The 57671-nt window shown below is 40.2% G+C and carries 52 protein-coding genes, 1 rRNA gene and 1 other annotated feature (1 of these 54 running past the window's edge); of the genes, 25 read left to right on the top strand and 28 right to left on the bottom strand.

Going from position 1 to position 57671, the window contains the following annotated elements:
• From BQ5341_RS02110 to BQ5341_RS02095, 4 genes are all read left to right on the top strand, one after another.
• Positions 1-1763: the 3' portion of an NAD(P)/FAD-dependent oxidoreductase gene (locus BQ5341_RS02110; RefSeq protein ID WP_071130427.1), read on the top strand. Its footprint begins 229 nt before the window's first position; only the last 1763 of its 1992 coding nucleotides appear in the window; its start codon lies beyond the left edge, outside the window; its stop codon occupies positions 1761-1763.
• A gap of 363 nt (positions 1764-2126) precedes the next feature.
• Positions 2127-2555: a NusG domain II-containing protein gene (locus BQ5341_RS02105; protein WP_071130426.1), complete on the top strand. Its 429-nt coding sequence runs from the start codon at positions 2127-2129 to the stop codon at positions 2553-2555.
• 9 nt (positions 2556-2564) lie between these two features.
• Positions 2565-3140 carry a Gx transporter family protein gene (locus BQ5341_RS02100; protein ID WP_071130425.1) on the top strand — a complete coding sequence of 192 codons (576 nt, stop codon included), beginning with the start codon at positions 2565-2567 and terminating at the stop codon, positions 3138-3140.
• Positions 3137-4123, top strand: a complete 987-nt coding sequence (locus tag BQ5341_RS02095; RefSeq protein WP_071130424.1) for a polyprenyl synthetase family protein — start codon at positions 3137-3139, stop codon at positions 4121-4123. The genes BQ5341_RS02100 and BQ5341_RS02095 overlap by 4 nt, the downstream gene beginning before the upstream one ends.
• Before the next feature lie 284 nt (positions 4124-4407).
• Here BQ5341_RS02095 and BQ5341_RS02090 read toward each other — a convergent pair whose 3' ends face one another.
• Positions 4408-5274 (bottom strand): GNAT family N-acetyltransferase, encoded by an 867-nt coding sequence (locus tag BQ5341_RS02090; protein ID WP_071130423.1) that lies wholly within the window; start codon positions 5272-5274, stop codon positions 4408-4410.
• A gap of 36 nt (positions 5275-5310) precedes the next feature.
• Positions 5311-6468 (bottom strand): tRNA epoxyqueuosine(34) reductase QueG, encoded by a 1158-nt coding sequence (gene queG / locus BQ5341_RS02085; RefSeq protein ID WP_071130422.1) that lies wholly within the window; start codon positions 6466-6468, stop codon positions 5311-5313.
• Positions 6469-6656: 188 nt separating this feature from the next.
• On the opposite strand from queG, the gene BQ5341_RS02080 reads away from it, so the two are divergent.
• Positions 6657-7160, top strand: coding sequence for a hypothetical protein (locus tag BQ5341_RS02080; RefSeq protein ID WP_083378562.1), 504 nt, complete (start codon positions 6657-6659; stop codon positions 7158-7160).
• 29 nt (positions 7161-7189) lie between these two features.
• On the opposite strand, the gene BQ5341_RS02075 is transcribed toward BQ5341_RS02080, so the two are convergent.
• From BQ5341_RS02075 to BQ5341_RS02025, 11 genes are all read right to left on the bottom strand, one after another.
• Positions 7190-8410 carry a peptidase U32 family protein gene (locus BQ5341_RS02075; RefSeq protein ID WP_071130421.1) on the bottom strand — a complete coding sequence of 407 codons (1221 nt, stop codon included), beginning with the start codon at positions 8408-8410 and terminating at the stop codon, positions 7190-7192.
• Between the two features lie 73 nt (positions 8411-8483).
• A complete protein-coding gene (locus BQ5341_RS02070) occupies positions 8484-9404 on the bottom strand; it encodes a peptidase U32 family protein (protein WP_071130420.1) in 921 nt (306 codons plus the stop codon).
• Between the two features lie 149 nt (positions 9405-9553).
• Positions 9554-12058 carry an ATP-dependent Clp protease ATP-binding subunit gene (locus BQ5341_RS02065; RefSeq protein ID WP_071130419.1) on the bottom strand — a complete coding sequence of 835 codons (2505 nt, stop codon included), beginning with the start codon at positions 12056-12058 and terminating at the stop codon, positions 9554-9556.
• 2 nt (positions 12059-12060) lie between these two features.
• A complete protein-coding gene (locus BQ5341_RS02060; protein WP_071130418.1) occupies positions 12061-12528 on the bottom strand; it encodes a CtsR family transcriptional regulator in 468 nt (155 codons plus the stop codon).
• 451 nt (positions 12529-12979) lie between these two features.
• Positions 12980-14272 carry an adenylosuccinate synthase gene (locus BQ5341_RS02055; RefSeq protein ID WP_071130417.1) on the bottom strand — a complete coding sequence of 431 codons (1293 nt, stop codon included), beginning with the start codon at positions 14270-14272 and terminating at the stop codon, positions 12980-12982.
• Between the two features lie 192 nt (positions 14273-14464).
• A complete protein-coding gene (dnaB, locus tag BQ5341_RS02050) occupies positions 14465-15829 on the bottom strand; it encodes a replicative DNA helicase (protein WP_071130416.1) in 1365 nt (454 codons plus the stop codon).
• Positions 15830-16071: 242 nt separating this feature from the next.
• Positions 16072-16287, bottom strand: coding sequence for a DUF2922 domain-containing protein (locus BQ5341_RS02045; RefSeq protein ID WP_071130415.1), 216 nt, complete (start codon positions 16285-16287; stop codon positions 16072-16074).
• 22 nt (positions 16288-16309) lie between these two features.
• The gene (locus BQ5341_RS02040) at positions 16310-16519 is read right to left on the bottom strand and encodes a hypothetical protein (RefSeq protein WP_071130414.1); all 210 of its coding nucleotides are present in this window, start codon (positions 16517-16519) and stop codon (positions 16310-16312) included.
• A 170-nt stretch (positions 16520-16689) separates the two neighbouring features.
• Positions 16690-17142, bottom strand: a complete 453-nt coding sequence (gene rplI / locus BQ5341_RS02035) for a 50S ribosomal protein L9 (RefSeq protein WP_071130413.1) — start codon at positions 17140-17142, stop codon at positions 16690-16692.
• 50 nt (positions 17143-17192) lie between these two features.
• Positions 17193-19151: a DHH family phosphoesterase gene (locus BQ5341_RS02030; protein WP_071130412.1), complete on the bottom strand. Its 1959-nt coding sequence runs from the start codon at positions 19149-19151 to the stop codon at positions 17193-17195.
• A gap of 59 nt (positions 19152-19210) precedes the next feature.
• Complete coding sequence (locus BQ5341_RS02025) at positions 19211-20092, bottom strand: helix-turn-helix transcriptional regulator (RefSeq protein ID WP_071130411.1); 882 nt, start codon at positions 20090-20092, stop codon at positions 19211-19213.
• A 906-nt stretch (positions 20093-20998) separates the two neighbouring features.
• On the opposite strand from BQ5341_RS02025, the gene BQ5341_RS02015 reads away from it, so the two are divergent.
• The 3 genes from BQ5341_RS02015 to BQ5341_RS02000 all read left to right on the top strand — a co-directional run bounded on the left by BQ5341_RS02015 (position 20999) and on the right by BQ5341_RS02000 (position 22698).
• Entirely contained in the window at positions 20999-21358 is a 360-nt protein-coding gene (locus BQ5341_RS02015; RefSeq protein ID WP_071130409.1) for a hypothetical protein, read from the top strand.
• Between the two features lie 45 nt (positions 21359-21403).
• Positions 21404-22036, top strand: a complete 633-nt coding sequence (locus BQ5341_RS02010; protein WP_071130408.1) for a CPBP family glutamic-type intramembrane protease — start codon at positions 21404-21406, stop codon at positions 22034-22036.
• A 473-nt stretch (positions 22037-22509) separates the two neighbouring features.
• Positions 22510-22698 carry a hypothetical protein gene (locus BQ5341_RS02000; protein ID WP_071130406.1) on the top strand — a complete coding sequence of 63 codons (189 nt, stop codon included), beginning with the start codon at positions 22510-22512 and terminating at the stop codon, positions 22696-22698.
• A 160-nt stretch (positions 22699-22858) separates the two neighbouring features.
• Here the strand turns inward: BQ5341_RS02000 and rpsR are convergent, their stop codons facing one another.
• The 10 genes from rpsR to dnaA all read right to left on the bottom strand — a co-directional run bounded on the left by rpsR (position 22859) and on the right by dnaA (position 33751).
• A complete protein-coding gene (rpsR, locus tag BQ5341_RS01995) occupies positions 22859-23104 on the bottom strand; it encodes a 30S ribosomal protein S18 (RefSeq protein ID WP_071130405.1) in 246 nt (81 codons plus the stop codon).
• 17 nt (positions 23105-23121) lie between these two features.
• Positions 23122-23631 (bottom strand): single-stranded DNA-binding protein, encoded by a 510-nt coding sequence (ssb, locus tag BQ5341_RS01990; RefSeq protein ID WP_071130404.1) that lies wholly within the window; start codon positions 23629-23631, stop codon positions 23122-23124.
• Between the two features lie 42 nt (positions 23632-23673).
• Positions 23674-23970 (bottom strand): 30S ribosomal protein S6, encoded by a 297-nt coding sequence (gene rpsF, locus BQ5341_RS01985; protein WP_071130403.1) that lies wholly within the window; start codon positions 23968-23970, stop codon positions 23674-23676.
• Between the two features lie 209 nt (positions 23971-24179).
• A complete protein-coding gene (gene gyrA, locus BQ5341_RS01980) occupies positions 24180-26810 on the bottom strand; it encodes a DNA gyrase subunit A (RefSeq protein ID WP_083378560.1) in 2631 nt (876 codons plus the stop codon).
• Between the two features lie 21 nt (positions 26811-26831).
• Positions 26832-28931 (bottom strand): DNA topoisomerase (ATP-hydrolyzing) subunit B, encoded by a 2100-nt coding sequence (gene gyrB / locus BQ5341_RS01975; RefSeq protein WP_235836357.1) that lies wholly within the window; start codon positions 28929-28931, stop codon positions 26832-26834.
• Positions 28928-30034 (bottom strand): DNA replication/repair protein RecF, encoded by a 1107-nt coding sequence (recF, locus tag BQ5341_RS01970; RefSeq protein ID WP_071130402.1) that lies wholly within the window; start codon positions 30032-30034, stop codon positions 28928-28930. The genes gyrB and recF overlap by 4 nt, the downstream gene beginning before the upstream one ends.
• Entirely contained in the window at positions 30031-30291 is a 261-nt protein-coding gene (yaaA, locus tag BQ5341_RS01965) for a S4 domain-containing protein YaaA (RefSeq protein ID WP_071130401.1), read from the bottom strand. The genes recF and yaaA overlap by 4 nt, the downstream gene beginning before the upstream one ends.
• 251 nt (positions 30292-30542) lie before the next feature.
• Positions 30543-30791 (bottom strand): P-loop NTPase family protein, encoded by a 249-nt coding sequence (locus BQ5341_RS01960; RefSeq protein WP_071130400.1) that lies wholly within the window; start codon positions 30789-30791, stop codon positions 30543-30545.
• Between the two features lie 184 nt (positions 30792-30975).
• Positions 30976-32103, bottom strand: a complete 1128-nt coding sequence (gene dnaN / locus BQ5341_RS01955) for a DNA polymerase III subunit beta (RefSeq protein WP_071130399.1) — start codon at positions 32101-32103, stop codon at positions 30976-30978.
• A 310-nt stretch (positions 32104-32413) separates the two neighbouring features.
• Complete coding sequence (gene dnaA / locus BQ5341_RS01950; RefSeq protein WP_071130398.1) at positions 32414-33751, bottom strand: chromosomal replication initiator protein DnaA; 1338 nt, start codon at positions 33749-33751, stop codon at positions 32414-32416.
• 476 nt (positions 33752-34227) lie between these two features.
• Here dnaA and rpmH point away from each other — a divergent pair, with 476 nt between their 5' ends.
• The 16 genes from rpmH (at position 34228) to guaB (ending at position 48402) form a co-directional block, all read left to right on the top strand.
• Positions 34228-34362 (top strand): 50S ribosomal protein L34, encoded by a 135-nt coding sequence (gene rpmH / locus BQ5341_RS01945; protein ID WP_071130397.1) that lies wholly within the window; start codon positions 34228-34230, stop codon positions 34360-34362.
• 105 nt (positions 34363-34467) lie between these two features.
• A complete protein-coding gene (rnpA, locus tag BQ5341_RS01940) occupies positions 34468-34878 on the top strand; it encodes a ribonuclease P protein component (RefSeq protein WP_071130396.1) in 411 nt (136 codons plus the stop codon).
• Positions 34875-35702, top strand: coding sequence for a membrane protein insertase YidC (locus tag BQ5341_RS01935; protein WP_071130395.1), 828 nt, complete (start codon positions 34875-34877; stop codon positions 35700-35702). The genes rnpA and BQ5341_RS01935 overlap by 4 nt, the downstream gene beginning before the upstream one ends.
• Positions 35703-35713: 11 nt before the next feature.
• Positions 35714-36526: an RNA-binding cell elongation regulator Jag/EloR gene (gene jag, locus BQ5341_RS01930; RefSeq protein WP_071130394.1), complete on the top strand. Its 813-nt coding sequence runs from the start codon at positions 35714-35716 to the stop codon at positions 36524-36526.
• Positions 36527-36753: 227 nt separating this feature from the next.
• Positions 36754-37005, top strand: a complete 252-nt coding sequence (locus tag BQ5341_RS01925; RefSeq protein ID WP_071130393.1) for a hypothetical protein — start codon at positions 36754-36756, stop codon at positions 37003-37005.
• A 114-nt stretch (positions 37006-37119) separates the two neighbouring features.
• Complete coding sequence (locus tag BQ5341_RS01920) at positions 37120-37575, top strand: DUF305 domain-containing protein (protein ID WP_071130392.1); 456 nt, start codon at positions 37120-37122, stop codon at positions 37573-37575.
• A 270-nt stretch (positions 37576-37845) separates the two neighbouring features.
• Entirely contained in the window at positions 37846-39240 is a 1395-nt protein-coding gene (gene mnmE / locus BQ5341_RS01915) for a tRNA uridine-5-carboxymethylaminomethyl(34) synthesis GTPase MnmE (RefSeq protein WP_071130391.1), read from the top strand.
• 312 nt (positions 39241-39552) lie between these two features.
• Positions 39553-41454 (top strand): tRNA uridine-5-carboxymethylaminomethyl(34) synthesis enzyme MnmG, encoded by a 1902-nt coding sequence (mnmG, locus tag BQ5341_RS01910; RefSeq protein ID WP_071130390.1) that lies wholly within the window; start codon positions 39553-39555, stop codon positions 41452-41454.
• Between the two features lie 93 nt (positions 41455-41547).
• Entirely contained in the window at positions 41548-41973 is a 426-nt protein-coding gene (locus tag BQ5341_RS01905) for an NUDIX domain-containing protein (protein WP_158661723.1), read from the top strand.
• A gap of 194 nt (positions 41974-42167) precedes the next feature.
• Positions 42168-42881, top strand: a complete 714-nt coding sequence (gene rsmG / locus BQ5341_RS01900) for a 16S rRNA (guanine(527)-N(7))-methyltransferase RsmG (protein WP_071130389.1) — start codon at positions 42168-42170, stop codon at positions 42879-42881.
• Between the two features lie 136 nt (positions 42882-43017).
• Positions 43018-43785: a ParA family protein gene (locus BQ5341_RS01895; protein ID WP_071130388.1), complete on the top strand. Its 768-nt coding sequence runs from the start codon at positions 43018-43020 to the stop codon at positions 43783-43785.
• Positions 43772-44659 carry a ParB/RepB/Spo0J family partition protein gene (locus BQ5341_RS01890; RefSeq protein ID WP_071130387.1) on the top strand — a complete coding sequence of 296 codons (888 nt, stop codon included), beginning with the start codon at positions 43772-43774 and terminating at the stop codon, positions 44657-44659. The genes BQ5341_RS01895 and BQ5341_RS01890 overlap by 14 nt, the downstream gene beginning before the upstream one ends.
• 12 nt (positions 44660-44671) lie before the next feature.
• Positions 44672-44866 (top strand): DUF951 domain-containing protein, encoded by a 195-nt coding sequence (locus BQ5341_RS01885; RefSeq protein ID WP_071130386.1) that lies wholly within the window; start codon positions 44672-44674, stop codon positions 44864-44866.
• Positions 44867-44876: 10 nt separating this feature from the next.
• Entirely contained in the window at positions 44877-45977 is a 1101-nt protein-coding gene (ychF, locus tag BQ5341_RS01880; RefSeq protein WP_071130385.1) for a redox-regulated ATPase YchF, read from the top strand.
• A 20-nt stretch (positions 45978-45997) separates the two neighbouring features.
• On the top strand, positions 45998-46687 hold the full coding sequence (locus BQ5341_RS01875; protein ID WP_071130384.1) for a DUF1129 domain-containing protein: 690 nt from the start codon (positions 45998-46000) through the stop codon (positions 46685-46687).
• Between the two features lie 233 nt (positions 46688-46920).
• Positions 46921-48402 (top strand): IMP dehydrogenase, encoded by a 1482-nt coding sequence (gene guaB, locus BQ5341_RS01870; protein WP_071130383.1) that lies wholly within the window; start codon positions 46921-46923, stop codon positions 48400-48402.
• 180 nt (positions 48403-48582) lie between these two features.
• On the opposite strand, the gene BQ5341_RS01865 is transcribed toward guaB, so the two are convergent.
• From BQ5341_RS01865 to croR, 5 genes are all read right to left on the bottom strand, one after another.
• The gene (locus BQ5341_RS01865) at positions 48583-50052 is read right to left on the bottom strand and encodes a polysaccharide deacetylase family protein (RefSeq protein ID WP_071130382.1); all 1470 of its coding nucleotides are present in this window, start codon (positions 50050-50052) and stop codon (positions 48583-48585) included.
• A 178-nt stretch (positions 50053-50230) separates the two neighbouring features.
• Positions 50231-51505, bottom strand: a complete 1275-nt coding sequence (serS, locus tag BQ5341_RS01860; RefSeq protein ID WP_071130381.1) for a serine--tRNA ligase — start codon at positions 51503-51505, stop codon at positions 50231-50233.
• Positions 51506-51556: 51 nt separating this feature from the next.
• Positions 51557-51780: a binding site (T-box leader), on the bottom strand.
• A gap of 106 nt (positions 51781-51886) precedes the next feature.
• Positions 51887-53230, bottom strand: coding sequence for a D-alanyl-D-alanine carboxypeptidase family protein (locus BQ5341_RS01855; RefSeq protein WP_071130380.1), 1344 nt, complete (start codon positions 53228-53230; stop codon positions 51887-51889).
• A gap of 371 nt (positions 53231-53601) precedes the next feature.
• The gene (locus tag BQ5341_RS01845; RefSeq protein WP_071130378.1) at positions 53602-54780 is read right to left on the bottom strand and encodes a sensor histidine kinase; all 1179 of its coding nucleotides are present in this window, start codon (positions 54778-54780) and stop codon (positions 53602-53604) included.
• Positions 54764-55456, bottom strand: a complete 693-nt coding sequence (gene croR / locus BQ5341_RS01840; protein WP_071130377.1) for a response regulator transcription factor CroR — start codon at positions 55454-55456, stop codon at positions 54764-54766. The genes BQ5341_RS01845 and croR overlap by 17 nt, the downstream gene beginning before the upstream one ends.
• A 629-nt stretch (positions 55457-56085) precedes the next feature.
• On the opposite strand from croR, the gene BQ5341_RS01830 reads away from it, so the two are divergent.
• A 16S ribosomal RNA gene (locus BQ5341_RS01830) occupies positions 56086-57643 on the top strand.
• Positions 57644-57671 lie beyond the last annotated feature (28 nt).

Here is a 57671-nt window from a genome sequence, read left to right as displayed (position 1 = left end):
TGATTACCGACACGGTAGTTAGCATTGATAAAAATAAAAAAGTTGTCCAAACAAAATTAGGCAGCTATGAATTTGACCATCTGATTTTAGGGATGGGTGGCGAACCTAATGACTTTGGCACACCAGGTGTTAAAGAAAATGGCTTTACATTATGGAGTTTTGATGATGCTGTTCGTTTGCGGGAACATATTTTAAATACCGTTGAACAAGCGGCTTTGGAACCTGACGAAAAACTTCGTCGCCAAATGTTGACTTTCGTTGTCTGTGGTTCTGGTTTTACCGGAATTGAAATGATTGGCGAATTAATCGACTGGAAAGCTCGTCTTGCCAAAGATTATAAATTAGACGAAAAAGATTTCTCATTAATGGTTGTTGAAGCTTTGCCAACTATTTTAAATATGTTGACTAGAAGCGATGCTGCTAAAGCAGAACGTTTCTTAGCTTCTAAAAATGTTGAACTTATTTTGTCTTCACCAATTGTTGAAGTAGATAAAGAATTCATCGTCTTAAAAGGCGGGAAAAAGATTCCTACTAACACATTGATTTGGACAGCTGGTGTGAAAGCCAACTCCGATGCTGCTGACTTCGGTTTAGAATCAGCCCGCGGCAATCGTTTAGTAGCTAACGAATTTATGCAAGCAAAAGGTTACGAAGATAAAAATATTTATGTAGTGGGCGACCAAGTGTATTTTGAAGAATTTGAAAATACGCCAACACCACAAATCGTCCAAGCAGCTGAACAAACAGCCCACGCTGCGGCCGGCTCAATTGTGGCCGACATTAAAAATACTGAAAAACATCCATTTAAATCCAATTACCAAGGTTTCATGGTCTCCATTGGTTCTAAATGGGGCGTAGCGAATTTATTTGATAAAATTCATTTATCTGGTTTCTTAGCCATGATTATGAAACATATTGTCAACTTGAAATATTTCTTCGATATTCGCTCAGGTTATTACATGTTCCAATATATGATGCACGAATTCTTCCATATTAAAGATGATCGTAATGTTGCTCGTGGACATTCTTCACGTTACGGCAATGTTTTGTGGAGTGTACCTCTGCGGATTTTCTATGGTTTAGTTTGGTTAGTCGAAGCTGGTAAAAAAGTTATCGGTAATGGCGAAGTTTTGAAACCATCTACTTGGTTTGGTGAAGGTTCTTGGTTTACCGGTAATTCTGTTTTCCCTTGGACATGGGGTTACGCTGCAGACGCTGCGGCAACTACCGCAAGTTCTGGTGCTGATGTTGCTTCCGGTGCATCAACGGCCGCTTCAACTGTTGCTTCAACTGTCGATGTTGCTTCTGCTGCTTCCGGTGCTGCTACTACAACAAGTTCAAGCGCTGGTGAAGCTGTTGTCCATGCTGCCAAATTTGGTTTGAGTTATGCTTACGGCGAAGAACCACAAGTCGTCGTTGCAAAATCTCCAGGTTGGTTTACTAAAATGATGCAATGGATGATGCCTAATAACGATGTCGCTATGTTCTTCCAAAAATTCATGACCATTGTTGAAATATTAATTGCACTAGCATTAATCGCTGGTCTTTTCACTTGGTTAAGTAGTGCTACAACGATTGTCTTAGTCATTGCCTTTGTTATGTCCGGTATGTTCTACTGGGTTAACATCTGGTTTGTCTTCGCCGCGTTTGCCTTAATGAACGGCTCCGGCCGCGCAATCGGACTCGATCGCTGGGTCGTTCCATTCTTACAACGCACCCTCGGCAAGTGGTGGTACGGAAAAGAAAAAAGTCTTTATAAATAAAGGTCATCTTACGAGCGGTTAACGACGTAGAGAATTAGGGAAATGTTTTTAAATCCCGATTTTGGATTTGAAAATCATTTCATCTATTCTCCTAGTCGTTGCGAGCAAGATACCGAAAAAGGTTATCTTTAGGGCGCTCAGTGGTGTAGAAAATTAGGAAAACCGAGGACGAATGGAACATTCGCCGGAAGTTTTATCTATTTTCCTAACCGCTGCCCTAAAGATACCGAGCAAAAAAAACATCTTTACTGCGTACAACGCAGAGAATTATTTAAAATCTAGCCTGAAAAAAATCGGTTTGCGATTTTTTCAGGCTGTTTTTAATTAAAATATGGTATAGTAAAGCAGAAAAGAGGTGGCCGATTGCAACTGAAAAATTTAATAAAAAATAGCCACTTCAAATTTTTGGATGGCGTAATTATTGTTGTTTTAATTTTGCTATCGTTTTTACCGATTGTGATTTTTTCTTGGCAACAAGTGGAACAAGAGCCGGGAACGGTTGTCACTTATGAAGCAGTTTTGACGGTGGACGGAAAAGAAATTAATACATTTCCTCTTGAAGCCGGCACAAAAAAATATACATATCGCTACACCGATGCAGACGGCGACTATAATTTAATTGAAGTCGATGGAGATGAAATTCGCATCGTGGAAGCCAACTGTGGTGATCAAGTTTGCGTCCAGCGCGGCGCCATAAAAAAAGCGCGCGAAACCATCGTCTGTCTCCCCCACAAATTACTTATTGAAGTGGTGGCTTCTGATGGGAATCAGGAGGGCAACGTTATTTATTAACGGACAACTATGGATAATAAACTGAGAAAAAATATGTACATTTCCTTGCTGGTGGCCCAAGGTGTGATTATTGGCCTCTTGGAAAATATGATTCCCTTTCCTTTTGCCATTGCTCCTGGTGCCAAATTAGGGCTAGCCAATTTAATTACGATTATCGCCATTTTTACTATGAAAAAATCCGACAGTTTTTTATTGGTCATGTTGCGGTTATTTTTAACCACTTTGTTAGGCGGCACCATGTCCACCTTCTTTTATAGTTTAGCCGGATCGGTTTTAAGTTACTTCGGCATGTTGTTAGTAAAATCATTTGGGCCAAAACGCGTTTCAATTATCGGAATTTCCGCTACCGGTGGATTTTTGCACAATGTGGGGCAACTAGTCGTGGCGAGTTTAATCGCCGGATCTTGGTCGGTGATGCTCTATTTGCCCGTCTTAAGTTTGATCGGAATTTTGGCCGGCTTTGCGCTAGGAATTTCCGCCAATTATTTACTCGAACACGTCGACACTTTAAAAAAATTCCAAATAAATTATGAACAATCACAAAAAATAAGTAAAAGATTTCGTCAGTCAAAGGAGCGCTCATGAAAATTCATCCCATGTGGCAAGAATTTCCCACTATTCAAAAAGACCTCAATCAAACTTTAACTTTAATGGAAAAAAGTATTCAAATTAATAATAAGCCAGTCAAACAAGCGATCGTTGATATGATTCATTCCGGCGGCAAATTATTGCGCCCGGCCTATCAACTGTTGTTTGCTCAATTCGGTCCGAATCAAGAGGCAAAAAAAGCTGTCGCCTTGGCGGCTTCCATCGAGCTTCTGCACACGGCGACTTTAATCCACGATGACATTATCGATATGTCCGAATTACGACGGAGATTGCCAACGATTCAGGCAACTTTTGGTAACGATGTGGCTGTTTACGCCGGCGATTATTTATTTATTTGCTGTTTCAAACTTTTGGCCGGATACGCTAGTTCTCTGAAAAGTATTCAGCTGAATTCTGTCAGCATGGAAAAAGTTTTGATTGGCGAGCTGGGGCAAATGAATTTCCGTTACGATTATTCCGGCGGCGTTGCTGCTTACTTAGATAATATTACTGGAAAAACGGCTGAGCTGTTTGCTTTGAGTTGTTTTGTGGGTGCTTATGAAAGTGGCTGTAGCCAAAAAATGGCCAATAACGCGCGGAAAATTGGTTTAAATATCGGGATTGCTTTTCAAATTATCGACGATATTTTAGATTACAGCCAAACGAGCAAAAAAATCGGGAAACCCGTTTTAGAAGATGTGAAACAAGGCGTTTATTCATTGCCACTCCTTTTAGCGTTAGAAAATAAAAAAGAAGAGCTAGCTCCTCTATTGGCCAAAAAAGAAAACTTAAGCGACGCGGAAGCCGAAGAAATTTTTGCCTTAGTCCACGCCGCTGACGGCGTCAAAAAAGCCCAAGCACTAGCCGAACAATATACAAAAGATGCGCTAGTAGCAATTGAAAAGTTACCAGATAATTCCATGAACACGAAAGAAACCTTAAAAAAACTCACCACAAAAATCCTCTGGCGAGAAAATTAAGGATGGCAAAACAAGGTTGTCGAAAGAGCGTTTAGCGGTGTAGAAAATTAGGAAAACCGAGGACGAATGGAACATTCGCCGAAAGTTTTATCTATTTTCCTAACCGCTGCTCTTGAGACACCGTCAAAACAAGGTTGTCGAAAGAGCGTTTAATGGCGTAGGAAAATAGGAAAATGGTGTAAGTGTGTGAAACGCACTGAAAGTATTTTATCTTTTTCCCTAGCCATTGCTCTTGAGACACCGTTAAAAACCAAAAACCGATCACCAGTCATGGTGGTCGGTTTTTATTTTTTGCTGAGATAAATGACTTCTGTTTCAATAATGAAGCCAACTTTTTGATAGAGATGCAACGCTTGTAGATTATTACTTTCCACGCCAATCTTAATGATTCGCTTATTCTCTCGAGTCAGATTTTGACAAGTTTTTTCCAGCAAATAAGTGCCAAGCCCTTGATTTTGCCAATTCTCAGCGATAAATAAACCAAAAATATAATCATAGTCGTCTTGATCCGCCGCACAGGTGCCGATGATTTGGTCATTTTTTTTCAAAATAAAATTCTCTTGCTTCTCGTCTGCCAATCCTTTAAGCAAATATTGGTGAGCGGTTTCGCTGCTCGTTTCTGGAAAAGCCCGTACCTGAAGCTGCGTTAACGCTTCAATATCACTTGCCTGGAGATTTCTAAATTGAAATTCTTCCCGTTCACTAAAAATCCATTTTTGATTTTTTTTAGTCGTCAGCTGAATTTCTGTTTCCGGATCTGCCACTAAAGAACAATTTTTCAAAAAATCAGGATTATCCGTTAAAAATTGTTGTTCTGTCCAAAATTCCAAATCGTGATAGCCGAATTTTTCTAATTCACTAGTCGCTGCTTGAATTAACCGCGTGGCAATCCCTTGCCGGCGAAATTTTTCATCCACAAAAACGGCCATTTCGGCGGTGGATTCGGTATTTCCATCGGCATAAATCGAAAGAATGCCCGTCAACTGATTATTTTCATAATTTAAAAAGAGCGTCAGCATCTCTGCAAAAAAATTAAACTGATTACTGAGATATGGCGATTTAAATGTCCGGTCGTGTTGCTGAATTTTTTTAATTAATTGATTGCATTCCGCCAATTGTTCTGACGTTAGTTCCGTCGTTTTAACGATCATTAGGATCTCTCTTTTCAATAAATATCTGATAAATTTTTATTTTATTTTTTCTATTGCTTGGTTAATTTCTGCCAATGCTTCGTCGTCACTTTCCACTTCAAGCGCTGCTTGCAAATAAACTAACGCTGTTTCCCGCTCTTCGGATTTTTTGCGGATCAACTGTCCAATGGCCCAAGCTGCCGTTCCTCGCAAAACTGGTCGGACGTCATTTGCCAAAACTTTGTACAATTCTTCCAGCGCCGAGCGGTCGTGGAGATTGGCTAAAGCGATAATCGCGTTGCGTTGTAGTGGTTTTTTCCCTCGCCATGAGCCTGCCAAATGGGCAAAATTTTTCTTAAACTCAGCATTGGTCATAGTTAACATCGGTTGTAAAAGAGGCGCCACTTCATCAACTTGCGGTTCCATTTCTTCATGAAAATGAAAATCTTTTCCTTGATTGTAAGGACAAACTAGCTGACAAATATCACAACCATAAATAACATTGCTAATTTTTTTGCGGAATTTTTCTGGCATCATTCCTTTTGTTTGCGTTTGATATGCCAAACAAACTTGCGCATTCAGCCCACCTTCTGGCAAAATCGCCTGCGTCGGGCAAGCTTTAATACACCGCGTACACTCGCCACAACCAAAAACCCCCGGTGCGTCCGGTTCAAAATTAATATTAGTTACAATTTCGCCGAGATAAACCCACGAGCCAAATTCTTCAGTAATCAACAAACCATTGCGGCCGACAAATCCTAACCCCGCCCGTTGTGCCACGGCGACATCGACTAATTCGCCGGTGTCCACTTGCGGTGCGAGGCGCCAATGATTTTCTATTCCTTCAGCAGCAGCAACTTCTTGAATAAATTGAATCAGCTGTTGCATCTTATCCCGCAAAATAAAATGATAATCGGTCCCCCAACTAGCCCGAGAAAATTGCCCCCGCTTGCCATCTTTAGGAATTTCTTGGTGAATTTTCGTCGGATACGCCAAGGCAATAGAAATAATCGATTGCGGATTCTCAAATGTTTTTTCCAAATAAATTCGTTCGTCAATATTTTGATGCTCAAAGCCAGAATTTTGTCCAGCTGCTCTTTGTCTTTCAATGGGTTCTTTTAATTCTAAAAATGGTTCCGCTGTAGTAAAACCGATTTTATCGATCCCCAGGCGCGCAGCTTCTTGGATAATTTTTTCTTTTAAAGATGTAGTCATTTTATTTCCTCCTGACGGGCAAACTTTTAACAAACGGGAATTTTTTTTAAATTGTGCAGCTGAAATTTATCTGCTACATGACGATTTTTGTTTCCTTTGCTCAAATTATGCACGTTTTAGAACATTTTTTCAAGCGCCCGCTTGCACTCCTTCATTTTTTTTGCTACCCTCAATCGGAGGTGATTTTTTTGCAAAAATTTACATTACGCCGGCTAATTTTACTAGCCTTATTTAGTGCCATTTGTGTTGTGGGACGCATTGCTTTTCAATTTTTACCAAATGTCCAACCCATGACCGCCATTTTTTTACTGCTCGTTTGGCAAGCAACCTTAACAGACGGCTTGGTGGTGGCTTTCTTATCTTTAACTGTTTCAAATTTATTTTTCGGAATGGGTCCTTGGTTTTTCGGCCAACTGATCGCGTATTTCGTCGTTTTATTGGGCGCTTTTTTAATTAAAAAAATCAGCCAAAATTTTATTATTTTATTGCTTTATGCTATTTTTGCCGGCTTTTTTTACGGCTTTGTCGTCAGCATCTTCACTAAAGATTTATTTGGTATCACGGCTTTTTGGCCTTATTATTTCCAAGGATTGCCTCACGACGGCCTTCATGCTTTGAGTAACGCCGTTTTTTATTTATTACTAGCGCCGATTTTTAAAAAGATCACAAAAAGACTAGGAAATTTTTCCTAGTCTTTTATTTTTTGTTTCATATGAAACAATTATCTTTTTTTACGAATCATATCCCCCACAGCCACCGGTTCTTCCACTGGCAAATGTAAAATCATCATGGGATTTGGCGCCCGCTTAATCGATTCGCCATCTTCATTTTTCATTTCCATAACGGATTGCGAAAAATGATGGAAACCTGGACCGTAAAATTCAATCTCATCTCCTATTGAAAAATGATTCCGTTGGCGCACGGTAGCGATTTTTGTTTCGGCATCGTAACCTAATACTTCACCGACAAATTTATAAACTGGGATTTTGCGTCGTTCCCCAAATAATTGTTCATTTTCAGTTGGCGTGCCAAAATAAAAGCCAGTTGCTAATTCGCGTTGCGCTACTTTCCACAGCTCATCGATCCACTCTTGACGGCAAACATAATGCTCAGGGTCTGCCATATAACTATCCACCGCCGCTTTATAAACATTTGTCACTGTTGAAACATAATGAATCGACTTCATCCGGCCTTCGATTTTAAAACTATCAACGCCCGCTGCAATTAATTCTGGCAAATGTTCAATCATGGACATATCAACAGCGCTCATAGAAAATTCTTCCTCCAGCTCGCCTTTGACATCACGTTTCTCTGCGCCAAACGGCATATCGTACAAGCCATATTTCCAGCGACAAGATTGACTACAGCCGCCACGATTGGCATCGCGATTAGCCATATGATTTGATAAAACGCAGCGACCCGAATAAGAAATACACATCGCCCCGTGAATAAATGCTTCGATTTGCATATCGGTCTTGGCTCTGATGGCTTCCACTTCCGCCAAGGAAACTTCCCGCGCCATCACCACGCGCTCCAAACCAACTTCTTTCCAAAATTCTAGCGTTTCCCAATTAGTAGCAGAAGCTTGCGTGGACAAATGCACCGGCAAACCTGGCGCTTGAGTAATAGCCAGTTCAATTAAAGCTGGATCAGAAACAATTACGGCATCGATGCCGATGTCCCGCACTTTTCTAAAAAATTCGCCCGCGCCTTCTTCATCGCCGTCGTGGGTGACCATGTTGGCTGCCACATAAACTTTGGCGTTGTGACTTCTGGCAAAGGCTAGTCCTTCTGCCATTTCTTCATAGGAAAAATTTCCGGCTCGGCGGCGTAACGAATAGGCATTACCGCCAATATATACTGCATCGGCGCCATAATGAATCGCCGTTTTTAATTTTTCTAACGTGCCAGCTGGTGCTAACACTTCTGGTCGTTTCATCATTATTTCTCTTCTTTCTACTAACAACAAACTATATGTTGCGATTTTGTTAAAGGTTACAAAGGACTACTGATTTTTATTGCACACTGGCCGGATCGACTTCAAAAAATCCTAAGTCCAATCCCCGTTTGGCAGGATGCCACCGGCGTACTTCTTGGGTCAAATGGTCGTTGACTGCTTGTGACCAAATATTTTTTTCCAAATGATGCCGCGCTTCAACAAATTGTTCCACCACTTCTACAAAATCATTTTCCGGCGTAAATAAACCATCTAACTTCCAATGATCATAGGAAAGCGTCGCAAGTTTTGGCAGCACGGGCAATAAATTCAAATCATTATCAGCAAAAACATGGGTCCCATTGCTATCTTCAAAAATTCCGTAATGGGTTTCTGGTTTTTTCGGCTCAGATAAAAATAATTCCCGGTCAGCAACTTCATCAACGTCCACTTTTGTGTAATCAAAATAATTTTGCAACAGTGGTCGTTTGGATTGATGAATACATGTTGGACCAAAGACTTGAACCTCGCCAAAAACATGCAAGTTCGGCGCCATTTTTTCAAGTTCAGCAAAAGGAACTTCCCGGGCAACGACGGCACCAATGGCTCCGTGATCAGCCCAAAAATTAATTTGCCGACTACTCGTCACTAGCGTTTGCCCATCATACAAAAAGGGAATCTCGCAATTATTTTTTTTCATGGCATATATAATTCCCGGATCGCCCAAAGTGATTTGATCGACTCCGCTGGCTTTTAAAAATTTCAAATAATCCGGAATTTCTTTCATTTTTTCTGGGTGCATAATGCCGTTGACAGCTACCGTCGCTTTTTTTCCAGCCGCATGGGCCAAATCAATCAGCTGACTTTGTTCATCCCAAGTAAAACTGTGGGGCAACCGCAAACCAAATGCTTCCATCCCGAAATAAAGTGTATCCACGCCGGCGTCTAACAAAGCGCGCCCTTGCTCCAGTGATGCTACTGTAGCTGTAATTTCAATCATGGGAAAACCTCCTTCAAACTGTCTTCATATTAGCACAGCTGAGGCAATCAGAAAAGATAAATTTGTGAAAAAAACGGTAAAAAAAAAGCATCTAAGCTATATTTTTAATAAAAAACCTAGTTCAGAAACTTTTTTTTAATTTCTTTTCTTTAGTTAACGCCAGCTAATTTTTTTTCAGCCGTTTTTTTGACATCTAAGGTGATTTTTCCTTTAGTAGCGCCGATAGTCACACTATCGCCTAGTGCAATTTGATTAGACAACAAGGCCTCACTTAAGCGGTCTTCAATTTCTTTTTGCAACGCGCGGCGAATGGGACGCGCGCCATATTCAGGATCAAAGCCGACTTTGGCAATCACATCGATGGCACTTGGGGTGATTTTTAAAGTAACATCTTGCTCTTTCAAGCGATCAATCACACTTTTACTCATGATTTTTACAATTTCGTGAAGTTCGTCTTTTTCTAACGATTTAAAGACGACTGTTTCATCAATCCGATTCAAAAATTCTGGCCGGAATGCTTTTTTCAACTCTTCTAAAATCCGTTTTCGCATCGCTTCGAAGTTTTTTGAAACATCGGTAACATTAAAACCGACATTTTTTTCTTCCCGAATTTCTGTAGCACCAATGTTACTAGTCATGATCAAAATCGTATTCCGAAAATCAATTCGGCGACCTTTCGCATCGGTTAAATAACCATCGTCTAGCACTTGTAACAATAAGTTGAAAATATCCGGATGCGCTTTTTCCACTTCATCTAATAAAACGACGGCATATGGTTTTTGACGAATTTTTTCCGTCAGCTGCCCGCCTTCTTCGTAACCGACGTAACCTGGAGGCGAGCCGATAATCCGTGAAGTGGAATATTTTTCCATAAACTCAGACATATCCACCCGAATTAAAGCATCTTCAGAACCAAACATCGCCTCAGCCAATGCTTTTGCTAATTCTGTTTTGCCGACACCGGTTGGTCCAAGAAACATAAATGAACCAATCGGGCGATTAGGATCTTTCAAACCAGAACGCGCGCGACGAATCGCCCGGGAGACTGCTTTAACCGCTTCGTCTTGACCGATGACTCGCTGATGTAAAATACTTTCCAGATCCATCAGGCGTTCGCTTTCTTTTTTCTCTAATTGTTTCAGCGGTACGCCAGTCCACTGGGAAACCACCGACGTGACATCTTCAGCGGTGACTTGATGACCATAACCTGTCGCTTTTTTCGCTTCTTGGGCCATTAATTGTTCTAATTTTTCGTTTTGTTTTTTTTCTTCTTTGCGAAATTTTGCTGCTTGCTCAAAATTTTGAGCGACAATCGCTTGTTCCTTTTGCTTAACTAATTGGGTAATCTTTTTTTGTTGGGTCGTAATTTCTGACGGCTCATCGGCAAAATCCAAGCGCACTTTAGCTGAGGATTCATCGATTAAATCAATCGCTTTGTCTGGCAATTGACGAGAATTAATGTAGCGCACCGACAAGCTCACCGCCGCATGAATCGCTTCGTCAGTAATTTCCACATGATGATGCTCTTCGTAGCGAGCCTTCAATCCTTGCAAAATTTCTTCCGCTTCTTCTGGCGTTGGTTCGTCCACTTGCACTTTGGCAAATCTCCTCTCCAAAGCTGAATCCCGTTCAATATATTTTTGATATTCTGCTAAAGTTGTCGCGCCAATGGTTTGCAACTCACCGCGAGCTAGCGCTGGTTTTAAAATATTAGAAGCATCAATTGCCCCTTCAGCGCCGCCTGCACCAATGACGGTATGGAGTTCGTCGATAAATAAAATCACTTGCCCATCTTGATAGACCTCGTCAATAATTTTTTTCAAACGATCTTCAAATTCACCGCGATATTTTGTCCCGGCTACTAAAGAACCCATATCCAACATCATTAGGCGTTTATTTCGCATATCTTCAGGCACATTGCCGGCTATAATTCGTTGCGCCAAGCCTTCTGCAATCGCCGTTTTCCCCACACCGGGTTCACCAACGAGCACCGGATTATTTTTGGTGCGCCGTGATAAAATTTGAATTAAGCGTCGCACTTCTTTATTGCGGCCAACGACGGGATCCATTTTATTTTCAGCGGCTAATTTAGTTAAATCCCGCGCCAAATGATCTAGCGTCGGTGTCTTTGACTTGGAATCATTAGTAGCCTGCGTCCGCCGACCGCGTGCATTACTAGCGCCAACAAAATCTCGGCGCCGATTATTTTCCTCGCCGCCTAACTGTTGGACAATTAACTGACGGACTTTGGGCAAATTCAAACCAAGATTCGTCAAAATCCGCGCCGCTAAAATATCTTCATCCCGCAAAATTCCTAGTAAAAGATGTTCGGTGCCGATTTTTTCTGAACCAAATCGTTTCGCCTCATCGCCAGCATACACAAAAATTTGTTTGACCCGTGGTGAATAAGGAAGATAAGCATTTTTAGGATAATTGGTGACATTTCCGTGGCCGGTCAAATGCTCCACTTCATCTAAAATATCTTCTTTAGTGGCGTTGACCTCCCGGAGAGTTTTGCCGGCAATCCCATCTTCTTCAATCGTTAACGCCAACAAAATATGTTCCGACCCGACGGCTTGATGGTGGAAAATCTTAGCTTGCTCTTGGGCAATCGCTAGGGCTTCTTTGGCCCGCTTTGAAAATAATTCTTGCATCGTTATTCCTCGCTTTCGTAGCCTAAACGTTCGATAAAGGCTTTTAATAACTGTGCGCGCAACACATCTTCTTGTTGATAATGCCCCAAAACATTGCTGGAAAGCGTCGCTAAAAATAAATTACCTTCCCGTTTGGTTAATAATTTTTCTTCATATAATTTTTGCAGCAAATCACGCGCCCCATTTTCAGAAATTTTTTCTCCGAGAGTGTGGGACAAGGCGCTGAGATAACTACGGGAACTTGTAAAACGCAACTTGGCAATCCGAATATAGCCGCCGCCGCCCCGCTTACTTTCCACTTGATAGCCTTGTTGCAGCGTGAAACGCGTATTGATTACATAATTAATTTGCGAAGGCACACATGAAAATAAATCCGCCATTTCTGCACGCCGAATTTCAATCGAATCATTGGCCCGCAAAATTTTTTTCAAATAATCTTCAATTAAATCAGACGTATTCCGATTGCTCATAGTAACCTCCTTTGATTTTTTATGACCTTGACTAGCGGTGTGAAAAAAGCTGTGTCTAGGAGAATAGATAAAAATTCCGGCGAATATTCTATTCGTCCTCATTTTTTCTAATTCTCTACGACCCATTACTCTTTTTTCACAACCTTGACTAATCCTGACCAACTCATTATAACGAATAAAACAGCATTTGAGAAATATTTCTGACTTGCGAAAATAAATTGTAATTGTTTTTTAGAAAAATAAAAAATTCGAGTCTTTTCGCCAAGCGAATTGAGACTCGAATTTTTTCCTGTTAAGTTTTAAAATTTTGATGCTTTGGAAATAACCTTATTTGACGGTGTGTTTTGAACAATGGCTTGGAAAATAGAAACAATCCTTCCTGACTGCTTTGCAGTCATCCACCATTGTCCTAATTCTCTACGCCCCATAACGTTTTTTTCACAACCTTTTTTTAAATTTGTGCCCAGACGCTTTCTAAGACGTTGGTTTGGTTGCGGTCGGGGCCGACTGAAAATGTTGAAATTCGCACATTAACTAGTTCGGTCACACGATGAACATAGTTACGGGCATTTTCGGGAAGCTCGGCCAAAGTTTTGCAGCCGGTAATATCTTCTGTCCAACCAGGAAGCTCTTCGTAAACTGGTTTGCAGCGGGCCAAAACTTTCAAGCTTGCAGGATAATGATAAATCAATTCTCCATCTAATTCGTAAGCTGTACAAATTTTTACCGTTTCAAGACCTGTCAGAACGTCAATCGAATTCAGCGCAAGATTCGTAATCCCAGAAACTCGTTTTGAATGGCGCATCACCACTGTATCAAACCAACCCACGCGGCGCGGACGACCGGTAGTTGTGCCATATTCGTGACCGACTTCGCGAATTTGTTGGCCGATTTCGTCATTTAATTCAGTTGGAAATGGACCATCGCCCACGCGCGATGTATAAGCTTTGCAGACGCCGACGACTTTATTTATTTTGGAAGGACCAACGCCGGAACCAATCGTCACGCCGCCTGCCACCGGATTACTACTGGTGACAAATGGATACGTCCCTTGATCGATATCCAACATCACGCCTTGCGCCCCTTCAAACAAAACTCGCTTGCCTAAATCCAACGCATCATTTAAAATCACCGACGTATCAGTGACATATTTTTTAATTTCTTGACCGTATTGATAATATTCTTCAAAAATATCTTCAAAATTAAATGGCGCATGATCATACATCCGCATGAAGACGCGATTTTTTTCTTTCAAATTAATTTCTAAACGCTCAGCAAAAATTTCTTTGTCCAACAAATCAGCAATTCGAATACCAACGCGGGCAGCTTTGTCCATATAAGCGGGCCCAATGCCTTTAATTGTTGTGCCGATTTTTTGATCGCCTTTGCTATCTTCTTGCAGTTGATCCAATAAAATATGATATGGCAAAATAACGTGCGCCCGATCAGAAATCCGCAAATTATCGGTAGTAACACCATGATCGTGTAAATATTTTAATTCGGAAACTAATGATTTGGGATTGACGACAACACCGTTACCAATCACCGAAATTTTTTCTGGATAAAAAATCCCTGACGGAATCAAATGCAATTTATAAGTCACGCCATTAAATTGAATCGTATGGCCGGCATTGTCGCCGCCTTGATAACGCGCAATCACTTCGGCATTTTCACTTAAAAAATCAGTAATTTTTCCTTTTCCTTCATCGCCCCACTGGGTTCCGACTACAACAACTGATGACATTACTTCACTCCTTCGTCTTTCAAACATATATATTCTAACGGAAACGACACTAAATTTCAACTTATTTTCGAATGATTATTTTTTTAAATTAAATAAAAACACCAAAACACGAACATTTTCCAAAAATAAAAAATACACACAAAAAAAACCAACAAGTCTTTCCTGCTACTTGTTGGTTTTAAATTATTATCTTTAATACGCTTCTTGCATATTAGAAATCGAAGAAAATTTATTATATTCTTTGATAAATAACAACTCGACAGTCCCGCGGGCGCCGCTTCGGTTTTTTTCAATAATGACTTCGACAATATTTTCCCGGCCAGAACTTTCTTCTTCGTCCTCGCCTTCACGCTCATAATAATCTTCCCGATACAAGAAAGCCACGATATCAGCATCTTGTTCAATTGATCCAGATTCACGAATATCAGAAAGCACTGGTTTTTTATCTTGCCGCTGCTCAACTGAACGAGAAAGCTGAGACAAAGCAATCACGGGCACATGTAATTCTTTGGCGATTTTTTTTAATTGCCGCGAAATTTCTGAAACTTCTTGTTGACGATTTTCCCGACCAGTTCCTTCTATTAATTGTAAATAATCAATCACAACTAAACCGAGATTTCCTTTTTCTTGTGCCAGCTTCCGACATTTCGCCCGGATTTCAGCCACTTTAATTCCCGGCGTATCATCAATATAAATATTGGCTCGCGATAATGAACCCATGGCAACAATCAAACTTTGCCATTCGATTTCTGAAAGTTGTCCGGTCCGCAAGTGGCTGGCTTCAATAGATCCTTCTGCACAAAGCATCCGATTGACTAAAGATTCAGCTCCCATTTCCAAACTAAAAATCGCCACTGCTTTATCCGTTTTCGTTCCGACATTTTGAGCAATATTAAGCGCAAAGGCCGTTTTCCCTACAGCAGGTCGCGCCGCTAAAATAATTAATTCATCCGGCTGCAAGCCGGCGGTCATTTTATCTAGCGCCAAATAACCCGTGGGCAATCCGGTGATTTCTTCGTCATTTTGATATAAGCGGTCGATGTTAGCAATCGCCGTATTTAAAACATCGCGAATTAATAAAAATCCTGAACGATTGCGACGCTCAGATACTTCTAAAATTTTTCGTTCAGCTTCATCTAAAATATTTTCCACGCCATCTTCTTGGCTGTATCCTTCTTGGACAATGGCCGTAGCGGTGGAAATTAAGTTGCGCAACAATGATTTTTCTTCGACAATTTTGGCGTAATAGACAACGTTGGCTGCGGTGGGTACTGCCAATGCCAATTCGGACAAATAAGAAATCCCGCCAATATCTTCTAACTGATTAGCCTGTTCCAATTGATTTTTCAAAGTCACCACATCGATGGCCTCGTTGCGATCATTGAGACTCAACATAGCTTGGAAAATCAAACGATGGCTCCGTTTGTAAAAATCATCAGCGGTAATGTATTCGCTAGCTTCAACTAAGCGATCAGCATCTAAGAAAATCGAACCTAAAACCGCTTGTTCTGCTTCCAAATTTTGCGGTGGAATCCGCTCTTCAAATGCTTCGTTCACAATCTCGCTCCTTTAAATGTTTGTCTTCATTGTATAAGAATTTGCTCAAAAGTACAATGCAGGCCTCCAATATAAAAAGAATAATATCTATGAAAAATAAATTTGTTTCACTGGAGATTTTTTATGTATAATCTTTCCATGCCAATTTCTCCCAATGTCAAGAACTTCGGCATTAAAATTTTTCTTTCATTACAAAAGAAGAAACCGCCGAAATTTATCGGCGGTTTCTTCTTTTTGCTCGTTTAAAAAATGGGTGTAACAATCGTTTCAGTATAGTTAGCTGAAACGGGGGTGGCGTATTTCAAGACGGCATCTTTTTCAAAAAGTTCTAAGGCTGAAATGGCCTGCATACTATTTTCCACCACTTCGGCATCCAGCAAGACATCAGAAATCGCTGGTGCTAAGGTGGACGTTTTTCCTAATGAATCTTTAAATACTAATTTTAATTTTTTTGACATTTTTTTTCCTCCTCTAATTTTTTTAGCGCATAAAGCGCGTAGCAACATGACCGACTGCATAATTTAGCGAGTGACTAGTAGGAGCAAGGTCCGCCATAATCGCTGCAAAATCCAATAATTTTTCACCATCCGCACCTTCAGTCACATCGGAAAAAGATTCCTTAACGCTCTTTTCGCTCCCGGCAACTTGCAAATACACTTCCACTTTGGCTCCATTAAATACTTCAATCATACTATTTCCTCCTCAAATTTTTTTGTTGTAGTGGCCTCTACACCTATTGATACGAAATAGCCCTGCCAAAGTGTTCCATTTTAAAAAAATTTTTTTCATCTTTTTTTCCAATAAAAAAAAGACCAACGAAAAATTTTTCTTTTTCGTTGGTCTTTTGATTTTTTCGTATTTTATTGTTCAACGACTTGGACGCGTAATTTAGCGGTAACTGCTGGGTGCAATTTCACTGGCACATCGGCGAGTCCTAACGTCCGCAATGGATGATCGAGTTCAAGTTTGCGTTTGTCGATGATGACGCCGAATTGTTTTTCTAAAGCTTGGGCAATTTGTTTGGAAGGAATCGAGCCAAACAAGCGGCCGTCTTCACCAGATTTAGCGGTAATTTTAACGACGGTTTTTTCATCTTCTAAAGTCGCTTTTAATTGTTGCGCTTCAGCTAAAATTTCAGCTTCGTGTTTTTCTTGCGCTTTTTGTTGCGCGGAAAGTTGGCTCAAGCTGGAATTATTAGCTTCTTTGGCGAGATTATTTTTCAACAAATAATTTTGCGCATAACCGGTAGCCACTTCTTTGACTTGCCCTTTTTTTCCTTTACCTTTAACGTCTTCTAAAAAAATAACTTTCATTTAAGACACTCCTTTTCGACAACTTTTTCGTTCATTTTTTCATTCACTTCTTAATTACTTTGATTCTCTTTATTTTTTTCAATGACGGCCAATAATTGCTCCTTGGCGTCAGCAACGCTCGTCTTTAATTGTACCGCAGCATTCGTAAAATGACCACCGCCGCCGAGATCTTCCATAATCACTTGCACATTAACCGATCCGTTGCTCCGAGCAGAAATCCCCACTTGCCCATCCGTCCTTTTCGTAATCACAAATGAAGCATGAATATCTTGCAGACCTAATAAAGTATCAGCAGCTTTGGCGGCGGTCACTGGGTCGTAAGATTGATCTTCTTTGCCGGTAACAATTACAATATCTTTAGTAATGTATTCCGTTTTACTAATCAAACGACTCATATCTAAATAACTTTGCAAATCGGAACTCAATAAATATTCCGCCAGACTAAGATCCGCGCCTTTTGCCTTCAAAAAACTAGCAATATCAAATGTTCGGGAAGTGGTGCGAACTTTAAAGCTCTTCGTGTCCACTACCATCCCACCATACAATAGTGTTGCTTCTAATTTTGTAATTTGATGGCGCCGATCATCTTGAAAATCAATTAATTCTGCCACCAGCTCAGAAGCCGATGAAGCCGATGATTCTAAATAAACGAGTAACGGCGACTTTGGAAATTCCTCGCCCCGCCGATGATGATCAATGACCGCTACTCTTTCAAAAGATTCATAAACCGCCGGCGAAACAGAAAGGCTCGGCCGATTGTAATCCACCATTACTAACAATGAATTTGTACTTTTTCGTTGCATTGCTTCTTGCGGGGTAACAATTTTTTTAGCCAACTCAGGATATTTTTGAATTTCCTTCAATGCTTTTTCCACATCGGGAATCATTTTCGCTGGGTCAATCACTACCCAAGAAGCTTTTTCATGAAATCCCGCCAAAGCGGCTACACCAAATGCGGCGCCAATCACATCCATATCTGGATAATTATGTCCCATAATAAACACCGAGTCTGCCGCATCCATCAATTCACCAAGAGCTGTCCCGATTGCTCGAGAGCGGACCCGGGTTCGTTTAATATTCGAAGAAGTTTTCCCACCGAAATACTGAGCTTTACTATTTTCCGCTTCTTCTTTAACTACCACTTGATCGCCACCACGCACCAAAGCCATATCCAAATTACTTTGCGCGCCGGCCCCAATTTTTTCCGGATTTTCCGTGCCATAAGCAATCCCCATGGAAATTGTAATCGGCACAGCTTGTTCATTGGTTGCTTTACGCATAATGTCTAACAAATCAAATTTTTTCTCCATCATCACTTCTAAATCCTGATACTGACAAGAAAAAAAGTAACGCTCAGAATTGATTCGCTTGTAGAACACTTGATGCTCGTTCATCCAATCAGAAATATAAGTGGTCAAAAAACTATTTAAATAAGAAATTTCTTTTTCATCCATCTTATCGGTGACTTCATCATAATTGTCTAAGGCCAAAATACCAATTACTAAACGCGATTCGAGATTTTTTTGCCGCAACTCATTTTCCCGAGTAATCTCTTGAAAATAAAGCAACTGATTCTCAGTATCTTTCACCACCAAGTAATCCCGCGCTTCATAAGTTAAGTACGGTTTATTTTTTTCGCTTACGGCAATGAGCTCCGCCATTCCTGCAGTCGTTTTTAAATATTCTGACTCTCCCAATTGTAAAATCGCATAAGGGTTGGCCCACTGCAGTCGATTTTTACTGTCGTAGGCAATAATTCCTACTGGCAAAGTATTCACCGCCGAAGTGATTCCTTCTTCTGCTCTGGCTGTGGCGATTTTTATTCTTTCTTCATTAGACTGATGCAACAGTTTAATGACTCGATAAATACTGACGGCCAAAAGCAAGTTGATCATCATAATTAGGAGTACCTTGATTTGCCAAGTCGGTAACCAGACCACGGTCACCACTTCTAGCAAAATCGTCAAAAGGACACTCAGTAAAAATTGTTTTCGTACTTTTTTATCCATCATAGCTCCTCTCAAACACACTTCATTTTATCATATCTTGAGCCAATCGGAGAAATTCTTCAATTTTGGTTTTTGCGCCAATTTTCCATCTGCTGAATTGCTTTAGCATACATCGCCCCACGATTTTCCCCCACAAAGCGATTGACAAATGCTAAATGCTCCGTGAAATCAGCTGGATCATTAGTCAGATTATAACTTGCCAACAGTAAGGTATAGAATTCGCTGACAAGATTTTCATAAACAAAATATTGCCTAGGTTTCGGCTGGAGAAATTTTTGAAGATCACCTTGAACTCGACGTGCAAAATCCCACTGGTCTCGACTAATCGACCAGTTAATCAGATTACTATAAAAAACAAACAGATAATCTTCAGAATATCTTAATTGCGAAAATTTTTGGATTTTTAGTTGGAGATTTCCATAATCTTCTTTCAACTCTTCCATCTCAAAAATAAAAAGAATATTTGCCATCATCCCCAATTCAAAACGGCCCAAATTTTTGGCGTGCTTGAGATATTGTTTGATGATGAATATTTCTTTTTCTAAACTCATTGTCGACATTTCGATAGATAAATTGGCAGCTGCACTTTTCGCTGCCAATAAGGTCATCGTTAAATATTCAATTTTTTGCGTCTCTTGGTATTTCTTTTTAAACACATTAACATCTTGGGGGAACTGGACTTTTCCATCCGTCATTTTTTTTAGTAATAACTGATAGGCTTGGTTTTCAGGAGAATTTTGATAGTCATTGCAAATAAATTCATACTCATCCCAAGCAATGTACATTTTTTTTAAAAAAGCAGCTAATAAATCATGCCGAATATTCCTACCATCACTTTCAATACTCATTAAAGTTTGTCTGGAACAAATTCCCTGGCACAATTGTTCTTGAGTAATTCCGTGATTTTTTCGCAACTGACTAATAATTTTTCCGTGCTCCATCTCACTAATCCCCTCCCTGTCTTTCCGTTACCTCAATTATACTGAAATTTTTTCTAAAATAAAGAAAATTTAAATTTTAATGCCGAAGTTCTTGACATTTGCCAAAATTGTCCTTGCAATTAATTTTTTAAGCGCTATACTCAGGTTAAATGAAAGGGTTTGTATTCTATGAAAAAAACTGGGAGTGCTGTTGCAGCAAACGTGGCGCTTTTAGCAAAGGTAGAAAAAAATGAATAAAAAATTATGGATTTCACTGATACCTATATATTTATCGGCTATTGTTATGAGCATCGTCAACGACCATTTTCCAAAATTATCTTGGCTTTGGACGATCCTCTATTTTACTTTTGGCGCAGTATATTCAATAATAAAAGTTAAAAAAAACATTAAGGAGGATAAAAATGAGCACTCTCGCTAATGAGTCCTCATTTTGTTTCCTTACTTCACGACTACTTCACAAAAAATTTATTCATACTTCATCGCTATTTACTAATCAAAAATCCAAGGTAACCTTCTCAAAGTTCGCCTTGGATTTTTTTAAAGGATCCTCGCCATGCTTATTTTACAAATCGTTCTTCTTGGTACGATTACTGTTATCGTACTCCTTGTTAAATACCTACCACCACTTATCCGAAACTTTTTAAGAAAAAGAAAATAAAATCTATTCCAAAACTGCTCTAGCAAGAAGACACAATGAAAAAGTTCCCAGTAGCAATTATCGGATATATCAGTTGTGCGCTGCTTTTTTTAGTTTGTAATTATATTGCCCTGCGTTTAGATTGGCGCTATATAGAAATAAAGAAAATTCAAAATTTTAATGCCGAAGTTCTTGACATTTGCCAAAATTGACCTTGTAATTAATTTTTTAAGCGCTATACTCAGGTTAAATGAAAGGGGTTGTATTCGATGAAAAAAATCGGGAGTGCTGTTGCAGCAAACGTGGCGCTTTTCAGTGGATTAAATATTCTTCTAAAAATTTTTGATGAAGGTTTATTTTCCGCTGTTCTTAACTTAAGTTGGATTTGGTTAGGACTTGGTATTTTTTTGGCTTTTTTTTGGTACTATACAGCTCCTGATCAAAAAGATCTGACCGCACAACAAACTAGTTCAATCATCTATATTCTCGGTGGATTGCTTAGCTTACTTAGCCTTTTTATACAAGTAACCTCCGAAAGTGGCTGGTTTGACCTTAGAACATTCGTCATTGGTGCCATCCTTATCTTCCAAGGATGGCAAGCAGTCAATATATATTTTTCTGAAGATTGATAAAAAAATATTTACTGAGTATAGCCAAAAATAAAGGAGGGTATCATGGAAATTAGCCAAGTAAAAAGCAAAAACAGTTTAAAAAATGTTGTGTTTCTTCTCGTCTGGCTGGGATTTTATTTTTATTTACAATATGGAAAACTTTCACCAGGCATTTTTCAGCATTTAGTGGCTCATGATTTTTTATATTTTCGCCTCTCAACAGTGTTTCTATCCGCAGTGATTTGGCAAGAGGATTTATGGGCGAGTCTCCAAAAGATTCAACTTAAAAAAATTTTCCACTATTCAATTGTACTGCCAGTTATTTTTATGGGGATTTCTTCGTTAGTTTATTACTTGTTCTTTGATGTGCAAGGCATTACTGGTCCAACCAACGCCGTGGCATATTTAAACTTTTTGATTCTTTTTCCTCTCATGAGTGAAATTATTTTCCGTTTCCTACCATTAGAACAAGTGGAAAATAAGTATGTCGCCGGACTAATCAGTGTCATTTTCGCTTTAATTTTTGCCGATAGTCTTTCGGCATGGGTTGACGGAAATATTTGGTTGCTGTTGGGATTCGCTGCTTTTTCTCTTATGCAAAGCTTCATCTATTACCGCAGCAAAAATATCTTCTATGGGATTTTTGGCACAGTTGTCTGTAGTGGCGCTTTACTTTTTTTAACAAATTTTTTCTAAAATAACAGGGGCGAGGAGATTTTTTATGCTGACAAACAAATACAAACAAATAATTATGAGTTCGGTCGTTACTCTATCTCTATTTTCCACAGTTGCTCCTTCATTAACTGCGGTAGTGAGTGCCGATACTAATTCGATTACCACTGTAACCTCAATGGAAGACGATGTAAAGTCATGAAAAAATTCTTACTCTTTCTACTACCTATAATTTTGTTTGGTCTCTTAGGGAGAATCCTAAAAGCGATATTTTCACCATTTTGGCTGTGGTCGCTCCTCTATTTTACTTTTGCTGCAGTATATTTAATACTATTAATTAGAAAAATCATTAAGGAGGATAAAAAAGAGGACTCGCAATAGCAAAGAAAATCTGCTGGTTTTTCAAGACGGTTTTTATGGAAATAGCGTTCTAGACTTTTTTGGTTAAAAAAGGCCTGTAAAATAGTTTATCTCATCAAAATTTAGGAGGAATGAAGATGTTAAAATATGCATTTGTTGGATTAGTCACTTTTTTATTGGAACTCCAGTGGTTTTTTATCTTAGAATATCGGGTGTCGTCCCGCGTTCCACTCGTTTTTTTAATGATTATTTCCATTGGTGTCATCATCGGATCTTTTATAATTTCCGTCAATAAAGAGAAACCAAAAGAGAAACCGAAAGAATAACTGGCTAATAAGTTACTTTTTCAACATAAAACTATCCTTGACTAAATAAAAAAATTCCAAAAATTTTAGATGAACAACTATTTTCTACCGTACTTAATCTAAATCGAAAATGAATCAAAAAAAGAGCAACTCAATGAAGAGTTGCTCTTTTGCTTTAGAATTATTGTTCTTCGCCGACAAATGGTAATAAAGCCATGATGCGAGCGCGTTTGATTGCAATAGTAATCATCCGTTGGTTTTTAGCACTTGTGCCAGTAACCCGACGTGGCAAAATTTTTCCACGTTCTGAGATGAAACGATTCAATAAATCGATATTTTTGTAATCAATATATTCAATATGATTGGCTGCGATGTAGTCGACTTTTTTCCGACGACGGCCGCCGCCGCGACGTTGTACTTGGGCCATGTAGTTTTCCTCCTATTTTAAAATGGTAAATCGTCATCTGAGATGTCAACAGTCGATCCGTCATTTCCAAAAGGATCAACATCTCGAGAGAAATCTGGCATTTCATTTTTAGGGGATGTTTGATTAAAATTATTGTTTGAGTTGTTACTATTATTATTACTATAGTTCGCATTACTATTGGAACCTGGACTGCGTTGTTCACTTTGCGATTTGCTTTCCAACAATTGGAAAGAATCAGCCACAACTTCGGTCACATAGACGCGTTGACCTTGTTGATTATCGTAGTTACGGGTTTGAATCCGACCAACGATACCTACAAGCGTCCCTTTGCGTGCCATATTCGCCATCAATTCAGCAGATTTCCGCCAAATAACACATTGAATAAAGTCAGCTTCGCGATTACCGCTTTTATCGGTAAAATTACGATTGACTGCTAACGTGAACGTAGCTACAGCAGCTCCCGCTGGTGTGTAACGTAAATCAGGATCTTTGGTCAGGCGACCAACTAAGACAACATTGTTAATCATCTCAACATCTCCTTTGTCTTTGCTTCACAAGAAACAATTTTTTTAAACTTCTTCTTTGACAATCATGTGACGAAGAATATCGTCGTTGATTTTAGCTAAACGGTCAAATTCATCGATGCCTGCAGCATTTGATGCAGAAACTTTGACGATATGATAGATGCCTTCGCTGAAATTATTAATTTCATACGCTAGACGACGTTTTTGCCAATCTTTTGATTCAACGATTTCTGAACCGTTGTCTGTTAAGACTGCATCAAAACGTTCTACCAATGCAGTTTTTGCTTCTTCATCAATGTTTGGACGAATGATATACGTAACTTCATATTTCGTTTGTTCCATTGATTTTTCACCTCCCTATGGACTTTGGCTCTTTAAAAAGAGCAGAGAGAGCGTCTTTTCGACTACTCACAAGTTCCAATTATACGCTAAAACTATCTTTTACGCAAATAAATTTCAGCCGAATTTTTCGGGCTTATAAAAAGATACGCCAACTAATACAAAAGAAAAAAAAGATGTGCCAAATTTCTTGGACACATCTTTTAATTTATTTATTCTTCGCTTTGATTGTCAGTGTTTGTTTCATCAAGATCATCTGCTTGATTTTCCACATCGACTTCCGCTACTTCAGCAATATCAGTTACGAATTCTTGTTTTTCAAATTCTCTGCTCTCGGTATTTTCAGTGAGAAATTCTTCAGTTGTAGCCGGTTTTTCTTCAAGCGTTTCAGTTTCTTCACTGTCTTCTTCTTTTGGTGTAACGGCCATAGTAGCAATTTTTGCATCTTGTTCCATCCGCATCAAACGTACACCTAAAGTAGCGCGACCAGTTTGGGAAACGGAATCGACACCGAAACGAATAATTACACCATTATTACTAATCGCTAAAATATCTTCCGAACCATCGACGGTGGCAATACCGGCTAACGGTCCATTTTTTTCAGTAATATTAGCGGTCTTAATTCCTTTACCGCCGCGACCTTTCACAGGATATTCGCTAGCTTTAGTTTTTTTGCCGTAACCATTTTCGGTAATCACAAGAACTTGGCTATCTTCCGTGAGAATATCCGCGCCAACGACATAATCGCCCTCGCGCAAACGAATCCCTCGAACCCCAGCAGCACTTCGGCCCATATCACGGACGTCAGTTTCTTTAAAGGTGACGGAATAACCATTGTGCGTCCCAATCAAAATTATATCTTGACCTATCGTTGACATGACAGAAACCAATTGATCATTTTCCCGCAAATTAATCGCAATCAAACCAGACTGACGAATATTGGCAAACGCTGAAGCGCTGGTCCGTTTCACTGTCCCAAGTTTAGTCGTAAAGAACAAATATTGTTCGTCTTGATTGTTGTGGCCACGAACGGCAATAATCGCTTGGATTTTTTCTTGATTATCAATACCTAATAAATTAATAATCGGAATTCCTTTAGCTGTTCGGGAATATTCAGGAATTTCGTACCCTTTTGCTTTATAAACTTTCCCGTTATCGGTGAAAAAGAGGAGGGTGTCATGCGTGGAAGCCGACAATAAAATTTTAATAAAATCATCATCGTGCATGCCCATCCCTTGAACGCCACGACCGCCGCGACGTTGCGAACGGAATTCTGTTTGGGAAACGCGTTTAATGTAGCCATTATTCGTTAAAGTGACTACCACTTCTTCTTCTTCAATCAAATCTTCATCTTCTAAAGATAATACTTCGCCGACTAAAAGTTCGGTCCGACGTGGATCGCCGTATTTTTCTTTAATTTCTAGAAGTTCGTCGTTAATAATTTGTTGCACGCGTTCTGGTTTGGCTAAAATATCCGTCAAATCTTCAATCAAAGTTAATAAGTTTTGATATTCTTCTTCGATTTTATCTCGTTCCAAACCGGTTAAACGGCGTAAACGCATATCTAAAATAGCTTGCGCTTGGCGATCAGAAAATTCAAAGCGTTCAATTAAAGCATTTTTTGCGACTTCATCGGTGTTGCTAGCACGAATAATATGAATAATTTCGTCAATATGATCTAGCGCAATCCGTAAACCTTCTAAAATATGAGCGCGAGCTTCAGCTTTATTTTTATCAAAGACGGTCCGACGAGTGATAACTTCTTTTTGATGCTCAACATAATAATAAAGCATTTCTTTGAGGCTCAAAATTTTTGGCACGCCGTCAACAATTGCTAACATATTAAAGCCAAAAGAAGTTTGCAAGCTTGTTAATTTGTATAAATTATTTAAAAGCACTGAAGCGGAGACATCGCGGCGCGTTTCAATCAAAATCCGCATTCCTTTACGACTAGATTCATCGCGCAAAGTCGTGATACCTTCGATTTTTTTCTCTCGGTGTAAATCTGAAATCCGTTCAATTAAACGGGCTTTATTGACCATGTAAGGTAACTCGGTCACTAAAATCCGTTCTTTGCCGTTAGCCATTTGTTCGATTTCAACTTTGGCCCGAACGGTAATTGATCCTCTCCCGGTTTCATAAGCGCGACGAATACCAGATTTACCCATGACTAAGCCGCCCGTTGGAAAATCAGGCCCCGGTAAAACGTCCATTAGTTCAGCTGTTGTCACATCAGGATTATCCATTAACAAATGAATCGCCGAAATAACTTCACTTAAATTATGCGGTGGAATATTTGTCGCCATCCCAACGGCAATCCCAGTAGCGCCATTGACTAATAAATTGGGAAAACGAGCAGGTAAGACAACCGGTTCTCTTTCACTACCGTCATAGTTATCGGTAAAATCAACAGTATCTTTATTTAAATCCCGCAATAATTCTAGCGCAATTTTACTCATCCGCGCTTCGGTATAACGCATCGCCGCAGCGCCATCGCCATCGACTGAGCCAAAGTTCCCGTGGCCATCAACTAACATATTGCGATAACTAAATGGTTGAGCCATCCGCACCATTGATTCATAAATCGCCGAGTCACCGTGTGGATGATACTTACCCATAACATCCCCAACAATACGCGCCGATTTTTTGTGGGCTTTGTCAGGAGTCACACCAAGTTCACTCATCCCGTACAAAATACGGCGGTGAACTGGCTTCAATCCGTCACGAACATCAGGCAGAGCCCGAGCGACGATAACGGACATGGCATAGTCGATAAAGGATTCCTTCATCTCACTTGCTAAATTGACGTCTTGAATATTTTCGCGTTTTTCTTCTTCAGCCATGAAAAATAAATTCCTCCTTTATTAAATATCTAAGTTTTTCACGTAATGAGCATTTTCTTCGATAAATTGACGACGAGGTTCTACTCGATCACCCATCAACATATCAAACACTTGGTCAGCTTCAATCGCATCTTCTACTGAAACGCGGGCCATAATCCGATTTTCTGGATCCATAGTCGTTTCCCACAATTGATGGAAGTCCATTTCTCCTAAACCTTTGTACCGTTGAACGGAAGCTTTTGGTGATTTAGGCAAATTAGCTAGTACGTCTGCCAATTTTTCATCGGCATCTTTACCAGAAGGAATATAAGTAATATTTTTCCCTTGTTTCACTCCGTAAAGAGGCGGTTGGGCAATATAAACGTAGCCGGCTTCCACCACTGGACGCATGTAACGATAAAATAAAGTTAACAACAGCGTCCGAATATGCGCGCCATCCACATCGGCATCGGTCATAATAACTAATTTGTGGTAACGAGCTTTCGCCACATCAAAATCAGCACCAAAACCAGTACCCATCGCTGTAAATAATGAACGAATTTCTTCATTGGCTAAAATTTTATCCATGCTGGCTTTTTCAACATTTAAAATTTTACCGCGAATTGGCAAAATGGCTTGGATTTCCCGATCACGACCTTGTTTAGCTGAACCACCGGCGGAATCTCCTTCGACAATAAATAATTCAGAACGTGTCGCATCATTAGAAGAGCAATCGGCCAATTTTCCTGGCAAATTAGAAATTTCTAGCGCTGATTTACGACGAGTTACTTCCCGCGCGCGCTTAGCAGCAAGACGAGCACGAGAGGCGAGCATTCCTTTTTCGACAATTTTGCGGCCGACTGCTGGATTTTCCATCAAGAATTTAGCAAAATGTTCCGAGAACAAGCGATCAGTAACCGTACGAACTTCGGAGTTGCCGAGTTTCGTTTTCGTTTGTCCTTCAAATTGAGGATCAGGATGTTTAATGGAAATAACCGCCGTCAATCCTTCACGCACATCTTCACCGCTAAGATTTTCTTCATTTTCTTTAATTAATTTGGCTTTTTTGGCATAATCATTAATCACTCGCGTTAAAGCCGTCTTGAACCCAAACTCGTGGGTCCCGCCTTCATACGTGTGAATATTATTAGCAAAACTCATAATATTCGTGTGGTAGCCCTCGGTATATTGCATGGACACTTCCACCACGATATCTTGTTGTTCGCCTTCTAAATAAATAGGTTCGGGAAAAATTACTGGTTTATTTTCATTAAGGTAACCGACGTAACTTTTAATTCCGCCTTCGTAATGATAAACCTTTTTAACTGTTTCTTCGGGACGTAAATCTTCAATTGAGATTTTCAAACCGCGATTTAAAAAGGCGAGTTCGCGAATACGAACGGATAATTTATTAAAATCAAATTCGGTAGTTTCTTTAAAAATTTCTGGATCGGGAATAAAGTGAACAGTCGTACCGTGACGAGTAGTATCGCCGATAATTTTCAGATCAGCGGCCACTTTTCCTTGGTGAAACACTTGATAATAAATTTTTCCGCCGTTGTACACTTTCACATCCAACTGGGTCGATAAAGCATTAACAACAGACGAGCCCACCCCGTGGAGTCCACCGGAAACTTTATAGCCCCCGCCGCCAAATTTACCGCCGGCGTGCAATACCGTAAAGACAGTTTCCACAGCAGGTCGACCAGTTTTCGCTTGAATCCCCACTGGAATTCCGCGGCCATCATCGACGACGGTAATTGAGCCGTCGTGTTCAACGGTGACATTAATTTCTTTGGAGAATCCAGCTAAAGCTTCATCGATGGAGTTGTCGACAATTTCCCAAACCAAATGATGCAACCCTTCGCTACTCGTGGCACCAATATACATCCCAGGACGTTTGCGGACGGCTTCCAATCCTTCTAAAACTTGAATTTGGCTGGCGTCATATTCTTTAGCTCGTTCAGTTAATTCTTTGGCAGCTTCTTCAGCGGCGGCTTTTTCTTCAGCTGTTTCTACGACTGTTTCTTCTGCGGTTGATTCATCGGTAACTTCTTCAGTGATTTCTCCGGTGACTTCTTGAGTTTCAGTTGATTCGCTTGATTGCATTTCTTCATTTAAATTTTTTTCTTCTTCTGTCAAAATGTTCCCTGCCTTTCAATTGTTCCATGTGAAACAGTAAAAATATCTGGTTGCACGGTTAAATTTTTTTTGAGGTGGGCGAGTGTGGTGGTGGTTAGGAAAGTTTGCACCCGTCCTTCAATTGTTTCTAGCAAATGCATTTGGCGTGAGTCGTCAAGTTCACTCATCACGTCATCTAATAATAAAATCGGATATTCGCCGAGAATTTCTTTCATTAAATCAATTTCCGCCAGTTTCACCGAAAGAGCGGTAGTCCGTTGTTGACCTTGCGAGCCAAACGTTTGGACATTGCGTTCATTAATTAAAAATAATAAATCATCGCGATGGGGACCAATTAATGTGGTGTGGCGAAATTGTTCTTGCGATTTTTTTTGCTTTAAAGCGGCGGTAAATTGTTCCGTTAAAGCTTTGGTTTCGCTACTTTCAAATGAAAAACTTGGTGCATACTCAAAAGTTAAAACTTCTTGCGGGGAAATAGCGCCGTGCATTTTTTGCGCCCATTGCTCTAATTTTTTTAAAAACCGCAAACGCTGCTGCAAAATAATGACGCCACTTTTGACAAACTCTTCTGTTAAAACATCTAAAAGGAGTTGATCGAATTTTTCTTGCTTTAACATAGCGTTACGCTGTTTTAATAATCGATTGTACTTCACCAATTCATAAAGATAGACCGGCGAAATTTGGCCAAGCTCCATATCAATGAAGCGTCGGCGCTGGGCCGGTCCACCTTTTACTAGCGCTAAATCTTCTGGGGCAAATAAAATCACATTAAGATGTCCTATGTAATCACTTAGTCTTTTTTGCTCCAGGTGATTGACTTTTGTTTTTCGTCCTTTGTTGGTTAACTGAATTTCCAGCGGCAAAGTGGTATTTTTTTTCTCGATGGTCCCTAAAATGCGGGCGGAATTTTTTTGCCAGGCAATTAATTCCTTTTCGTTGGTGGTCCGATGAGAACGCGACATCGCCAACACATAAATCGCTTCTAAAATATTCGTCTTGCCTTGCGCATTTTCTCCAAGAAAAATATTCAAGGAGTTAGGAAAATGTAAATTCAACTGCGAATAATTGCGGAAATTTTCCAGTTGTAACTGTGTTAACTTCATTCTTCGTTTGGATCAGAGGCAGACTCAGGCGTGGTTCCGTCATTTTTCACCACAAAAAAAGTACCTTCATCAGGTAACTCCACCATCATCCCAGCATAAATTTTGCGGCCCCGACGATCTTCCGGTTCACCATCGACAAAAACCGTATTTTCGCGCAAATACCATTTGGCTTGTCCGCCGCTTTGAATAGCGCTAACGTCTTTCAGTAATTGGCCCAAGGTAATAAATTCGCTCAATAAGACATAATTTTTTTTCATTCTCGGCCTCCTTTGGGCAAAAATCATATACTACTATTATAGCTCATTTTTCAGAGAAATTCAAATTTTCGGGGAGTATTTCTCTTTTTTTAGCTTTTGATAAAATATCTCGATTTTATAAAAAAAAGCTATAATCCCCTTTTTTTTGCGAAATTTTAACTTGGCGCTAAATTTTAGTAATTCACTCTTGAATAAATTATAAAAAAAAGCAGAGAAAAATAGTAGAATATTTTCCTCTGCTTTTTCAATTATTAGTAATCTCCAGCAAACTGGTCTGTCTGTTGGCTTTGGCTAATTTTTTGCTCTTTCAGTTGCCAAATAAAATCATAATCTTGCTTGTTTGAATAATGATGTGCAATTTCAATCACTGTTTGCGGTAAAGACAATAAAATATTTCGCAGTGCTTGACTATTTTCTGCGTCTAAAGCGGCGGTGATTTCATCGGCTAAAATAATTTTTGCTTGCCGCAATAAAGGAAAAAGGACGATCCAATTAAGCAATGGACAACTCTTGCCTATTTCTCGGAAATACTATCCAGAACTAAAACAATATCTAGGACATTGAAATAGCCACCAGTTCTCGTTTTCACGATTGCGGGTGACTGATTTTCAAAAAATTTTTTATCTTAAAATTAAAAAAGTTCCCTGTTGAAAAAATCAACGGGGAACTTTTTTGTACTTATAATTAATTCGTTCGTACTGGTGTAATCAACTGGACAAAGTCAAGATCTTCAGTCACTGGTTCTAAAGTGAATGGGCGAACGGCTGAAAGGAAATGAACGTCAATTTCATTAGCGGAAAATGCCCGCAGCGCGTCTTTCATGTAATCAGGATTGAAAGAAATCTCTAGCGGATCGCCAGAAACTTTAATATAATTCAATTCTTCTTCCACGTAGCCGACTTCAGGGGAATTGCCGGAAAGTAAAATCCGCTCGTCATTAATCGACAATTTAACAATATTATTGCGACCTTCATGACTCAATAAAGAAGCACGCTCAATCGCTTGAGCGAGTTCAACGCGGGTAAAAGTTGCTTCGGTGCTGAAGCTGTTAGGAATTAAGCGCGCCGTGTCAGGATAATTTCCTTCTAGTAAGCGGGAGTAAAAATACATATTTTCTGTTTTGAACAAGACTTGGTTTTCCATAATGGCCATTTCGACGATTTGATGATCATCAAGAAATGAACGTGACAATTCCACTAAACTTTTTCCAGGGATTACAATATTAAAATTCAAATCACTAGCTAAAGTTAGGCGGCGTTGGCTTAAGCGATGAGAGTCAGTAGCGACCGCGGTTAACAATTGATCGGCTAACGTAAAATGAATCCCCGTTAAAATCGGGCGACTTTCATGTTGGCTAACGGCAAAACCTGTTTCAGCAATTAATTGGCTCAGCATGCCAGCTTCCATTTCCACTTGGTTGGCAGAATCGATCACCGGCAGATGAGGATAATTTTCAGCATCTAGTCCGTTAACGACAAATTCAGCTTTTCCGGAAGTGATTTTGACTTGATTGTTATCAGTAACTTCAAAAGTGAAAAATTCTTCCGGCAAGCGGCGAATAATTTCTGAAAAGAAACGTGCTTGTAAAACAATTTCACCGGTGGATTCCATATCCATTTGCGCTTTTTCATCGTCGAGCTTTAGTAAGGTTTCAATGGAAATATCGGTGTTGCTCCCCGTAAGATGAATTCCTTCTTTACTAAAAACAATTTTAACCCCGGTTAAAATCGGAATCGTCGTCTTGGAGGAAATAGCCCGTTGAACAGTTTGCAACTCTTGCATAAAAATCGATCGTTTGACAGTAACTTTCAAATGAAACACTCCTTTAAAATAAATGATAAGAATAACTACAAAATAAATGCGAGTTCAATTTCTTTGCTTCGTTTGACTTTCGTTTTTAATCTTCAGCGTAAGCAAATTTTTAAGAACTTGGACTTTTAATTAATAATAAAAAAATAGTAGTAGTAGTAGGCACGGTGGATGTTGGGGAAAAGTTGGCGCGGGTAAGTGGAGATAAGACTTTTCCACCTGTGGATAAACTGTGGAAAAAAATCAACTTTTTGAAATGTTATCCACAAGTCTTCATTGGGGATTGTTTTGCCTTGTCTAGTAGAAAAAGCTTTTAATGAATTAATTTGCTCTTTAAATCGTTCACTTCTTTTAAAATTTGTTGATCGGTAGTGATGAGTTGTTCGATTTTTTCATGAGCGTGAATGACAGTGGTGTGATCTTTGCCGCCAAATTCAGCGCCGATTTTTGGTAAAGAGGAATCGGTCAGCTCGCGGGCGAGATACATAGCGATTTGGCGCGGAACAACAATTTGTTTGACGCGTTTTTTCCCTTTTAAATCTTTCAAGGTAATGTGATAATACTTGGCGACTTCTTCTTGAATATACAAAATCGACAGCTCGACTCCTTTACCATTAGGCTTCAAACTTTTTAAAGCGTCCGCTGCTAGACTAGTCGAAATTTCTTGATTATTCATGGTAGCATAAGCTTGGACCCGCACCAGTGCGCCTTCCAGTTCACGAATATTAGAATCGATTTGCCCGGCGATGTAACTTAAAGTGTCATCGGGAATTTCTAGCCGATCGCTGTCGGCTTTTTTCCGCAAAATAGCAATCCGCGTTTCCAAATCCGGTGGCGTAATATCAATCGATAAGCCCCAAGCAAAGCGAGAAACCAAACGCTGCTGGAGTTTAGGAATTTCATTTGGCAGGCGATCGCTAGTTAAAACAATTTGCCGCTGCAAGTCGTACAAAGCATTAAAGGTATGGAAAAATTCTTCCTGCGTACCTTCTTTGTCGGCGAAAAATTGAATATCATCAACTAAAAGCAGATCGACATTTCGATATTCTTGGCGAAACTCTTCATTAGTATTGTAACGAATCGAATTAATATAATCGTTGGCAAATGTTTCTGAAGAGACGTATTTTATTTTGGCATTGGGATTGTTAGACAGCATCTGGTGACCAATGGCGTGCATTAGATGGGTTTTGCCCAGACCAACGCCACCATAAAAGAAGAGCGGATTGTAAATAGTACCCGGTTCTTCAGCAACAACTAAAGCTGCGGCGTGGGCCATCTGATTGCCTTTACCAATAACAAAAGTATCGAAAGTATATTTTGGATTGAGCAAAACTTTTTTGCCTAGAGCCACTTGGGCATTTTGAGCAGGAGTAATAATTTCAGGTTCCACCATCGTTGGTTCTTGGTTTTCAATAGTGATGACCGGCGTAATTTCTTGATTGAATAGACGGAAACTAATTTCCACCACGCGGGCGGTAAGATTTTTTTCCCAGTATTCTTTATGGAGTTTGGAAGGAACTTCAATGAAAATTTTTTGATTTTCCAGACGAATGGGGCGAGCTGATAAAATCCAAGCTTCAAAGCTGGGTTTGGACAATTCGTGTTGATACGTCTGTTTGATTTCCTCCCACAACGAGGAGATATCAGGCATAGAAGAGCCTCCTTTGAGTTTTACACATCTGAGTCAATTTTAGCATGGTTAAATAGATTTTTCCACAGAAATTCACACTTGTGGAAAAAAAGATCCCCAAGCCGTGGAAAAGTTATCCACATGAAAGAAATATTTTGGGTATAACTGAGGAATAAAAAAGTTATTTTAAAGTTGTCCACAAAAAATAATAAAAACAAAGCCTTGTCCTAACTAACTTTTAAGAAGATGTCCACAATTAAAAAAAACACTGGGGATAAGTTAAACACAGCCAGTAAATTTGTGGACAACTTGGGGAAAAGTACGGTAAAAGACAAAAGAAAAAAACGGCGATGCACAAGAGACGGGATAAAAATTTTATTTTGTGGATAAGTTAAGAGAGAACATTACAGTTTTTTTCTGAAAATTATTTGACAAAGACGCGTACTTTTTTATATAATAGCAAGGTATGTCGTAGTAATGCTTCAGGAGGTGGAATGATGAAAAGAACTTACCAACCAAATAAACGCAAACGTGCCAAAGTTCATGGCTTTAGACAACGCATGAGTACAAAAAATGGTCGACGCGTTTTAGCTGCACGTCGTCGTAAAGGACGTAAAGTTTTAAGTGCTTAAACCGCTGACTTTTTCAGTGGTTTTTTTTTTGCAAAATTTTAAAGCAAAATCCGTAAAAGAATGGTAAAATGAAACCGTTCATTTGATTTTAGAAAGTTGATTGTGATGAAGAAAAAATTTCGTGTCAAAAAAGAAAGTGATTTTCAAGAAGTGTTTAATAGCGCGACTAGTTGCGCCAATCGTAATTTTGTTGTCTATCAGTTACCTAAAGCGGGGCAAAAACATTTTCGCGTCGGCCTTTCTGTCGGCAAAAAAATTGGAAATGCCGTGGCTCGTAATCAAATGAAACGGTATCTTCGGCAAGGTTTGCAAGAATTAGAGCCGGGGATTGTACCGGAAGTTGATTTCATTATTATTGCTCGCGTCGGTAGTCAACATTTGGATTATCATCAAGTGAAAAAAAACTTGACCCACGTTTTAAAATTAGCCAATTTGTATCAAGAAAGTGTATTTCAAAAAAGTGTATTTCAAAAAAGTTTACAGCAAGAAAGCGTCGAGAAAGGTGAGATTTTGTGAAAAAATATAAAAAATTATGGCTGTCATTAGGCCTCTTAAGTTTGGTTCTAGTGCTCGCAGCCTGTGGAACGGCTGAAGTCACTTCAGAAAGTTCCGGCCTTTGGGACAAAATTGTTTACTTCTTTGCCCAAGCGATTCAATTTTTATCCATCGGTGGTAATATCGGGATCGGGATTATTTTATTTACGATAATCATTCGTCTTCTTCTTTTACCATTAATGAATTATCAAACCAAATCGATGCGCAAAACGCAAGAGTTGCAACCGAAAATTAAAGCGATCAAGGCTAAATATCCTTTCAAGGATCAAGAAAGCCAACGCTTAATGAATGAAGAAACACAACGCCTTTATAAAGATAATAATGTTAATATGTATGCCGGTTGTTTACCAATTTTTGCCCAAATGCCAGTCATGATTGCTTTGTATCAATCAATTTCTCGGGTGCCAGAACTTAGACAAGGTCATTTTTTGTGGTTGGATTTATCAACGCCCGATCCTTATTATATTTTGCCCATCTTAGCGGCGGTCTTCACTTTCTTGTCTAGCTACTTAGCTAGCATGTCCCAATTAGAAAAAAATTCCAGCACGACCGTTATGAATTTCGTCATGCCGTTAATGATTTTCTTCATGGGTATGAATTTTGCCAGCTCCCTTTCTTTATACTGGGTAGTTTCTAATGCCTTTCAAGTGGGGCAAACTTTGTTAATTAATAATCCTTTCAAAATTCGTAACGAACGCCAAGAAGCATTGCGGATTGAAAAAGAAAAAGAGCGGGCGTTGGCTAAAGCGCTAAGTCCGAAGAAGAAAAAAAATAAAAAACGTTAGGTGGGATTCAGATGCCAAAATTTACCGGAGAAAATGTCGAATTAGCCTTAGCATCAGCGTTAAAAAGTTTACAAGTTGAAAAAAATCAAGTAACGATCCACATTTTGGACCCCGGCAAAAAAGGATTTTTAGGTATTGGCAAAAAAGACGCCATTTTAGAAGTGAGTTTAATAGAAGAAGCAACACCCAAGCAAACTTCAACGGCTGTAAAAAAAACAGTTGAAGAAAAAAATGCCGGCGAAGAAAAAAATATTGTCGCAACAGAAAAATCCGCCGACTCAACACTAGCACCAGACTCTACGCCCGTTAAAACAGCAACGGATGAAAACTTGCCTGAAGAAAACCAAAATGATGAAGATATCGATGCTCTTTTTGCTGAAACAGGCGAATATTTAGTAGAAATCGTTAAACAGCTGGGGGCGCCTTCTGAAGTAACGATTGAAAAAAAACGCGATGCAATAATTTTTCATTTGGAAACGGAAAAACAAGGGATTGTCATTGGTAAACACGGCAAAGTTTTAAACGCGCTTCAATATTTGGCGCAAGTGTATTTGCACCGTAACGTTAAAGGGAAAATTTCGGTGATTGTTAACGTCGGCGATTATCGTCAACGGCGTCAAGTCATCTTGGAGCGTCTCGCTTATCGCACTGCTGATCAAGTGAAAAGAACCAAAATGCCCGTGATTTTAGAACCGATGCCAGCATTTGAACGGAAACAAATCCACGCTATCCTTAATAAAAATCAATATGTCAAAACCCACTCGGAAGGCAACGAACCTTATCGTTACTTAGTGGTGGAACCAAGCGACAAAAAGATTTTTTAGTTAGTAGTAGATGAGATTTTTATAGCAATTGCAACTAAAACATTGACAATTAACTACAGAACCGCTATATTAGATACGAAATCATTCTTATCGTCAGTAGAAATACTTTTGATAAGTCGTCAAATTCTTCGTGTATTTGACAATGGTCCTTGCTAACGAACCCATACGTTGGTAAGGATTTTTTTTTAGCCAAAATTTAGGTAAATGTAGCAAAAGGAGAACTTCAAATGCAAAATTTGTGGAAACTGGTGACTGAATTTATAGCTAACTATAATATCGTCGGTCTATTTCTTTTGCTACTCTATTTTTTTTACTATTGGCGTTTTGAAAAGCAGCGGAAGTCCATTCATCCATTTTTATTATTTCTTGTTGCCTGTTTATTAGTGGTGGCGATGCTAGTGACGCGGGGTGTCATAGTTTTTTTGCTACTGTTAGGGATAGTTATTTTTGAAAAATGGAAAGAACGAAAGAAAATTTAGTGATTTAGTGATTGAGGGAGCATTTCGATGCTTCCTTTTTTTGTGCTATCATTTGACAGAAATTCTACATCCATGAGCATATTAGATATATAAAGAATTAAAGGAGTGGGGAAAATGAACAAATACGGGAAGTTTTTGGTAATGATTTTAGTTTCGACGGTAATTATGTTTGGGATGATGTATTTAAATGTATTCTCTATTGATCATATTTTTTTCAGTCAGACGCGCGCTTTTATGGCTTTGATGATGGGTGCGGTGATGGCGATGATTATGATTTTGTTTATGTGGAAGATGTATGATAAGAAAAAAATCAATATCGGCATTTTAATTGTTAGTTTGCTTGTTTTTGGCGGCTCACTTTATATGGTAAGAAGTCAGACGGCCGTTGACGATACGAAATGGATGAAAGCCATGATCCCCCACCATTCGATTGCTATTTTGACCAGCAGTCGTGCAGATTTAACCGATCCCGAGGTCAAAGAACTAGCAGAAAAAATTTTGACCGCCCAAGAAGAAGAAATCGAGGAAATGAAAGAGCTGATTAAAAGATTGGAAGCAGAAGGAAAATAATTTTTCTAGCAGGTTGAAGCTCACTGAAACCAGAAAAGTTTCGGCAAAATACTAGCAGACAGCTTGAAAATAATTTTTTCTTGAATATCTGTAAAAATCGTGCTATTATGTACCCAATATTGAAGTGCAGTCAAGTGCGCCTCTCCCTGGAATTTTCGGGGAGAAATCCGCGCTTTTTTTGTTGCTCTTTTTTTGGTTAATCGAGGAAAACGAAGCGAATAAATTAAATATCCTATTAAGATAACGAATGAGAAATTTAGGAAGGAACCAATCATGGAAATTTTAGAATTTGAAACAATCGCTGCTATTTCAACGCCACCAGGTGTGGGGGCGATTAGTATTGTCCGTTTATCAGGCGATCAGGCCTTTGAGATTGCTGATAAAGTTTTTGTCGGCGGGAAAAAATTAAGCCAGGCCAAAACCCACACCATTCATTACGGTCATATCGTTGATCCTATGACGGAAAAAACGATGGATGAAGTATTGGTTTCCGTGATGAAAGGACCGAAAACATTTACCGCTGAAGATGTGGTAGAAATTAATTGCCACGGCGGTATTGTCGTTGTTCAGCAAATTTTACAATTATTATTGCGCAGCGGCGCGCGTTTGGCTGAGCCAGGAGAATTTACTAAGCGAGCCTTTTTAAATGGAAGAATTGATTTATCACAATCAGAAGCGGTGATGGATTTGATTCGCGCCAAAACTGATCTCGCTGTGGACATGGCTTTGCAACAGTTAGACGGCCAACTCTCCAAGCGGATTAAAGCGTTGCGCCAAGAAATTTTAGAAACTTTGGCCCAAGTGGAAGTCAACATCGACTATCCAGAATATGACGATGTGGAAGAAGTGACGTCAGCTTTAATGAAAGAAAAAGCCGAAGAAATCTCCGGAAAAATTGCCAGCTTGCTAGAACACGCCCAACAAGGAAAAATTTTGCGTGAAGGATTGCAAACCGCAATTATCGGCCGACCTAACGTTGGTAAATCTTCTCTTTTGAATTATTTATTAAAAGAAGACAAGGCCATCGTTACTGAAATTCCCGGCACGACCCGTGATGTAATCGAAGAATATTTGGATTTGGGCGGCGTGCCATTGAAACTCGTGGACACAGCCGGTATTCGAGAAACCGATGATATCGTCGAAGCTATGGGCGTAAAAAAATCTCGGCAAGCGCTGGACAAAGCAGATCTCGTCTTGCTCGTTTTGAATCAAAATGAAGCACTGACGATTGAAGATGAAACTTTATTAATAGAAACAAAAGATAAACCGCGCGTGATTTTACTCAATAAAATGGACTTGCCAACGAAAATAACGCAAGCTGATTTAGAAAAATTTGACGTGGATGCAGATGAAATTTTACCAGTCTCCGTTTTAACGAGCGTCGGCTTAGAAAAATTAGCCAAAAAAATTCAAACAATCTTTTTTGGCGGCCAAATCGAACAACAAGACGCCACTTATTTATCCAACGTGCGCCACATTGCCTTGTTGGAACAAGCCCAACAATCATTGCAAGAAGTTTTGAACGGCCTCGCTCATCAAATGCCAGTCGATCTCGTCCAAATTGACTTCACTCGCAGTTGGGAACAACTAGGCGAAATTATCGGCGAAAGTGCCCCCGACGAATTAATCACCCAACTATTCAGCCAATTCTGCCTAGGGAAATAAAGGATGTCGAAGGCGCGTTAAGGGACGTAGAAAAATAGGAAAACATTAAAAATCCCGGTTTTGGATTTTAAATTGTTTTATCTTTTTTCCTAGTTCCTGCGCCTAAGACACCGTCAAATAAGGATGTCGAAGGCGCGATTAGGGACGTAAGAAAATAGGAAAACTGAATGCGAATGGAACATTCGCCAGAAGTTTTATCTTTTTCTCTAGTCACTGCGCCTAAGACACCGTCAATAAGATTTTCAAAGCTAGCAAACAAAACAAAACAATTTGAATTGAAAACTCAATAAACAACAGAAAGTAGGAAAGAATTTGGAAATTTTTGATGCAGGTAATTTTGATGTCATTGTCGTTGGTGCCGGTCATGCTGGTAGCGAAGCAGCTTTGGCCGCCGCGCGCATGGGTTGCGAAACGCTCCTTTTAACAATTAATCTTGATATGGTCGCTTTTATGCCTTGTAATCCTTCTGTCGGTGGCCCGGCTAAAGGCGTTGTTGTCCGAGAAATTGATGCGCTCGGTGGCGAAATGGGTAAAAATATCGACAAAACTTATATTCAAATGCGGATGCTCAACACTGGCAAAGGCCCGGCTGTTCAAGCTCTCCGCGCTCAAGCTGACAAACGTGCTTATGCCAATGAAATGAAAAAAACAATTGAAGTCCAAGAAAAATTAACTTTGCGTCAAGGAATTGTTGAAGATTTAGTTGTTGTTGATGGCAAAGTTTGCGGCGTAATTACGCAAACCGGTGCAAAATATGGCGCTAAAGCAGTAGTTATCACAGCTGGGACTGCTTTACGGGGCGAAATTATTATTGGCGATTTGAAATATTCATCTGGTCCGAATAATTCGCAACCGGCTGTTAAACTTTCCGCTAATTTGAAAAAATACGGTTTAGTTTTAGATCGTTTTAAAACTGGGACACCGCCACGGGTTTTATCCGATTCGATTGATTATAACAAAACGGAAATTCAACCTGGCGACACAACTCCGAACCATTTTAGTTTTTCTAGTAAAGATGAAGATTATTTGCAAGATCAAACGCCATGTTGGCTGACTTATACTAATGCCACCACCCATGAAGTCATCCGCGAAAATTTGCATCGGGCGCCGATGTTTACAGGAATTGTTGAAGGCGTTGGTGCGCGTTACTGCCCTTCAATCGAAGACAAAATTGTTCGATTTGCCGATAAAGAACGTCATCAATTATTTTTGGAACCAGAAGGACTGGAAACACAAGAAGTTTACGTCCAAGGATTTTCCACTTCAATGCCGGAAGAAGTCCAAGTAAAAATGCTCCACTCCGTCGCTGGATTAGAAAATGCAGAAATGATGCGCACCGGTTACGCCATTGAATACGATGTCGTCTTGCCGCACCAATTGCGCCCATCGCTAGAAACAAAAGTTGTCAAAAATTTATTTACCGCCGGCCAAACTAACGGCACATCTGGTTACGAAGAAGCCGCCGGTCAGGGGATTATGGCAGGCATGAACGCTGCTTTAAAAGTCCAAGGCAAAGATCCATTTGTTATGAAACGTTCTGAAGGTTATATTGGCGTGATGATTGATGATTTGGTGACTAAAGGAACGAGCGAACCTTATCGCCTGTTGACAAGCCGCGCTGAATATCGGTTGATTTTGCGCCACGATAATGCTGATTTTCGTCTGACAGAAATCGGACATGACTTAGGATTAGTCAAAGAAGAACAATACGCTGCGTTTATCGCCCGCAAAACCGCCGTGGAAAATGAAATTTTGCGTCTTGAAACTTTGCGAATTAAACCAACTGAACAAGTGCAAGCCTTTTTAGCAGAAAAAAATTCAGCGACTTTAAAAGACGGCATCTTAGCCAGTGATTTACTCAAACGACCTGAGTTAACTTACCAAGACGTGGCCCAATTTTTGCCAACGCTTGAAGAAGTTCTCGATCATCGAGTGATTGAACAAGTCAGCACGCAAATCAAATACGAAGGCTACATCAAAAAAGCGCTAGAAAAAGTAGCTAAGCTCAAACGCTTAGAAGCTAAAAAAATTCCAACAAATCTTGATTACACAAAAATTAATGGACTAGCCACTGAAGCCGTCCAAAAATTAGGCAAAATCCAACCCGAAACCCTCGCGCAAGCTGGGCGTATCTCAGGCGTTAATCCTGCCGACTTATCTATTTTGATGGTTTATGTGGAACAAGGAAAATTAGCCAAAACATCTTCATTTTAAATGATGAATCAAAAAGCAACCGCGACAAAAAAATTGTTGTCGCGGTTGCTTTTTAAGAAAATGGAAAAATATCGTAAAAGTAGCTGCTTTAGAATGGGGGAAACAAGATTGCGTTCACGGGTAATTCTATACAACAAAGAAAGGAATTCGATTTTACTAATTAAGCGGCAAAAAAAGGGTGAAAAATATTTAGTAGTTCCTGGTGGTGGGGTTAATCCTGGGGAAAAAGATGAGCAAGCGGCTATTCGCGAAATTCATGAAGAGCTTGGCTGGCAGCTGATAGTTAATCAGTTAAAGCTCTTATTTTTTGTTGAAGAAGGTTCTGAGATTCAAAAATATTTTCTTTATCAAACAGAAATTTCAACCACTCCCCAAATTAAAGGAGAAGAAGCCATTCGAGCGAGCGCTGACAATCAATATGTACCAATTTGGGTGAATATTGAGCAACTCGGTCAGATTAACCTTGTTCCTTCAAGCGCAAAAGAACGTTTGATTCATTATTTTTATCAAATCCGCTAAAAATGTTTCATATGAAACAAAAATTATTCTTTTTTTCTGCCAGCTTGTCTTTGTCGTTGGATTTTTCTCGCCTCTTGGGCGGGATTTTTTTATTATCTTAAATTTTATTTTTGTAATTGCAATGGACTGTATTTTGCGTTAAAGTAAGAAGTAGTCTGTGAAACAATTTTTCTGTTTCACAAAAAGGAGAGCTTATGACCCCTGAAGAATTTCAAGTACGGCTGGCCGAAAGTGGTCTGCTTTTAACGCAACAACAAATGGCGCAATTTGCCACTTATTTTTCTTTGTTAGTCGAGTGGAATGAAAAAATAAATCTCACGACTATCACCGAAGAAACTGAAGTGTACGAAAAACATTTTTATGATTCCTTACTATTAGGTTTAACTGACGAATTTTCAGCCGAAGATTTTTTATGCGATGTGGGTAGTGGCGCGGGTTTTCCAAGTTTGCCATTGAAAATTGCTTTTCCGACTTTGAAAGTTGTGATTGTCGATTCTCTGCAAAAGCGGGTGAACTTTTTACAAACCGTTGTTGACACGCTACAGCTAAAAGAGGTCGCTATTTATCATGATCGGGCGGAAACCTTTGGGCAAAATCCAAAATTTCGCCAGCAATTTGATCTCGTTACCGCGCGCGCTGTAGCTAGACTGAATGTTTTATCGGAATTGTGTTTGCCGCTAGTTAAAGTTGGCGGAAAATTTATTCCTTTAAAAGCCAAGCAAGGACAAATCGAACTTTTAGAAGCGGCCAATGCCTTAAAAATTTTAGGTGGCCATTTTGAAAAAGAATTACAATTTCATTTACCAGTATCAGGCGACTTGCGGGAATTATTTGTTTTTACTAAGGTGAAAGACACGGCAAAAAAATATCCTCGCAAACCAGGCACCCCTAACAAACAGCCGCTGTAAATCAGTAAGTATCACAAAAAAAGCACTAAAAAAAGCACCGAACAATTTTTGCGAGCTTTCTGGTGCAAGTTAGCCAACAAAATTTTTAACTTATAACAATACCATATAATAGAAGAAAGTCATCAAGGAGGAAATTATGGCCCGCATTATTTCAGTCGCCAATCAAAAAGGCGGCGTGGGAAAAACCACCACCACTGTCAATCTCGGTGCGTGTCTGGCATATCTAGGAAAAAAAGTTTTATTAATTGATACCGATGCCCAAGGAAACGCCACTAGCGGACTTGGCATTAGAAAACCTGACGTCAATCAAGATATTTACGATATTTTAGTCAATGAAGTGCCGATTAAAGATACGGTCCTTTCCACAACGCGGGAAAATTTATTTATCGTACCGGCAACACTCCAATTAGCCGGAGCGGAAATTGAACTAACTAGCATGATGGCTCGGGAATCTCGTTTAAAATCAGCCATCGCTGATGTGAAAAACGATTACGATTTTATTTTAATTGACTGTCCACCATCATTAGGACATTTGACCATCAACGCCTTTACTGCCAGCGATTCGATTTTGATTCCGGTGCAAAGTGAATATTACGCGTTAGAAGGACTTAGCCAATTGCTTAATACCATTCGCTTAGTGCAAAAACATTTCAATCCGGATTTGCAAATCGAAGGCGTACTATTAACTATGCTAGATGCCCGGACCAACCTCGGCGCTGAAGTTGTCGGTGAAGTACGGAAATATTTCCAAGAAAAAGTATACGAAACAATTATCCCAAGAAATGTCCGCTTATCAGAAGCGCCTAGTCATGGCCAAGCGATTATTGATTACGATCCAAAATCCAAAGGCGCTGAAAGTTACCAAGCATTAGCCCAGGAGGTGTTAGCTCGTGACGAAAAATAAAGCATTAGGTCGAGGGATGGATGCCCTTTTTGGCGATATGAAAAAGTTTGAAGATGTGGACATCGCCAAAGAAGAAGTGCTTGATTTAGATTTAAATAGCTTGCGTCCTAATCCTTATCAACCGCGAAAAACATTTGACGGAAAAAGTTTGCAAGAACTGGCACGCTCCATTAAACAATCGGGTGTTTTTCAACCCATTATTGTCCGCCATTCTGAAGTAAAAGGATATGAAATTATCGCCGGCGAACGCCGATTCCATGCGTCAAAACTTGCCGGACGTAAAACAATCCCTGCCATCGTTCGGACATTTACCGAAGCTGAAATGATGCAAGTGGCAGTTTTAGAAAATTTACAACGGGAAGATTTGTCCCCACTAGAAGAAGCCCAAGCTTACGAAATGTTAATGACCAACTTAAAACTCACCCAAGAACAACTGGCTTATCGTCTAGGAAAATCCCGGCCGTACATCGCCAATTATTTGCGGATTTTAAGTTTGCCAGATGATGTCAAAACATTACTTAAAGAAGAAAAATTATCTATGGGTCAAGCGCGGACATTACTCAGCCTTAAAGATCCCAAGCTTATGAGCCAACTAGCCAAACGCGCTGTCAAAGAAAATTTAACAGTCCGCCAACTAGAAAGTATTGTAAATCTTGCCCACGGTCCGAAAAAACCAGCCAAAAAACCAACCGCTGAAAAACCTGTTTACTTACGGGAATCAGAAGATAAACTGCGGGAAAAATTTGGCACGAGCGTTGTGATTCACGAAAAAACGGGACGCAATAAACAATCCCGAGGAAAGATCGAAATCGAATATTTATCAGCTGACGACTTGGAACGGATTTTAGAAATTTTAGCGATAAGTCAAGATTAGGAGGCCATATATATGTACGATTTAGGCGATATTGTGGAAATGAAAAAGCCCCACGCTTGCCAAACGAACCGTTGGCAAATTATTCGTATGGGTGCTGATATTAAAATTAAATGCGAAAATTGCGGCCATATTGTGATGATGACCCGCAGCGATTTCAATCGTAAAATGAAAAAAATACTAGTCAAAAAAATTAAAGAGACGGAGTGAATTTTAAACTATGAGTTTAACTGCCGGAATTGTCGGACTTCCTAACGTCGGCAAATCGACGTTGTTTAATGCCATTACTAAAGCGGGAGCCGAAGCCGCTAATTATCCATTTGCAACAATTGATCCTAATGTGGGAATGGTAGAAGTACCTGACAAACGTTTAGATCGTTTAACTGAACTTGTTCATCCGAAAAAAACGGTCCCCACTACTTTTGAATTTACTGACATTGCCGGGATTGTTAAAGGCGCTAGTCAAGGAGAAGGATTAGGAAATCAATTTCTCAGTCATATTCGCCAAGTCGATGCCATTTGTCATGTGGTTCGTTGTTTTGATGACCCGAATATTACCCACGTGGAAGGTCGCGTCGATCCATTAGCCGATATCGAAACGATTAATTTGGAACTTGTTTTAGCGGATTTAGAAACAGTCAATAAACGTTACGATAAAACAGCCAAAATTGCCAAAACGAAAGACAAACAAGCACTAGAAGAATTTGCCGTTTTGCAAAAAATCAAACCAGTTTTAGAAGAAGGACAATCCGCTCGCTCAGTAGAATTAAATGAAGACGAGCAAAAGATTTTGAAAAGTTTCTTCTTGTTAACAGCCAAACCTGTTTTATATGTGGCTAACGTGGCCGAAGACGATGTGGCCACCGCCAATGAAAATCATTACGTTAAAGACGTTATTGCATTTGCCGAAACGGAACACGCTGAAGTGATTGCCATTTGTGCAGAAGCTGAAGAACAAATTGCCGAACTCGATGATGAAGACAAGGCAGAATTTTTAGAAGCTTTAGGTATTGAAGAATCTGGTTTAGATAAATTAATTCGCGCCGCTTATGATTTATTAGGCCTAGCCACTTATTTTACCGCCGGTGTTCAAGAAGTTCGCGCTTGGACTTTTAAAAAAGGTATCAAAGCGCCTGCCGCAGCTGGAATTATCCATTCTGATTTTGAGCGGGGATTTATTCGGGCCGAGACGATTTCTTTTGCCGATTACGATCATTATGAAACGCATCAAGCCGCCAAGGAAGCGGGCCGTGTGCGCTTAGAAGGAAAAGATTATGTCGTTCAAGATGGCGACGTGATGTTATTTAGATTTAACGTTTAATTAGAAAAGGAGAATGAACAGTGGACGGAGAACAAATCCGACAAATGGTAGCTGATAATCGCGAAAACGAAGCCAAGCTTACTAAACGCAACGAACAATATATTTTTGATTTCAAAAAAGCCTTAAAAGCGGCAAATTTCACTGAAGAAGAAACAATCGTCGCGCTCCACGATATGTTACCTGAACTTGTGGCCGGTCAAAAATCCGGGGTCACCGCGCGTCAACAATTCGGTACGGTTACTGAACGAGTGACCGCCATTTTGGCGAAACCAAGAGCAGCTGATGAAACAGCCCCTTGGAAATTATGGCTAGATAACACCATGCTATTTTTGGCGATGCTCACAGTGTTAAACGGCGTGATGAACTTGTTTGCGCAAGGACAACAGATTACTTCAGGTATTACTAGCATCGTTTTAACGAGTATGATGGGTGGGATTATTTTCTACTACATGTACAAATGGATTTACAAATTCCAACGCCCTGGTGCTGATCAAAGTCAAAAACCAAAATTATGGAAATCTATGAGCATTTTAGCTGTGGGAATGGTGGCGTGGATTGTTGTTTATACCGGTAGCATGCTCTTGCCACCAATCGTCAATCCAACTTTACAACCAATTCCATTAATTATCGTCGGTGCTGTAGCCTTTGCCGGCCGTTGGTACTTCAAAAAAACCAACAACATTAAAGGCTCATTTTTCAATCGGGATTAAAAAATAAAGAACCATTAAAGATTTAGCAAACCTGCAACGATTTTTGTTGCGGGTTTTTTATTTATTTTAAAAAAAGCGAACTTCCACGTCGAAGTTCGCTTTTTTGACAAATTTTATCATTATTTTCATTAAAAGTTTGCCTTTTTCCAATCAAAGTATATTTCAAATTTTGCCAAGCTGTGCTATGATTTGACAAACGATTTTATTCGTCTAAAAAAGGAGCGATTTTTATTATGTCAAATTGGGAAACAAAATTTGTCAAAAAGGGTTTAACTTTTGATGATGTTCTTTTAATTCCGGCTGAAAGTCATGTTTTACCTAACGAGGTGGATCTTTCCGTTAAGCTTGCTGAAAATCTACAATTGAATATTCCTATTATGTCCGCTTCGATGGATACCGTCACCGAAAGTAAAATGGCGATTGCTATGGCGCGGGCTGGTGGATTAGGTGTGATTCACAAAAATATGTCGATTGAAGAGCAGGCCGATGAAGTTCTGAAAGTGAAACGTTCAGAAAGTGGCGTCATTATTGATCCTTTTTATTTAACGCCAGAACACATTGTTGCTGATGCAGAACATTTGATGAGTAAATATAAAATTTCCGGTGTGCCAATTGTCGATACTTTAGAAAATCGACAACTTGTAGGGATTATTACTAACCGCGATATGCGTTTTGTGACGAATTTTGGCCTTAAAATCAGCGATGTTATGACTAAAGAACATTTAGTTACCGCACCAGTGGGAACATCTTTAGCAGAAGCGGAAGCTATTTTACAACAATATAAAATCGAAAAATTACCATTAGTTGACGAAAATGGTCGCCTGTCAGGTTTAATCACGATTAAAGATATCGAACGAGTAACTGAATTTCCTAATGCGGCTAAAGATAGTCATGGTCGCCTAATCGTTGCGGCGGCTGTTGGTGTGACCAGTGATACTTTTGAACGGGCCAAAGCTTTATTAGATGCTGGTGCCGATGCGATTGTTATTGATACAGCTCACGGCCATAGCGCTGGGGTGATTCGTAAAATTAAAGAAATCCGGGCAGAATTTCCAAAAGCAACATTGATTGCTGGAAATGTCGCCACTGCTGAAGCAACAAAAGCTTTGTATGATGTGGGCGTAGATGTTGTTAAAGTCGGCATCGGACCTGGCTCGATTTGTACAACACGAATTGTTGCCGGCGTCGGTGTGCCACAATTAACTGCCATTTATGATGCTGCAAGTGTCGCTCGCCAATATGGCCGGGCTATTATCGCAGACGGCGGAATTAAATATTCTGGCGATATCGTCAAAGCTTTAGCTGCCGGTGGTTATGTAGTAATGTTGGGAAGTATGCTGGCTGGGACCGATGAAAGTCCAGGCGAATTTGAAATCTTCCAAGGACGCCGCTTTAAAACGTATCGCGGAATGGGTTCAATTGCAGCTATGTCAGAAGGTTCTTCTGATCGTTATTTCCAAGGAAGTGTTAACGAAGCGAAAAAACTCGTCCCAGAAGGTATTGAAGGTCGGGTTGCTTACAAAGGCAGCGTTTCTGATATTATTTTCCAAATGGTAGGCGGCTTGCGAGCTGGTATGGGTTATGTCGGCGCAGGAAATCTTAAAGAACTACGCGACAATGCACAATTTGTCCAAATGTCCGGCAACGGCCTCAAAGAATCCCACCCCCACGACGTCCAAATCACAAAAGAATCCCCAAATTATTCTAAAGAATAAGGATGTGTTTTGAACGGTTAATGGCGTAGAAAATTAGGAAAATGGTGCATGAACGCATAGCGGTCAGAAAGTATTTTGTCTATTTTCCTAGCCATTGTTCAAAACACACCGTCAAACACACCATCAAAACAAAAAAAGACGTTACGCAAGTCCTCTTGCGTAACGTCTTTTTCTATTCCTCTATTGAATTGCTCGTGTATCAACCGTTCCGTTGAATAAACCAAAATATTGATTCAACGGTTTGGTCACGCCTAGCATTTGTTCAATAGAAATAAATTCAAAACCTTGTGCTTGCAACTCATCAATAATTCCGCCGACTGAATCGACACTTTCTTGATGAATATCATGAATCAAAACAATCGTGCCTGATCCACTAGCTCTTACAACTTTATTTTTGATTAATTCGGCATTTTTCAATTCCCAGTCGTCGGAATCAACATTCCATTGAATCGCTGGTAGTCCGATAGCTTCGGCGATGTCGGCTTTCACCGCACCATACGGCGGGCGCACGTAGCGGGGGAGTTTTCCGGTGGCTAGATAAAGCACTTTGCTGGTGTCGCGCACTTCTTTGGCCACTTCTTCCGGGGTCAAATCAGATAAGACCGCGTGATTATACGTGTGGTTGGCCAGTTCATGACCGTCTGCGACAATTTGTTTTAAAATATCCGGATTTTCCGCAGCATTTTCACCGAGACTAAAGAAAGTCGCTTTGACGCCTTTTTCTTTTAAAGTGGCTAAAAGTTGCGGCGTAGTGACTGCGTTGGGGCCATCGTCAAAAGTTAACGAAATATATTTTTTATTAGGATCAAGAGCCGGTTGCACAGTTAGCAACGTCGGATCGACGAATGACGGATTCACATAACCTGACAATTCGCCAAATGGAATATCTACATCAGAAACGCCAAAATCATTTTCACCTAGATGAACCGTCAAATGGTCAGCGGCATAGGTGAAGCTCAAAGTTTCAATAGTCGGCCGCTCCATATTCAAAACGGAATCAATAATTTCTGCACCTTTTCCACTTTGATCGAGAATTTTTTGCTGCATCACATTGAACATACCCAACAAATCAGCCCGAGTGGCAAAAAGGTCGCTAGCGGTGATAGCTTGTTGCGTTGTTTGATTCACGTAAGCAATCTCTTCTGGCTGAAAGACTTTTTCGGTAAAAGATTTTTTCTTTTGGTTCCAAGTATAAACGGTGGCGACAGGGCGAATTTCTGTCAGCTGATCGGTGACAGGTTTCATAGAAATATAACCGGTGACAGTGCCGCGCTTTTCGCCTAAATATTTTTCGCCTTGACTAATTAATTCGGCTAGCTGTGTTTTCCAAGTGTCTTGGGTCATTTCTTTTGGCAAAAAAGTTACTACTGGCTTGTCGTCGGTGCCGGTCTTTTCTTCTGTCAAAGGAATGCCGGAACTTGCCAGTTCTTTTTCCTGCTCCGTTAAAAGGGCGAGGGATTTTTCTTCATAGGCCTTGGCGTCGTCTTCTTTTTGGATATAGTCATAGCCCACATAGGCCGCCCCCCCCACAATTCCTAAAGTAAGGACGATAGCGACAGTTTTTCCAATCCAAGATGATTTTGTTTTTTCTTTTTTAATTTTTTTCTTTTTTTGCCGTTTATGAAACTCTTTACGAGAATAATTTTCCATCTTGTCACATGCTTTCTTTAAAATAGAATAAGTGCATTTTGTAACCCTACTGTAACATTACTAAGGAGGATTTACAATTACTCTTACTTAAAAAAATGTTAAGAATTTCTGCAAAAAAAAATGACCAAAAAGAAACTTTTGGTCATTTTTCGTCAGTTCTTAGTTATTGAAAAAGAAATTATTTAGTGATCGTCGTTACGCCGCCCATATAAGGAACAAGTTTCTCTGGAACAGTGATTGTGCCGTCAGGATTTTGATAATTTTCCAAAATCGCCGCCACTGTCCGACCAACAGCAAGACCGGAACCATTTAGCGTATGGAGATATTGCACTTTGCCATCCGCATTACGGTAACGAATCATAGCCCGGCGCGCCTGAAAATCTTCACAGTTACTGCAGCTAGAAATTTCCCGATACATGGCTTGTTGTGGCATCCAAACTTCCAAATCATAAGTTTTGGCCGCAGAAAAGCCCATGTCGCCGGTACTTAACGTAATCACTCGGTAAGGCAACCCAAGATTTTTCAAAATATCTTCGGCGTTACCAACCATTTTTTCTAATTCTTCATAAGAATGTTCCGGTTCACTAAATTTGACCATTTCAACTTTATTAAATTGATGCAGGCGAATCAAGCCACGAGTATCACGCCCAGCACTACCAGCTTCAGAACGAAAAGAAGGAGACAAAGCGGTGAAATAAACTGGCAAAATATCTTGGTTTAAAATTTCGCCGGCGTAGTAGTTCGTTAAAGGCACTTCAGCCGTTGGAATCAAAGTTAACGGTTGACCTGCTAGTTGGAAGACATCTTCTTTGAATTTCGGAAATTGCCCGGTGCCAAACATAGCTTGGTCGTTAACGATATAAGGGGTAATCATTTCGGTGTAACCTTGTTCGTAAACGTGAAGATCCAACATATAGTTGTAAACCGCCCGTTCCAAGCGCGCGCCAAGTCCTTTATAGTAAACAAAGCGAGAACCAGAAACTTTTGCTCCCCGTTCAAAATCTAGAATATCTAAGTTTTCTGCCACTTCCCAATGAGCTTTTGGTTCTTGGTCAAAAGTTTTCGGTGTGCCGACTTTGCGTTTTTCAACATTATCACTTTCGTCTAGTCCAACGGGTACGTCAGCGGCTGGTAAATTCGGCAAACGAACGGCGATATAATTTAATTTTTCTTCGACTTCAGCAAGATCGGCATCTAAAGTTTTAATTTCTTCGCCTACTTCTTTCATAGCGAGAATTTTTTCATCGGCATTTTCTTTGTTGCGGCGAGCCAAAGCAATTTCACTAGACACGTCATTGCGGTGTTTTTTCAATTCTTCACTTTGGACTAATAAGGCGCGTCGTTTTTCATCCCACGCTACAAATTCTTGTAATGTTTCTTCTTTGACGCCCCGCGTTTTTAAGCGCGCCGCTGTATTTTCAAAATCATTTCGTAACAGTTTCATATCTAACATTTTTCTTCCTCCTTATTTTTAAACAATAAAAAAAAGCCTAATCATCCCTTGTCTTGGGACGAAAGCTTTTCGCGGTACCACCCAAGTTCAGTTGCAAAACAACTGCCCTTGATCTCGTTAACGGGGAGCCCGGATAACTTGGCCGCAGTCACCTGAGTAACCGTTGCGGTTTTACTATCGTTTGACTTGAGAGGGATTCACTGACGCGGCCAACAACTTTCACCAACCGTTGTCTCGCTAAAGACGCGCTACCAATTACTATTTCTCAAAAACCTTGCCTTAAGAATACTATTTCAAATTCTTTCTGTCAATGAAAAAAAAGAAATTGTTTGCACTGGCGCTAATAAAAAAAGGAGAGCACTAGGCCCTCCTTTTGAGCGATTAAGTTAAAGGAACAATTGTAAATAAATTACTGAAAAAATTTCCAATACTTGCAAAAAAGTTTTTCACAGCACTCGTCATCCGTTGCCAAATACCAGCTTTTTCCACCGCTGTTTTAGTAACAATGGCGATATCAGTCTTGGGTGCGTCGGCTGATTCGATATAACCAAGATCATCACTAGGGGTAATCGTAAAGTTTCCGACTTTAACATTTTGTGAAACTGGCGCTGGCATTTTACCATTTTCAGCGGTAATAGCGTCGTTTAAGTTGCTTGTCACTTCAGGAGCAATGCCATCTTTAATCCACAACGTTTGACTACTGGCGTCTTCCATTGTTAAAGCAACGGTTTCTTCTTCACCAGTTTCCACCGGCAAACTCGTTTGCGGGAGTTGGAAAGTTGCTGGATCAATGACCGTTTGGCTCCAATGGGCAGTCACATAATCCATTAGCTTGCTAGTTTCATTAAAACGAGCGGACGGATTATTTTCGTGATCGTTGGCGTGCATGACAACTGTAATCATCCGCGTGCCGTTATAAGTCATGGTCCCAGTAAAACAAGCACCAGCAATATCAGTCGTCCCAGTTTTCAAACCGTCAACGCCAGCTTTTTCATTCACAAAGCCCGGCAACATATAATTCCAGCTAGTCATTTCAAAAGGCATACTCGTATTTTCGGCAAATACTTTATTAGTAATGCTGGTCGTTTCTAGAATTTCCGGATAATCTTTTAGCAAATGCCGCGCTAAAATAGCCATATCTCTAGCTGACATATAATTTTCCGCATCCGCTGCAGTACCAGGAACAATATTTTCACCAAGGTAGGAATTATTTAAACCTGATGCATTGACGATTGTCGCATCGGTAATTCCTATTTTGGTTAATTTATTTTGCATCAACGGGACAAATTCAGCCTCGCTGCCGGCAACATGAACGCCTAGCGCGATGACTGCCGCATTGGCTGACGCAATCAGACTCGCTTCATATAAGTCTTTTACCGTGTAAGTCACATGATCGTACAAAGGGACATTGGACAAATCAAAATTTTGGCTCAAAGGAATTAAGTAGGCGGGGATTTCAACCGGATCATCCCAAGTTACAGTCCCCGCTGCAACGGCGTCCAACAATACATAAATGCTCACCAATTTGGTCATGGAGGCAATTCCTAGCACCTCGTCGGCATCTTGCTCATAAAAAATTTTCCCGCTGTCGGCATCAATGGCGATGGCCGATTTCACATCCAAATTCAAATCATCGGCAGAAACTGGCTGCACGGTGGCAGTCAAACTGACAAAAATAGTCGCGGCCGTCATTAAAAGTAGGCCTAATTTATTTTTCAACTTCACGCTTCTAACTCCTTTTTATTTAAAAATCGACACTCTCAAGTTAGTGTAACGGTCTTGTTGGCCAGTTGCAAGCCGCTTTTAAAATTTTTAATGATTTTAAAATTTTTTTATCCAGGAAAAGACAAAAAAAGCCGCCAGCGTAAGCTGACGACTGAGTGAAAAAAGCTGGGTCGTAAGGAAAAGATAAAATATCCTCTGAGCGCCAGCGCTCATTCGTCATTTTCCTATTTTCCTACGTTCCATAACGCTTTTTTAACTACCTAGTTATCGGAGTGAAAAAAGCTGGACTTAGGAAAATAGACAAAATGCTTTCTGCCTGCTGACGCAGTCATGCACCATTTTTCTAATTTTCTACAGCCCATAACGCTTTTTTAACTACCTAATGGCAAATGGATAATGAATTTTGTCCAGTTTTTGTCGCTTTTGGCAAAAATATAGCCGCCGTGTAAAGCGACGATGCTTTGGGCGATGGCCAGGCCCAGTCCGGTGCCGCCGGTTTCTTGCGAGCGGGATTCTTCCACTCGGTAAAAGCGATCGAACAGCTGTTGCAGTGAGGCTTGTGGAATGGGTTGGCCGTTATTTCTGACAGTAATAATCGCTTCGGTGCCGACTTGTTGGGCGTCCATCTCGATAACAGTAGCGCCTTTGCCGTATTTCAAAGCGTTGGAAAGTAAATTATTGAAGACCCGCACCAATTTTTCCGTGTCCGCTTCAATGTAAAAAGGCATCGGGGTGGTGCTGACTTCGATGGCGATGCCTTTTTTATCGGCTTCTAAGGCGAAATCCGCCGCCAATTGCTCCATCATTTGATTCAAATCCACCCGCATTAAATTTATTTTAGTCGTAGGTTGGCGAACTTTCGTATATTCAAAAAGATCCTCCACCAAAACTTTCATTTGCTTAGCTTTCAAATATGCCGTATGCGTGTAATGCAAAAACTCTTCCTCGGAATGATATTGTTTATCTTCAATTAATCCCAAATACCCAATAATCGAAGTCAGCGGCGTCCGCAAATCGTGACTGACGTTAGTAATCAGCTCGTCTTTTGATTGCTCGATTTTCCGCTCCTCATCAATAGCCGTCACCGTACTTTCCACCAAGCCATTAATCGAATCAATCACGCGGCCCAAATCACCACTCAGCTCAAATGGAATCCGATGGTCGTAATGACCCGCTGCAATAAAATGCAACTCAGAAATTACGTGGCGCAGCTGCATTTGATGATAACGACGAATCAGACGCCAATATAAAACAATCAAATCAATAATCGCCAGAATAATGACTAGAAATTTTTTCCCGCTCATAAAAACATCAGAATCCCACTGAGTGCTCAATAATCCTTTAATATTAAAAATCGTGTCACTTAAATCTTGATTACTGGCGACCACTTGATCAAGAATCATAAATAAAGCGACATTTAATAGAAGTAAAAGAACAATTGTCACCAACGCTTCAGCCAAAAGTTCGCTAACTTCCTTTGATGTTAAGACAATTCGGGACTTAATTTCCGAATCTTGTTGCCGTCTTTTTTTTTCATCCGTGCGCTTCAATTTTATAGCCCACACCCCAAACTGTTTGAATGACTTTTTCGCCACCAGTAGCTTCTTCAATTTTATCCCGCAAATGACTGACGTGAACCATCACTGTCTTAGCGGAAACAACACTTTCTTGTTGCCAAACCCGCTCGAAAATCTCGTCGGCGGAAAAAACCCGGTTAGGATGGCTAGCTAACAAATACAAAATACCAAACTCCAGCGCCGTCAATTGAATTTGTTCGCCGGATAAAGTTTTGACCTCGTGAGAATCTTTATTAATAATTAACGGACCCACTTCCAAATCATCCGGTTCGTCAGTAGTAATTTGCATCTTCGTTCGGCGCAGCAAGGATTTTACTCGCGCCATAACTTCTAATGGATTAAAAGGTTTGGTGACATAATCATCAGCCCCGGCTACTAAGCCTTTAATTTTATCCATATCAGTTGTTTTAGCAGTCAACATAATAATCGGCAGCTGTGACTCTTTGCGCAATTCTTTCACCACCTGCATGCCGTCAACATTAGGCATCATAATATCCAAAATCACCAGATCAATGTCCGGCGTCGTCCGAATTTTAGACAGCGCCTCTTTCCCGTCGTAAGCCTTAGCCACCTCGTACCCTTCATTATGAATATAAATACTCAGCAACTCGACAATCTCTTTATCATCATCTACAACTAAAATTTTCATCAAAAAACCTCCAATTTACTATTTAAAGTCAGTTTAGCAGAAATTTGCAAAAAAGAGCAGTACGCACCATCAGCTTCAACAATTCTTAGCATTTTAAAAAAATCCTAAAAAACTTTTTCCGAACGTTAAATTTTTTTTTAGACATTTGAGTACAGTTTGTTCGTTGAAATTCCCGTATAATAATTGCCGAACAGGCACAATTAATAAAAATCCGAACATCAAGACGATTTTCGCTAAAACTATAAAAAAACACGCGATTTTTTTTGCAAATTTTAGTTGACGGAATACTGAATTCTTGTTATAGTTATATTCGTCGCCAGGGGGAAACACTTGAGTCCTTAAAGCCTTAAGCGAATTCACCAAACGACACAAAAAAATATCTTTGTTATCTTATTTCAAAAAAACTTTTAAAAAGTTCTTGACATAAGCGCTGACAGATGATAAGATATAAAAGTTGCTAACGCGACAAACAAGTGAATGTAGACCTTTGAAAACTGAACAAAGTGAAAACGAACCAAATTGTGTAAGGACGTTTTGATTAGTCAAAACAACCAAAAAGCAACAAAATTTTTAAGCGAGCAATCGCTAGTGTAACAAATGAGCTTAACGGAGCAATCCGTTCAAACACTTTTAATGAGAGTTTGATCCTGGCTCAGGACGAACGCTGGCGGCGTGCCTAATACATGCAAGTCGAACGCAACAAAGTCACCGGAGCTTGCTCCACGACTTTGTTGAGTGGCGGACGGGTGAGTAACACGTGGGTAACCTGCCCTTTAGTGGGGGATAACATTTGGAAACAGATGCTAATACCGCATAACAATTTTTTCCACATGGAAAGAATTTGAAAGACGCTTTACGGTGTCACTAAAGGATGGACCCGCGGTGCATTAGCTAGTTGGTGAGGTAACGGCTCACCAAGGCTGTGATGCATAGCCGACCTGAGAGGGTGATCGGCCACACTGGGACTGAGATACGGCCCAGACTCCTACGGGAGGCAGCAGTAGGGAATCTTCGGCAATGGACGAAAGTCTGACCGAGCAACGCCGCGTGAGTGAAGAAGGTTTTCGGATCGTAAAACTCTGTTGTTAGAGAAGAACAAGGATAAGAGTAACTGTTTATCCCTTGACGGTATCTAACCAGAAAGCCACGGCTAACTACGTGCCAGCAGCCGCGGTAATACGTAGGTGGCAAGCGTTGTCCGGATTTATTGGGCGTAAAGCGAGCGCAGGCGGTTTCTTAAGTCTGATGTGAAAGCCCCCGGCTTAACCGGGGAGGGTCATTGGAAACTGGGGAACTTGAGTGCAGAAGAGGAGAGTGGAATTCCATGTGTAGCGGTGAAATGCGTAGATATATGGAGGAACACCAGTGGCGAAGGCGGCTCTCTGGTCTGTAACTGACGCTGAGGCTCGAAAGCGTGGGGAGCAAACAGGATTAGATACCCTGGTAGTCCACGCCGTAAACGATGAGTGCTAAGTGTTGGAGGGTTTCCGCCCTTCAGTGCTGCAGCTAACGCATTAAGCACTCCGCCTGGGGAGTACGACCGCAAGGTTGAAACTCAAAGGAATTGACGGGGGCCCGCACAAGCGGTGGAGCATGTGGTTTAATTCGAAGCAACGCGAAGAACCTTACCAGGTCTTGACATCCTTTGACCGCTCTAGAGATAGAGTTTTCCCTTCGGGGACAAAGTGACAGGTGGTGCATGGTTGTCGTCAGCTCGTGTCGTGAGATGTTGGGTTAAGTCCCGCAACGAGCGCAACCCCTATTGTTAGTTGCCATCATTAAGTTGGGCACTCTAGCGAGACTGCCGGTGACAAACCGGAGGAAGGTGGGGATGACGTCAAATCATCATGCCCCTTATGACCTGGGCTACACACGTGCTACAATGGGAAGTACAACGAGTCGCGAAGTCGCAAGGCTAAGCTAATCTCTTAAAGCTTCTCTCAGTTCGGATTGTAGGCTGCAACTCGCCTACATGAAGCCGGAATCGCTAGTAATCGCGGATCAGCACGCCGCGGTGAATACGTTCCCGGGCCTTGTACACACCGCCCGTCACACCACGAGAGTTTGTAACACCCGAAGTCGGTGAGGTAACCTTTTAGGAGCCAGCCGCCTAAGGTGGGATAGATGATTGGGGTGAAGTCGTAACAAGGTAGCCGTATCGGAAGGTGCGGCTGGATCACCTCCTTTCTAAGGAATATTACGGAAATACACAATT

This window comes from Enterococcus timonensis, from assembly GCF_900104595.1.
Lineage (GTDB): Bacteria > Bacillota > Bacilli > Lactobacillales > Enterococcaceae > Enterococcus_J > Enterococcus_J timonensis.
Note: the sequence above shows the minus strand (reverse complement) of the source record. Positions and strands in the feature narration are given on the sequence as shown.

Coding starts and splice junctions, on each gene's coding strand:
- BQ5341_RS02100 (WP_071130425.1), top strand. CDS start 2,565: ATGGATAATAAACTGAGAAAAAATATGTACATTTCCTTGCTGGTGGCC.
- BQ5341_RS02095 (WP_071130424.1), top strand. CDS start 3,137: ATGAAAATTCATCCCATGTGGCAAGAATTTCCCACTATTCAAAAAGAC.
- BQ5341_RS02090 (WP_071130423.1), bottom strand. CDS start 5,274: ATGATCGTTAAAACGACGGAACTAACGTCAGAACAATTGGCGGAATGC.
- queG (WP_071130422.1), bottom strand. CDS start 6,468: ATGACTACATCTTTAAAAGAAAAAATTATCCAAGAAGCTGCGCGCCTG.
- BQ5341_RS02075 (WP_071130421.1), bottom strand. CDS start 8,410: ATGATGAAACGACCAGAAGTGTTAGCACCAGCTGGCACGTTAGAAAAA.
- BQ5341_RS02070 (WP_071130420.1), bottom strand. CDS start 9,404: ATGATTGAAATTACAGCTACAGTAGCATCACTGGAGCAAGGGCGCGCT.
- BQ5341_RS02065 (WP_071130419.1), bottom strand. CDS start 12,058: ATGCAAGAATTATTTTCAAAGCGGGCCAAAGAAGCCCTAGCGATTGCC.
- BQ5341_RS02060 (WP_071130418.1), bottom strand. CDS start 12,528: ATGAGCAATCGGAATACGTCTGATTTAATTGAAGATTATTTGAAAAAA.
- BQ5341_RS02055 (WP_071130417.1), bottom strand. CDS start 14,272: ATGTCATCAGTTGTTGTAGTCGGAACCCAGTGGGGCGATGAAGGAAAA.
- BQ5341_RS02045 (WP_071130415.1), bottom strand. CDS start 16,287: ATGTCAAAAAAATTAAAATTAGTATTTAAAGATTCATTAGGAAAAACG.
- BQ5341_RS02040 (WP_071130414.1), bottom strand. CDS start 16,519: ATGATTGAAGTATTTAATGGAGCCAAAGTGGAAGTGTATTTGCAAGTT.
- rplI (WP_071130413.1), bottom strand. CDS start 17,142: ATGAAAGTTATTTTTTTAGAAGACGTTAAAGGTAAAGGAAAAAAAGGG.
- BQ5341_RS02030 (WP_071130412.1), bottom strand. CDS start 19,151: ATGGATAAAAAAGTACGAAAACAATTTTTACTGAGTGTCCTTTTGACG.
- BQ5341_RS02025 (WP_071130411.1), bottom strand. CDS start 20,092: ATGGAGCACGGAAAAATTATTAGTCAGTTGCGAAAAAATCACGGAATT.
- BQ5341_RS02015 (WP_071130409.1), top strand. CDS start 20,999: ATGAAAAAAATCGGGAGTGCTGTTGCAGCAAACGTGGCGCTTTTCAGT.
- BQ5341_RS02010 (WP_071130408.1), top strand. CDS start 21,404: ATGGAAATTAGCCAAGTAAAAAGCAAAAACAGTTTAAAAAATGTTGTG.
- BQ5341_RS02000 (WP_071130406.1), top strand. CDS start 22,510: ATGTTAAAATATGCATTTGTTGGATTAGTCACTTTTTTATTGGAACTC.
- rpsR (WP_071130405.1), bottom strand. CDS start 23,104: ATGGCCCAAGTACAACGTCGCGGCGGCGGCCGTCGTCGGAAAAAAGTC.
- ssb (WP_071130404.1), bottom strand. CDS start 23,631: ATGATTAACAATGTTGTCTTAGTTGGTCGCCTGACCAAAGATCCTGAT.
- rpsF (WP_071130403.1), bottom strand. CDS start 23,970: ATGGAACAAACGAAATATGAAGTTACGTATATCATTCGTCCAAACATT.
- gyrA (WP_083378560.1), bottom strand. CDS start 26,810: ATGGCTGAAGAAGAAAAACGCGAAAATATTCAAGACGTCAATTTAGCA.
- recF (WP_071130402.1), bottom strand. CDS start 30,034: ATGAAGTTAACACAGTTACAACTGGAAAATTTCCGCAATTATTCGCAG.
- yaaA (WP_071130401.1), bottom strand. CDS start 30,291: ATGAAAAAAAATTATGTCTTATTGAGCGAATTTATTACCTTGGGCCAA.
- dnaA (WP_071130398.1), bottom strand. CDS start 33,751: ATGCCTGATATCTCCTCGTTGTGGGAGGAAATCAAACAGACGTATCAA.
- rpmH (WP_071130397.1), top strand. CDS start 34,228: ATGAAAAGAACTTACCAACCAAATAAACGCAAACGTGCCAAAGTTCAT.
- rnpA (WP_071130396.1), top strand. CDS start 34,468: ATGAAGAAAAAATTTCGTGTCAAAAAAGAAAGTGATTTTCAAGAAGTG.
- jag (WP_071130394.1), top strand. CDS start 35,714: ATGCCAAAATTTACCGGAGAAAATGTCGAATTAGCCTTAGCATCAGCG.
- BQ5341_RS01925 (WP_071130393.1), top strand. CDS start 36,754: ATGCAAAATTTGTGGAAACTGGTGACTGAATTTATAGCTAACTATAAT.
- BQ5341_RS01920 (WP_071130392.1), top strand. CDS start 37,120: ATGAACAAATACGGGAAGTTTTTGGTAATGATTTTAGTTTCGACGGTA.
- BQ5341_RS01905 (WP_158661723.1), top strand. CDS start 41,548: ATGGGGGAAACAAGATTGCGTTCACGGGTAATTCTATACAACAAAGAA.
- rsmG (WP_071130389.1), top strand. CDS start 42,168: ATGACCCCTGAAGAATTTCAAGTACGGCTGGCCGAAAGTGGTCTGCTT.
- BQ5341_RS01895 (WP_071130388.1), top strand. CDS start 43,018: ATGGCCCGCATTATTTCAGTCGCCAATCAAAAAGGCGGCGTGGGAAAA.
- BQ5341_RS01885 (WP_071130386.1), top strand. CDS start 44,672: ATGTACGATTTAGGCGATATTGTGGAAATGAAAAAGCCCCACGCTTGC.
- ychF (WP_071130385.1), top strand. CDS start 44,877: ATGAGTTTAACTGCCGGAATTGTCGGACTTCCTAACGTCGGCAAATCG.
- guaB (WP_071130383.1), top strand. CDS start 46,921: ATGTCAAATTGGGAAACAAAATTTGTCAAAAAGGGTTTAACTTTTGAT.
- BQ5341_RS01865 (WP_071130382.1), bottom strand. CDS start 50,052: ATGGAAAATTATTCTCGTAAAGAGTTTCATAAACGGCAAAAAAAGAAA.
- serS (WP_071130381.1), bottom strand. CDS start 51,505: ATGTTAGATATGAAACTGTTACGAAATGATTTTGAAAATACAGCGGCG.
- croR (WP_071130377.1), bottom strand. CDS start 55,456: ATGAAAATTTTAGTTGTAGATGATGATAAAGAGATTGTCGAGTTGCTG.